Below are 53,977 nucleotides of genomic sequence, written 5' to 3'. Positions count from 1 at the left end.
GATTGCAGCCGCCTGCAACAACAATGGCAAGTCGTTCAACCGCAATGGCGCGAAGCATTGCGCGAGTGTCTTGCGAAGCAGCACTAGGCATAATGCGCCTGTACCCACAGGCGCATGTTTCCATCCCTTCCGCAAAGCTCTCGCTAGCGCAACCGCCAACTCAACCAGCGCGGTCAAACCATCGATGGGCTTTTGGAAATCCACGGGTTTGGGGTCGAGGTAAACTTTTTCGACTTGGCCAGCTCGACCAGATTAACGAGCGCTCTCGCCTTCCAACCGAACATTTTTCTTGGCCCTGATCCATCCGGTCAGTGCGCCGACACTCCTCATTGCAGGATTTTCTATAAATTTGAAAGTTAAACCGCATACAAATATCAGAATAGGGGTAATTAACACGACCACCCCCCAATACTGAAGGGGTGTCAGTTGGCTGGCACTTACACTTCCAAACACAAACTTGAAAGTCACAAATAATAAAATCCCATGAAGCAGGTAAATGCTATATGCCATTTCACCCATAGCACGTGATACTTTTATCCCGAGCAGACCGAAGAGGCTATTCCCTCCAGCGACGAGGCAAAAGACAAGCACCAACAACAGCCGCGGTGCACTTTTCTCATAGATTGTTGGATAGAACGCCACGGTGAACGCAAGAACCCCAACCACAATACATGTTGCCCATTTTGAAACGGCAAAAGCAGTAAAGCGATCGTAGCGAACCAGAAAGGCCGCGCCCGCCCCGCCTAAAAACAACCAACCAAAATCAAGTCTATAACCATACGAATTAAATATATATACCGCCAATGCCGTTAAAAATAAATACTTGATAGGTGGACGGTGCCCCGTAACCAGTGCAATAACTGGGAGAAACAGATAGAAGAACCACTCATAAGGTAACGTCCAAGTCACTCCGGCAATAATGTACCTTGTCCCTAACAGGCCGTTTAAATCAGGGTCGCCAAAAACCCTAAAGCCGATCCACTTCAAGCCCTCTATCAAAATTTTCTCCACAGGTTGCGCCGGCCCGTTCTTAGTGAGCACCCATACAATCAAAAACAATAGAGCCATGGAAAACAAATAAAGAGGCGTCAATCTCAAAAAACGAGAGACATATAAACGAAGCCAGTCGACACCGTGCTCACGTTCATCCAACAACTTATTAAAAAAAGAAAACCCGTAATCATGAAAAATAGAGCAACACCCATTTGACCGAAATGCACAAAAAGCCTAGAGGGAGGTAAAGCCCAAACGCCTGATTGCAAATAGTAATACCATATACACGAGTGATGAAGAAACACAAAAAAAGCAAGATACCCTCGTAAACCATCGATAGTTACAAATCGACCTTGAGACGAAGGGGTTATCAGCTTATTCACGATTAAGTGAGTCGATAACAACGCAACCATAACTGCTATTAATGCAGCAAATGCACTTATTATTTCCACTTGAGCATGTACTTCCTGAGACATTCGAAAAAGCCATCATATAATAACTGATTTATTTTGGTAGAGCATGTCCTCCATGACGTCGTTGCAGGGCAATCGAACCCTATGCATCAACGTATAACAGCGTACGGTTCATGGAGCGGTTACACTCAGGCCAACCTCTGGCGTCTTGCCTTTATAGGCCATGGCCATGGAACGGTGTCGAACAGGGCTACAATGAAACCAGTGACCAAGCCCGTTACTCAAAGCAGCTAATACCGTGGGAAAACTCTCCCACGGCAATCTGCCTCAAGGAGAGCCTTATGCCGTGGTATGCGTGGTTGATTATGGCGGTCGCGATCGGTTCGATCGTCGGCGGATTGTTGATGCTGCGTGACAGCGCCAACAAAGTGGAATTGACCGACGAACAGCGCAAGCGCGTGGCCGAACGCAACGCCCAGGCCGATGCCAAGGACGCACAGGATCGCTGAGTAGGTTATTCCCATGCCGCCTTGGCAATATGCAGCCCGTGCTGGCCGTTGTAGGCCGCACGCTCGGGCTGGCTCCAGCCTTTGAGCAACGCTTCTTCCAAGCGATAGATCTCAACCCCCAGCGGACGACACACCGTCAATGGATCCTGTGCCTCAGGCCCCCACATCGGCAGCGACAAATCCCCACCCGGGCACGTCGATAGCGCACACAGCAGATCAATCTCGGCAAAAAACTCCAGGTAGTCGCCCTTCTGCGCCGGGCAGGCTTTCATGAAATACATATCGTCGTGATTGAGTCCCGTGCACTGGAAGATATTCAGCACGTCATGCACATCGAACTCCGTCAGCCCATGGGGTAACACCGCCCGCGTCAGGTTTGAATGGCAATGGTGGTGGAAGTCCTCACCAGTGAGCATCTTGTTCACATAAGGGTCGCAACGGGTGCCAAGCAGATCATGCAGACGCCCACCATGCTCATCAATGCCATAACCAGCCAGGCTGTCATCCGTAATGGTCACCAGCGGCCGCAGGAACGGTAGATTCGACCAGAGCCGGTCGTGGGTACTGACATGAGCCCCCTGCAACTGCCGGGTACGCGCCGCCCACAAGCGCTCGCGGGGGTCATTGGCATTCCACACGTTGAAATCACCCACCTGCGGGCCCACCGGCGTGGTCACCCGGAATACATGCCCGGCCGGAACCTTCCAGGCCCGCCCCGTGCGGATCGGCACATCGAACTGCTCAATCAGCGTGCGCTGATCAACCGCATCACGAACCCGCTCGTAAAACCCCTTGTCGACCTGCAACGCCGAGCCCTTACTGACCTGATACGCGGCGGGATAGTCTTTGTACATAGTGAAATCCTCCATCAGCGGTAGGTAGGCGATCGGGGCCGCCAAAGACAATGTGATATTCACCGTCACATTAATCTGAAAACGCAGAAACAGCAGAGGGAAAAAAGGCCGGTCAGTGACCGGCCCCAGGCTGACTATAACTGCAGGTTTATTTGACCTCCAGCCTCTCGCGATTCTTCTCCAGAAGCGCCTTGCCAATCCCCTTCACTTCCAGCAATTCATCCACCGCCGTAAATGACCCATTGGACTCACGGTAAGCAATGATTGCCTTGGCCTTGGCTGCACCAATACCGAACAGATCGCGCTGGAGGGTCCCGGCGTTGGCACTATTGAGATTGACCTTGATGGAGGTTTGCTCAGCCTGGGCCATCTGGGCGGCGATGGGCGTGGGAGACTCCGGTTTGGCAGAGGGTGCAGCGGTGACAGCCAGTGACAGACTGGTGAGGACGGCAAAAACCAGGGAAGAGAAACAGGATTTACGCATTAAGGACGCTCCATGACATCAGTGAGAAAAGCAGCTTTTCCGAAGCTGCTTTTCAAACTTAGGTGATGCACGGGGATAGTCAAAAATGGCTGCGTTACAGGGTGTGAACTCAGGGTTCGAGACGGCGTTGCTGGTAGATCCAGTCGACGATTTCACTGTCTGGCGCATAACCGCTGACGGTATCGCGCAGCAGTTGGCGAACCCGGTTGTAGTCATCCTGCTCCACGGCCGCAAGCAGCTCTGTGAGCTTGGCCTTGAGTACCTCCCAGCCCAGGTGATCTTCGTTAGCACTCATGATCATCGGGTGTTGGGTGGCGACAACGTTGTCACCGATCAGCAACTCTTCGTAAAGCTTTTCACCAGGGCGCAGACCGCTGAATTCGATGGAGATGTCGCCATGGGGGTTCTTGTCGGAGCGAATACTCAGGCCTGATAGATGAATCATCTTCTCAGCCAATTCGACGATTTTTACCGGTTCGCCCATGTCCAGTACAAATACATCACCGCCCAGCCCCATGGAACCCGCTTGAATGACCAACTGAGCCGCTTCCGGGATGGTCATGAAATAACGGGTTATTTTTGGATGAGTTACCGTCAGCGGCCCACCGGATTTGATCTGCTTGTGGAACAACGGTATCACCGAGCCGGACGAGCCCAGCACATTGCCAAAGCGGACCATGGTGAAGCGGGTTTTATTGACCCGTGACACGTTGGACTTGTCGCCAAACAAGATGGGGGCCAGTTCACGGCTGAGCGCCTGGAGCGTCAACTCTGCCAGACGTTTAGTGCTGCCCATCACATTAGTCGGGCGCACGGCTTTGTCGGTAGAGATGAGCACAAAGTTTGCAACGCCTGTCTGAAGCGCGGCCTGGGCTGTGTTCAGCGTACCAATGACATTGTTCAGCACACCTTCGGCGATATTGTGCTCGACCATCGGGACATGCTTGTAAGCGGCGGCGTGGTAGACGGTATCTACATGCCAGGTATTCATCACGTCCAGCAACTTGGACTGATTGCGAACCGAGCCCAGTATCGGCAACAGCTTTACGGGCAACGATTCACGAGTGATGCGCTGCTCAAGCTCGGACAAGATACTGTAGAGGTTGAACTCGCTGTGATCGAAGAGCAGCAGCGTAGTTGGACGCAGGGCCAGAATCTGTCGGCAAAGCTCGGACCCGATAGAGCCGCCTGCCCCCGTTACCATGACGCTTTGGCCCTTGATGCAATGCTCCAGCAACTCGTCTTGTGCCGGTACCGCATCGCGCCCCAGCAAGTCGGCGATATCAACTTCCTGGATGTCGTCTACCTTGACCCGGCCGCTGGCCAGGTCCATGAAACCGGGAACACTGCGTACATGCAACGGAAAGCCTTCCAGGAACCCGAGGACTTCCCGACGGCGCCCACGATTGGATGAAGGAATAGCGAGCAGAATCTCTTGAGCGCCGGTGGTATCGATCATTCGCTGGATATGCTTGGGCTTGTAAACATGCAAGCCGGCAATAACGCGGTCAGAGATACTCAGGTCGTCGTCGATAAAGGCCACTGGGCGCATCAAACGCCCCATGCGCAGGGCGGCCACCAGTTGGTTGCCCGCCGAGCCGGCACCGTAAATGGCGACGCGTGGCAGGCCATCGTCGTGATTGGTGAAAGGGACATGTTGCGTCGCATAGAACCAATCCCCCAGGAAATACTGGCGCATGGCTAAACGCAGGCCGCCGACCATGATCAGGCTCAACCACCAGTAGTTGAAAATGATCGAGCGCGGGACCACAGCTTGATGATTGCTGTACCAGTAGACGATAACCCCGAGTATCAAGGACGACAGGCTCACGGCCTTGATAATGGCAATCAGCGCGTCATTACCAAAATAGCGCATGACAGCGCGATACATGCCAAAACGTATAAACAAAGGAATCGCAACAACGGGAGCCGCCAGGAACAGCCACAAATGACCACGAAACGGGTTGATCATGTCATCAATGCCCAGACGTACGACAAAGGCCAGCCAAAGCGCCGCCCAGACAACAAAAACGTCAGTAAACACCTGAAGCAGTCGTTTTTTACGACGCGGTAATCCCACCAAGGAAGCCCGTATTTTTTCCATAACGCCGTCGGCCACCGAATGCTGCTCCCATAATTTATTATCCCGCGCCCATTCTACGTCGCTTGGCACATTATGGCTTATAAAAAGTCGTCAGCTTAGCTCGACAAGCATTGCGGCCGCGGCTTCCAGCTCGCTAGCGCTGAACTTTAACGCCAGAGCAATTAACGGTGCATAGGCCAGAACCAGCCCACAGGCGCCACGAGCCCTGACAAGACTACCCACGCAGCGATAGGCAACAACCAAAGTAGGTTAATGGCCGCAACTGCCAGAATCACGCGCCTGCCCCCCCCAGTCAAATTATTTCGCGGTGGGGGTAAAAAGCGGGGTACTGCTCGGTTTTTTTTGAAGTGATTACTCTTGAGTAGCCAGTGTCATCACCTCGCCAAGTACCGTGCACGTCTTATCGATTTCAGAGCGAGTCACCGTTGGGTGAACCAGAAACATCAGGCTGGTTTCGCCGAGTTCCTTTGCAATAGCCAAGCGGTTTTCCGGGCGCCAGCCAGTGCCGTCAAAGGCTTTTTCCAGATAGACCTCAGAGCAAGACCCCGAAAACACAGGGACTCCCATAGCAGAAATCTCAGACATAATACGGTCACGGCTCCATTCGGGCTTGAGCTGTTCAGGTTCTACAAATACGTAGCATTTATACGCAGCATGAACGCTACCCTCAGGGAGCAATGGCACACGTAATCCCGACAATTGACGAGCGCAACTCCATATTCTCTCGGAGTTAGCCAGGCGAGAAGCATGCCAGTCCGTCATTCGCTCAAGTTGAATTCGACCAACTACGGCCTGAACCTCAAGCATTCTCCAGTTAGTCCCGAAGCTTTCGTGCAACCATCGGAAACCCGGGGGGTGTTCCCGCTCATAAACGGCTTCCCAGCTTTTCCCATGATCTTTAAACGACCACATATCCGACCACAACTTGCGATCGTTCGTCGTAACCATCCCACCTTCACCGCCGGTCGTCATGATTTTGTCCTGACAAAAAGACCAAGCACCGACATGACCGATCGACCCCACAGGACGGCCCTTGTATAAAGCTCCGTGAGCCTGAGCACAATCTTCGATGACCTTGAGATCATACTCATCAGCCAGGGCCATGATCGGATCCATATCGCAAGGCCAACCGGCCAAATGCACACAGATAACCGCGCGGGTATGAGGTGTCAGGACAGCTCGGATCGTTTGGGCCGTGATGTTCTGCGACTCTCGATCAACTTCAGCGAAAACCGGAATAGCCCCAGCATTGACAATGCTGGACACAGAGGCCAGAAAGGTACGTGGAGTGACAATCACCTCATCACCGATACCAATACCCAAGGCTTTCAGAGCAAGATCCAGAGCAACGGTACCGTTGGCAAGCCCTATGGCGTAGTGCGTGCTTGTCCAGGCTGCAAATTCCTTTTCGAATTCTCGCCCTTGCGTGCCAGTCCAGTAGTTAACCTTATTGGACAGAATTACATCACGTACAGCATTGGCCTCTTCTTCAGTGAAGGAGGGCCAAGGAGAAAATGGTGAGTTCAACACAGCCAGTACCCGTCAATATTCATCCGAAAAATAAAGGGTTTGTTAACACACACCCTCATTAACTAATTAAACCACAAGGCAAATTATCACCGACGCGTCAAGAGCGGTTCAGTATTTTAGCCGGTACGCCTGCAACAGTGACCGTGTCTGGGACGTCAGCAATCACTACCGCACCCGCGCCAATCGTTACCCGCGCACCAATTCGAACCATCTGACGCACACTCGCCCCTATGCCGATCCAGCTCAAATCCTGTACAGATACGCCGCCAGCAAGCCGGGCCCCGGGACTGACATGTACGTACGATCCCATTTGGCAATCATGATCAACGCTACATCCTGTATTGAGAATGACGCCCTCGCCGATGTTAGCATCCGCATTCACTACAACTCCGGCAAATACAACTGAGCCTTCACCAATCGTGGCATACCGGCTGAACGTTGCGTCGGGATGTAGCAAGCTAATCAATTTCGCACCTGAGGCTTTCAACTGATCCAATTTAGTCTTACGAACTGAATTGTTGCCAATGGCCACAATTACACCATCAAATTCATGCGCTCTGGCTAAAAGCGTTGCAGTATCGCCCACGACGTCCCAGGCACCATTTCGGAGTTGGCCAGGCCAGGCGTCGTCAAAAAACTCAACCCGGTCCCATCCACAGCACTCAGCTGTATCGGCTACGACTTTACCGTGGCCGCTAGCACCGAGAACTGCCAGACGGATCATGACTTTGTCCCTTTAAACTTCGCTGCTGTAACTTCACCTTCGGCACTGATTCCGTCGCGCACCAAAACCTTCTTGACGGTGAGCAAAATGACTTTGATATCCAGCCACAGAGATTGATTGTCGACGTACCAGACATCCAATTCGAACTTTTCTTCCCACCCCAGCGAATTCCGTCCGTTTACTTGTGCCCATCCTGTCACTCCAGGACGAGACTCATGACGTCTGTACTGTTCCCGGTTATAAAGGGGTAGGTACTCCATCAGCAATGGGCGCGGCCCCACCAGGCTCATGTCGCCTTTCAACACATTCCATAACTCGGGCAACTCATCAAGGCTACTGGAGCGCAAAAAGCTGCCAAAAGGTGTCATCCGTTCGGAGTCAGGCAATGGATTACCCATTGCATCGTGTGCATCTCGCATTGTACGAAATTTGATCATTTCGAAAGGTTTACCGTCTTTACCCGGCCGAACCTGGCGAAACAGAACCGGCGAACCTAACTTCTTGCGAATTTGCCAGGCAACCACAGCAATGATGGGTGCAAGCAATAGCAACCCGAGAGCCGATGCGAAAAAGTCAAAAGTGCGCTTGATCATTTGGGGTGCCCTTCCAGCCAATCAACAAATCGATCTGCCAATTTTCGACGGTCAAACTCTCGCACAGCCAATTCCCGCCCTCGCAAGCCTTTGGCCTTCAGATCATTACGAGCATCTGCTGCCTCTACTAATGCGTCGGCAAAAAGCGATGGACTATCAGGGGGTACAACAAAGCCACAATCTTCTTTGGAGATCATTTCCGCCAGCCAACCCGGATAGTTGTTCAAAACGGGTAAGCCTGCAGCTATATAGTCGAAAAATTTATTAGGCGAGGTACCGTAATAAAATGCAGGAATATTAGCCAATACTTGCAACCCAAGATCAGCACTCGCCATCAAACCGGAGAGTTTTTCTTTGTTAACTGGATCATGAAATATCACATTATCCAGCCCTTCTTTCGTTGCACGCGCCTCAAGCCCAGGCTTCAACTTTCCCTGTCCAATCAACAACAATTTTATGTCATCACGTTTACGAAACTTCAACTCTTTGGCCGCATCCAACACAGCATCCAGCTTGTTGGCTACTCCATGCGTACCAGCGAAGACTGCGAGAAGGTGATCCTTTTCGATACCCACCGGCAACCAAGGCTCAACAGGAACACTGAATATATCAAGATCACAGCCATTAGGGATCATGGCTATACGTTCGCGATCAACGCCTCGGAGGGCAATACCGTCCACAATGCCAGGCGATAATCCGATGACTCGATGGGCTGAGCGATAGCTGGCCCACTCAAGCAACGACATGGCTGAAAGAATCAGGGGGTTGCGAATGACACCCATAGCCTTGGGTAACTCAGGCCACAAATCGCGAACCTCAAAAATGAAAGGTTTTCTGCGAAACCAGCGAGCGAAGATGCCTGGAATGCCGGCAGTCAATGGCGTCGTGGTAGCAAAAACCAAGTCATAGGGTTCTGTCAGTGCCAGACCTATACTACGAATAGCGAACTTCAGAAAACTGAGCGCACGAGCCAACAGGCCATCGCTGTTAGAGTACGCTAGGTCAAACTCGATGATTTCGATACCATCGACAACTCCTTTACGCTTGCCACCTAAAAACGGGCTGTCCAGGCCTGTCTTTCCGCCGCCATAGCTTCCACAAACCATGGTTACCTGATGGCCTCTGGCAATCAAGCGCCGTGCCATCTCATAGGACCTAATCCCGGTGGCGCCTTGCGGAGTGGAGAAATGCTGATGAAAATAAAGAACTTTCATAACTACCAGTTATACTCCGTAATCAAAACACCCGACGAAGCCACTTCAACTTCGAGTACCGGAACTTCAGTCTTCTGTAAATAATAACGAGACTCCCAGCCTTGAACAAGTTCGACTCGTACGATTGGTATATTGCCAGTCACTGACAAGCGATGCAAACCATTAGTCAACACACCGTCATCAAGCTGCCAGTTTCCCGGCTGTAAACGCCAACGCAGTATTGCGCATTGTTTAAATCCGGAAAGTTCGTCCCTGACCTGCAATCCGGCATCAGTTAATTTAACGTGACGCGCATGAATACAACCTTCACCATCAATGTAAGTTGCTCCGCAGGATGCTAGATCAGGCAGATCAATAACACGTTCAACTTTATGTGACCGAAGCCAATTACCGAACAGAAACCGACTCAGGCGAGGCATCTGGTCGCGGCCATCAAACTGGACAGTGTTATGGCTTGCAGTTCCCGGAAAATATTTCAACCACTGGGCAGTGGTATTATAACTATAGGTGCCTGCATCCCGAAGCAAATTAACTCCAGCACGCCACAAATCTACATGCAGGGCATCAGCCTGACTTGGACGAAAACGAAACCGTGGATAACGCAATACTAAAAAAGTTTGTTCCCTGCGCAATAAAGCATACCCACCTTTATCAAACAGTTGAGTGCTCGGCGGCTCAACAACAGCTGAGGGAATAGCCAGTTGCAGCCAAGCAAATGGCAAATTCCAGAGCCCTTCCGCAGCGTATGCTCGTTTATTAAAAAACAACGCCATGGACAACTGAACCGACGGCCTGAAATCGCGGTAGTCAGTGTCCGTCAGTGGCAACAAGCGAGCCCCGTCGTTTGCGCCTATATTTGGAGCGTCACCTGTTTGCTCATCAACCAGTGAATAAAGCCAATTCGCTGCAGCCTGCACTCTGGACTGAAACATACTGGAGAACGCGGCCAGCCCGAGCTTTATTCTCCACGTCTCTACCATCGAAAACGTGTCGAGCATGACTCGATGATAATTAATGGAGTACTGGCTAAAACTGCCGTCACTTTCAATCAAGCGTGCAGCACGGTTTTCAAGCCACCTACGCCCCAAGCGTTGCCAGCGCTTACCCTCTGGATAACCACATTGCGCCAACCAACTGCCGCCGACAAACAACGCAGCAGCTTCAGAGGTTCCGTGATTGTTATCTTGAGCCATCGCGTAACTCAATGTCGGCTCAATGCGCTTGAGGTGTAATAGAATCAGATCGACAAGCGCTTGCAATGGATTTGCAAATTGCTCAAGAACTACCGCTGTCATTGCCAGGTGCAGTACTCGGATAGAAGCCTCTTGGCCACACTTCCAGTTAGGACCGAAATATGGCGGATTCTGCTCACACCAATCAGCCAACCACCTGTTTAGATGTCCAACACCTAAAGCCTTGTCGCTAAGAGATTTTTGCGCGAAGGCCAACGTCCAGTCGAAGCGTGAAGCCTCCCAGATATTCTTGATATCACCCACACCAGCATCGAAATCAGGAATACGCCACCACTCCTGCCCGGGGTTTGGCACTCGAACTCCATTAAGAGGATTCAAATGCCAGTCTGGGGGAGCGTCCATAATGGGACATACCCAGTATCCGAAATATCGGACCTGGGTATTCCACTGAGATGTATAAGGCAATGCACAGGCCTGCCTGGTGCTTTCGGCGAAAAAAGGGCCGACTGGGGCGACCGCCTCAAGCCGTCTGACCGGGTTCAGGCCTGTTTTGACACCAACCCGGTAAGTCAGCACACGAGCAAGATTACCAATCCCGAGTGCAACTGCGGTTTTAGCTTTAACAATAAGTAGACTCATTGCTCACGTAAAATCCGTGCCGCTTCGATACTTGCCCGTGCCACTTCGAATATCTCATCAGCCGCGATGGGCGTAGCGATTCCAGTCGCCACCGCGGAGAGGAACGCCGAGGCACATTCACCCTGCCCTTTGTTCTGTTTCCAGAGATTTAGCTTGCTGAAACCAGGCCAGCCGAAACCTTTGAGCTTGCGGAAATTATCCAGTTGCAGCACCCGGCCAGCAGTAAAAACCTCGACTCTTTCTTTTGGAAAGCTAGATGAGCCATTTGCCAAATAAAGAATAGTACCAAAAGACCCATCTTCAAAGCCGAGGGTAATTGCCGCTTTGTCTTCAGTAATTGCGACCGCAGGCGTATCCCCCATTCTTCTTGCTTGAATCGAAACAATCTTACTACCAGCCAAAAAGCGCATTAAATCAATGAAATGACAAGCTTCACCAATTATGCGTCCACCACCGACAAGACTATCTTGAGTCCAATGATCCGAAGGGATAGCTCCAGCATTCATCGTCATAATGAAAGACTTTGGCTCTTTTACAGCCGCCAGCAGAGATTTAATTTTTTGAACTTGTGGAGAAAAACGCCGATTGAAGCCGACCATCAAATGAGGCTGTAGCCCTCGTTCAACAGCATTCTGATAGGCTTTTTCAATCAACTCCAATTCTTCGAGTTCAATAGCCAATGGTTTTTCTACAAAAACATGCTTATCCGCGTCCAACGCTTGAGCGACAAAACGTGCATGACTATCGTGTCGCGTAACAATTGCCACTGTATTAATACTGCTTTCATCCAGCATCGCCTTGATATCAGTTGAGGCTTGCGCAAAACCTGCTTTACTGCCGTGTATTACACCGTTAATACCGCCTGCGGTAACAATCGTATGAAACTGCGCCCCCGCGGCCTTGAATGCAGGGATAAGCATTCTTGATGCATAATTACCAGCGCCGATGAACCCCATGACCGGACGCTGAGCGTTAAACGTCGCTGCACTTGAAAGCGGTACCTGGCGTATGGCACGTTCGGCAGCCTCAGAGGTGTACAACAGCAGCATCCCCAGGCCGGACTTATCCTGAGTCAGGGCGGCATAAGCGTCTGGCGCATCCTCGAATGCGAAGCGATGAGTAATCAGCGACTTAACTTCCAACTGCCCGCTGTCGAGCATATCCAATACTGCTTCGAAGTTACGCTGCTGCGTCCAGCGCACGAAGCCCAAAGGGTAATCCTGACCCTGCTCTTCATACTCGGGATCATAACGCCCAGGCCCATAGGAGCAAGACACTTGGAAGCTCAATTCTTTCTCATAGAAATCAGCGCGATTGAGTTCAAGACCGGTCACCCCCACCAGGATGATTCGCCCACGCTTACGGCTCATTCGCGCTGCCTGGGTCACCGGGTCGTTGGATTTGGTCGATGCAGTAATGATCACTCCATCGACACCCTGGCCACGGCTGAAGGCCATACCTGCTGCCACCGGGTCTTCGCCTTTACCGGGGTTACAAATCTGTGCGCCATACTGGCGAGCGAGCTCAAGTTTCGCTTCATCAAAGTCGATCGCCAGCACCCGGCAGCCATGCGCCCGCAGCAACTGTACAGTGAGCAAGCCAATCAGGCCCACACCAGTGACTACAAAGGCCTCGCCCAGTGTGGGCTGCGCCAGACGAATTCCCTGCAAGCCAATGCTAGCCACCACCACAAACGCCGCCGACTCATCATCGACAGTGTCGGGAATACGGACACAAAGGTTTTTCGCCACCTTGACTACGTCGGCATGAGGGCCATTGGAAACTACTCGATCACCAGCCTTAAGACCCTCTACCCCACCTCCAACCTCGGCCACCACACCAACATTGCAGTAGCCAAGAGGAAGTGGCTGGCCAAGCTTGGACTGCACCGCTTCAACCGTAGTCATCAGGCCATCAGTCTTGACCTTCTCCAACACCATCCTGACCTTTTCCGGCTGCTGGCGAGCCTTGTCCAGATAGGATGCCTTGCCGAAACCGACGAGCATCCGCTCAGTGCCTGCCGATATAAGCGAAACACTGCTGTTAATGATCACGTATTCACGAGATATCTGCGGCGCGGGGGCAACCGTTATAGTTGTGCCGCCCTTGGCCATGTCTTGAAGAATCTGCTTCATACCACCCTCAACGCAAAAATATTATTCACAACCCAAGCGATAAACTTCGGTATAAAGATCACTTCCCCTGTTATCGCTTGAATAAGCAAACAGGGTGTTATCACGGGCGACCCCGCGGGGAAAAAGGTTTGGACTTCTGATCCGGAGACTCGGTGTCCATCCAAAACATAAAGTAAACGCGTGATCGGTAGTCCTAAATACACGAACTATTGATGTCGAGCAACGGCTCGGACACCCATTCGCCGTCACAACAAGCCTGAAACCTGATGGCGTTGTAGGCAATCTGCGTATCCGTTGCATATAGCAGTCCCTGCCCCCTCGGGAACGCGACACAAGTGCGATACGCCTGTTCGAAGATGTAGAGCTTGGCGCCATAAGAAAAAAGTATGCTCCCTGAAAAAGGCTCCTGCTCCAGCCGTGACGCTAGGGCCTGTCTCTTAGAAAATGAGTATAGAGGTAATCGTATGACTTCTTATGCTCGCCGCAAATGAAATCCAATTTTACCTGCGATGTAGAGGCGTGCTCCTTATCAAAAACCCGCACGCCAGGGACATGTTCGATGCTCAAACCATGTCTGCGCAACTGTTCGGCAACAAACACCTCTTCCCCAAACAAAAAACGCGGGTAGTCAACGTCCGCGCCCTTGGCAAAGTAACGCTGGGTGAACACCATGAACGAACCATGGGCTCCGTACATCGGCGGCGGACGGACCGTCGTCGTGGCTGACAGCCCACGGTTGCGCTGCTGCGCACGAGAACGCGCTCGCTCGCGCAAGCGAGCCAGTTTGAGGTACCAGCGGAACAGCACAACGTTCGAGCATACCAAGCGCATAAAGTTGATCTTACGCACCTTGGGGCGACGCATCATTTTCGGGTTCAGATCGCGACCATCTCTGTCGGAAAAAATACCTGGGGCGACCAGCCCTACGTCACCACCCACCGGATGAGCCAGTAGGGTTGCAAAGAAATCTTCGGCAACAACCAGATCAACGTTGCATACCACAACGAAATCATAGCCTTCGACCCCATGAGGTTGACTGGCAAGAGCCTTATTAAAGGCCGGAAAATAGCCAACATTATCGTTTTTTTGATATTTAAATGAGAACGCGTACTGCCGGGAAGCAATATCCATCGCTGGAGCGATTGTTGAGTTATCAGCGAGGATGACATCAAGCGCCAAACCTGGAGTGGCACGAAAAGCAAGATCAACGGAGGCTAGAAAACGCTGGGCATCCTCGTGGGCGTTATAACACACTGAAACAATGCAAATTTTCACTCGAAACCTCGACTAAACCCTAACCTTCATTAAAACAAGCAACAAAACCCACTGAACTATAAAAACCAATGGAATCGTCAACCAACTCATAGAGCTAATTATATAAGTTTGATAACTTATAGCAACGAAGTAAACAAAAAACAAAACTGCAAACATACTATTGCGATGGCATAGCAGCCGCCAGTAACCAAAATTACAAAACAACCCAACAACAAATGCAAAAAACAAACTCCCTAGCAAACCAAAGTCATTAATAAGCCCTCGGAAAACTGTAAACAGATTCCCTTTAACAAAATCTCCATAAGCATAGTACTCATCATAAATCCCCATAGGGACACTACGATCATCACCTGCTAACTGGAAAAGCGACATAAATGTGTAAAAACCCATAGTCAAAGTGTCATGCTTATAATTCATTAAGGATTCTCCCAAATAGCGCTCAGAGAACCAGTCTGAAAATGCGGGCAAATGCACAGAAGAATACGTTACCAAATAGAACCTGAGGCGATTCAGTATTAAAGCCGTATCACCAAGTTGATAGACTCCACGAGATAAGAAAGAAGCTATCACTAAGGGAAACACCAACAACCCATATAGGGTCAAACTACGAATTCCCTTATAATTTAGCAGCGTATAATTTTTATTATAAATTCTGGTAACAAGCACACTTCCGAGAAAAAGGAAAACAGAGAAGAAAAGCAATCCCTTGGCACTTTGCAAAAACATGACAAGCAGTGCCGGAAGAAACGCAAATAGCAAAAGTTTTAATTTACCCTTTGCAGCACCACGCGAACCGTATACCAACCCTCCAAAGACTGCGGTGTAATAACTGCATTGCAGGCCGAGCTGTGCATAGATAGTGGGGATAATTTCGCCAGAGTACCGTTTCCCGGCATAGACTCCTCCCACAGCAATAGGATCAGCCAGGAGCTGCTCAATCGAAACTCCTTGTTGTAGGACACCAAGGAAAGTCATTAACACTGCAAAGCCTGCCGCCCCGTAAAAAGCACCAACCATCAACGGCCTATTAAAATAATAATCCGCAGAAAGCTTATTTTCGTTACGAGCTAAAGCAGTGCGCCAAGGAAATAGAAAGCATGATAGGGAAAAAGCAAAACAAAACGACAATATATATAAAATTGCAAACGGACTAACTGGCGCTTCGAAGGCAGCCAAAAGAGGAAAAACCGTATAAAAAAACCAAAAAAGTAGAAGTATGGAGACAGGATTCAGCCAAACGCTAAAAATCTTTCTTGCCCCCCAAGCCCCCAACAAAAACAAAAAAGCCAGGAAAATATTTATTACTTTGAAAATCAAAAACTCATCCATGCTTTGGCTTCCGCAGATACTTCCATACAAATGAAATCAACAACAATATCTCTGCCAAAACAAAGGCAAGCGCTGCCCCAAAGGCATCAAAAAAATAGGATACCGTTAGTGAAAACAGAAAAATTGATGTTCCTACAGCAAATACAGTAGTAGCAAAATAGGATTGCGCACCTATCAATGTCAACCCAACAGCTCCGAACATCGCGTTGGCGACACCAAAGATAACCGCTGGTGCCATCAAGGCAATAAGTATAATGACCTCGTCACTAAATCCTGGCAAGAAGCCTAAGATGTGGCTTGTATAGATCGCAAGCACGCCAATCGGTAGTACAAAAAACATCAAGCAAATCTGAATACGTGTACTTTTCCAGATCAGATCAAAAGCCTGCAAGTTGGTTTTATGCTCCAGCGCCAATAACGACCAAGCCTTCACAGCCTTTGGCATGAATAGTTGATTGAGAGGTCGCGCCAAGGCCTGAATACTTTTCACCACCTTCTCAGCCACCGCATAGGTGGAAACTGCAGCAGTATTAGAAACACCGGTCAAGATCAGAACATTTGCGCCTCGAAAGAGTACTACTGATATATTGCCAAAAAATAAGTGCCTCCCTTCGCCAAGTAAAGAAATTATTGCCTTAGCACTGGCGGACCTCATGCTCCCTACTCCGAAACGGCAAAGCAAAAAGATAAAAGCCGCGATGCCAGATGCCAGAAAACTACCAGCCAAGATCATCGATGCTAGTAAAATATCTTCCGCACCATCAACAAAAAAATAGATCGCCAACACCGCACAAAAGCGTGAAATCAGAACAAACGCTGCTAGCAGGCCGTTACTTTCAATAGCTTGAAAATAATAGTTGCACTGAAGAATCATGCCCAGCACGAAACACAACCAAGCCAACAGGACCGTCAAACTACCGTCAGCAAATACATGATAGGCGCCAGCCAATGGCAGGGCAGATACCACAAACAGTGCGATGCGTGTCCCGAGAATATTGAAAAAACACTCAGCTTCCGCCGATGCACCGCCCTGCTTTCTGGCCTCGATAATAGAATGCACGCCACTGGTATCGAAACTGTAAAGGCATACCGTCAATACATAGAACGCCATAGCTTCGGCTACAACCAACTCGGCAAACGCGTCTTTGCCCAGCACTGTCAGCAAAAAAGGAAAGACCAACAGGGGAAACAAAGCGTTGGCACCTTGTATCGACACCAGCGATAAACCGTTGATCAGATTTGCGTTAACGCGCACTAGAGTCTCTCCCCATGAGATTCCAGTGCCTGGTGAGCAAACCTTCACAAACTCCGCTGTAGTCAACAGCAAAGACGCCCCGCTCAACCATAACGAGGCCAGCCAAGACTGACTGAGTCAATTTCATGTCGAAGCTTCCCTCAATATTCCAGGCAGATGCTTAAGTGCGGCCAGGATTTTAACGCTTGGCGATCACCCTGCTTGCATACCACCACCTGCCTACAGCGCACAGAGCTTTGACTGCGCGGCAACACCAGCAAACTCGCGGTCAAGCCGACCAGACACCACGCGTATCAACGACTTTATGCGAGGTCAGAATACTGGGCGGGATTTTTTTGAAGGTCTTGTGATCAACCAGAAGCACGATCACGTTGGCATCAGCGATTGCCGACTCAGTACTCACCAACTTGAGCTGACCGGCCAGTTGATTCGGCAACTCCTCGATATTGGGCTCAACCGCAATCACCGGACCTGGGTGAGTGGCAAGTATTTTCTGGGTGATCGCAAGTGCTGGGCTCTCGCGCAGGTCGTCAATATCGGGTTTGAATGCCAAGCCCAAGCAGGCAATGGTCACCTCGCGAGCTGTCTTGTGCGGGTTAGCCTGGAGAAACTCGGCAACCGCCAGCTTGGTCTTTTCCAGCACCCATTCCGGCTTACTGTCATTGACCTCACGCGCCGTCCGAATCAAACGGGCTTCGTCCGGCGTCTTGCTAACAATGAACCAAGGATCAACCGCGATGCAATGCCCACCGACACCAGGCCCTGGCTGCAGGATATTGACCCGCGGATGGCGGTTGGCCAAACGAATCAACTCCCAAACATTTATCTCCAGCTTGTCACATATCATCGACAGCTCGTTGGCAAATGCTATGTTGGTATCGCGAAAGCTGTTTTCGGTCAGCTTGCACATTTCCGCTGTTCGGGCGTTGGTGATGACGCATTCACCTTCGACGAATATCTGATAGAGCGATACTGCCGCCGCAGAACACTTTGGTGTCATACCTCCAATTACGCGGTCATTCTGAACCAACTCACGCAGCACGTGGCCCGGGAGCACCCGCTCGGGGCAGTGAGCAATACGAATATCGGAATCTTCGCCACAGTTCTGAGGAAAGCTCAAGTCCGGACGCGCGGCTGCTAGCCAGGCCGACATCTGTTCGGTTGCCCCTACAGGAGAGGTGGACTCAAGAATCACCAAGTCACCTTTCTTCAGCACCGGGGCAATGGCCTTACTGGCCGACTCGATGTACCCAAGATCTGGAGTGTAATCCTCGTTGAAGGGTGTCGGAACGGCGATCAAAAATGCATCAGCCGGTTCCGGCACCATCGTCGCGCGCAGATAACCATTAGTCACTGCGGCGTGCACCACCATGTCAAGGTCGGGCTCAACAATATGAATACTGCCTTTATTGATGATGGCTACCGCATTCGGGTTGACGTCTACACCAATGACCTGCTTCTTGCGCGAGGCAAATACGGCCGCAGTAGGAAGACCAATATAGCCAAGGCCGATAACGGAAATAGTTTGAAACGACATGATGTTCCTTACAACGGTTTGAACTGGGAAAGAAAGGGCCAATTCCAACATGTTTCGCCCGAGGCCGAAACAGCCGCAGGCTGCCTGATTAGCGTTTGGTTCGCTTATTTATGCAATGTCAGCAAAGTTTCCAGGATTCGCTTGCACGCGTCCCCCTCACCGTACGGATTATGCGCATAGCTCATGCTCGCGTATGCGGCAGGGTCTTCCAGAAGCCGATTAAGCTCCTCGACGATGCGCTCCGTTTGTGTGCCCACCAGTTTTACTGTTCCAGCGGCAACAGCCTCCGGCCGTTCAGTGGTGTCTCGCATGACCAGTACCGGCTTACCCAGCGACGGCGCCTCTTCCTGGATACCACCCGAATCGGTAAGGATGATATACGAGCGGCTCATCATATAAACGAAGGGCAGATACTCCAGCGGCTCAATCAAGTGAACGTTGTTGATCCCCGTCAGCAGCCGATTAACCGGCTCGCGCACATTAGGATTCAGATGTACGGGGTAGACGATATCTACCTCGGGGTGAGCTGTAGCTACTTCCATCAGCGCCTGACAGATCCGCTCGAAGCCGCCGCCGAAACTCTCTCGTCGGTGACCTGTCACCAAAATCAACTTGCGATCCGGGTTAAGAAAAGACGCTGGCGCGGCAGCCTGGCCCCTGAGACTGTCATCCTGATCAAGCCGACTGACCACATCCAGCAAGGCATCGATGACCGTGTTACCGGTAATTACGATCCTGCCGGGGTCGATACCTTCGCGCAACAGGTTGGCCTGAGAGGTCGATGTTGGCGCAAAATGCAGGTTAGCCAAAGCTCCGGTTAACTTGCGGTTACCCTCTTCGGGCCAAGGTGAATAGAGGTTACCGGTACGCAAACCTGCCTCTACATGTGCCACCGGGATCTGCTGATAGTACGCGGCAAGGCTTGCGGCAAAAGTTGTAGCGGTATCGCCATGAACCAAGACGACATCCGGCTGAAACTCAGCAAATATGTTTTTCATACCCTGCAAGATCGACGTAGTGACGTCCGTCAGATCTTGACCAGCCTTCATAATATTCAAATCATAGTCGGGTTCTATGGCAAATAACCCCAAAACCTGGTCCAACATTTCACGGTGCTGGCCAGTAACGCAGACCTTGGCCTCGAAGCGCTCATCAGCCGCGAGTGCAAGGGCTAGCGGAGCCATCTTGATCGCCTCGGGACGAGTACCAAAAACACACAATGTCTTCACACCAATAACTCCATATTAGAAACTCAAGTGTATCCTGGCTTGGCACCCCTCAAGGCTGCCTTACCCAGAGCACCCGGTGCGGTAGGCATCACTGCACAGCAACCGCACTGAACAAGCCTGCCTTCCCAAGGCTTAGCGACCCGCATCTACCCCAGATTTGTGATCGACTCACCTACGTAAAATTGTTCAGCCACGTCAATACGCTACTGTGGGCCATGAAAACAGAACAACAATGCCGGTATTGCACTGAGAAAATTCGTTTAACCTGTAACAACTCCTGTACCGACCTACACCCTATAGCAGGATGCCACCAGGGCACCCGCTGACTTCACTGACGTAATTGAGCGACCAGTCACAAGACGCCGACAGAGCGCAGTCGCCAGTCGAACAAACAATTTAATGAGACTCTGCTGCCTCTTTCAGAAGCCATCTCAATTACGATGACTTGAGGCTGCGACCAGCATAAAAATGAGCATAACACACACGTCGCACAATCCCTCAAAGCCCCCTCCATGAGTACAATACCTACTACAGGGTCAAGCCCACGCAAAGAGTAACTCTTCCCCGAACTCAGGGCTCAGCAGAAGTACATTTTACTGTGGGCAGGATCAATGCGGGAGCTTCAACCTCACACATCAGCGGCGATCATCCAACCGATCGCTGGAACCATTAAAGGCAGGAGCCTCCAGCGCCACAGGAACAGTTGAAAGAGCCATCTTTTCGCCACTACTCTTTCTCAGGGAGAAAAAGTAACGCGAAACCGCAAGCCCCATACCCAGAATGCCACCCAGTAACATACCCAGCGCTATAATCAGCACCTTTCGAGGCTTGATAGGGGCCAAAGGTTCCAGGGCAAGCCTGTCAATGGTGACGAGCTTAATACGGCTTGTATCGACATTCAGATGACGCAACCGAGCTTCTTCCGCGCGCAGGGGCTCTACATCACGCAGGAAGAGATCTTCATTTTTCCGTTGATTCAGCACTTCAATCTGGCGGTTCGCCTCGAGCATTTGAAGCTCCTTGCCAATCTGCGCAATCCGCACCTCGGTGAAGTCATCGGACTTGCGCCGCGATAACGCTGACTTTTCAGCCTCCAGCGCCTCTACACCCATGAAGTACAAGGGAATCTGCTGATTATTGATTTCCGTGCGCATCATACTTGAGGAGCCGCCGCGATCGGACTCGCCCAATGAGGAAGGGGTTGTTGGCTTTCTAATACCCAGCGACCCGGCGATGCCAATGGCTTCGTTCAGCTGTGCCATGCGGTTCACGCGCCGGGTCTTCAATTGCGCCCGAATCGCCTTCAGCTCATCTTGCAATTGAGCGCGACGTATCGTGTCGGCCTCCGTCAAAGAAGCAATTTTCGCTTCTTTTGTATTGTCATAGCTGGCTCGAGCGGCATCTAGCTTGCCTTCAATCTCACTCAGCCTATTTTTGACAATTACTTCCATATCCTGGGCAATTTGCTGCCGCTCAAGCGTAATCGCGTAAGCAATGAGACCGTTAAGGATCGCAACACCGTCCATTCCTTTCGGGTAATTCATCGACAGCTTAATGTAAGCACTCAGGGAGTCGGCTTTTTTGGCGTCCGGGAGTACGAGCTTGATCGAGTCGGCATTGAACTCTTCAAAACTTTGCTCCAACGTCCGGCCCGGACGTTCAAACTCTTCGAACAACTTTCGATTTTCACGAAAATACCCAAGGCGGGTGTCGTACGACTCCAGAGAAGCCCCCACTTTCTTCAAGGCAGCACTTGGCGGCAACTTATAGATGTCGGAACGGTTCAGGGCATCGAGTTCATTGATTGCAGCAGGCCTGAGAACACTGCTGACATGGTATTCAGGAGTAGCGACAAAAGCATAAACGGCCGCAGCAAGGCCAACGCCGGCAGCAGCCAGCATAACGAGCCATTTCTGCTGCCATACAGCCTGAGTCAGCGCAAAAACGTCGATTTCATCGGAAGGGGAAACTGGGGGCACGCGGAAGCTACTACTCACAACAAAAACCTGCCTTCAAAGAGAAACTGCGGGCTCGTTATGCAGACGATTTTGTGGGTTTCTTGTACTTATAAGGTCAGCCAGCAAAGCCGAGCGTCGCTGCCGGGCTTTGGGCACACAAAATGCCTGTTATCGAGAACAAATAGCATTTTGCCACCTATTTATTACATTACAAGACTTGACATATCTGTAAGGCAATTCCTACATGCATAGGGTTAAACCCTACATAAGAACCAGGGGGCACCTTACCCTGAGATTTTCAGGACGCAGACCATGCCGCGGGCAAAAAACCTGAATTTACTGCGCAGGGTTTAAACATCGCCAGGCGACAAACGGTCTCCCCTCAAGAGCCCCGCAGGCCGGATCAGCCTTGTGATACGTGCTTGGTGCGCGCTTTCCGGGTGATTAGCACGCCCAGAAATGGCCCTACAAGCATGCCAATGATCAACGACAGCGTAACAAACACCGACACCGGCATCTGCGGCGTAGACCACCCCAGGAACGACAGGGCGACGTCCTGCTGGTTTTCCAGTACAAATGCCAGGATCGCCAGGGCGGCGACCAGCACTGTCAGTACCAGGGCAACGCGCTTAATACCGCGCATAGGTTTCTCCTATCCAAAAAACACTCAGACGCCGTCTTCTTCGTCTTCGTTCACTCGGTCCCGCAATTCCTTGCCCGGCTTGAAGTGGGGCACGAATTTTCCGTCCAGGCTGACGGATTGGCCGGTTTTCGGGTTGCGACCCACGCGAGGGGCGCGGTAGTGCAACGAAAAACTGCCAAACCCACGGATTTCGATACGATCACCAGTGGCCAGGCACTGTGACATTTGTTCAAGCATGGTCTTGATGGCCAGCTCTACATCCTTGGATGAAAGCAGCCCTTGATGGGTGACAATTCGTTCGATCAACTCCGACTTCGTCATATTTTTCCCTTCTTTTTCAAGCAGCTAGGAAAAGTGCTTCGAAGGTTTTAGCATGACCCGAGACGTTTGAACAGCCCGAGTATTGACTTATCTTGCATAAGTTGAAGGCTGGACCAGAAAGCTGAAGCTTTTGATGCCGCCTCTTCAGGGCCCGCAGGAGAAGCGCGAAGTCACGCACCCACAGATAGAGCCTGCCACAGCCAATCGTCGAACAAGGCGATCAGGGGCCCGCAGAAGGCACGAGAACCATGTCCGGCCTGTGAGAACGAAATTGCGGGCACAAAAAAGGGCGACCGAAGTCGCCCTTTTTTTAGCCTTACAGAACTTAGTTCTGTTTAGCCATTGCTTCGCGCAGCAGTGCAGCCATGGTGGTCTCACCAGGTGCAGCAGCTTCCGGAGCCGATTTCAGGCTCTGGATGGCTTCTTTCTCTTCAGCATCATCTTTCGACTTGATGGAGAGTTGGATTACGCGGCTCTTACGATCAACGCTGATGATCTTGGCTTCTACTTCTTCGCCAACTTTCAGAACGTTGCGCGCGTCTTCAACGCGGTCACGGCTGATTTCGGAGGCTTTCAGAGTCGCTTCGATATCGTCGAGCAGAGTGATGATGGCGCCTTTAGCGTCAACTTCTTTCACGATGCCCTTAACGATTGCGCCTTTGTCGTTCTCTTGAACGTACTCGGAGAACGGATCGCTTTCCAGTTGCTTGATACCCAGGGAGATGCGCTCGCGCTCTGGGTCAACCGACAGGATAACGGTGTCCAGCTCGTCGCCCTTCTTGAAGCGACGAACAGCTTCTTCGCCCACTTCGTTCCAGGAGATGTCGGACAGGTGAACCAGACCGTCGATGCCGCCGTCCAGACCAATGAAGATACCGAAATCGGTGATCGACTTGATGGTGCCGGAGATTTTATCGCCCTTGTTGAACTGGCCAGAGAAATCTTCCCATGGGTTAGATTTGCACTGCTTGATGCCCAGGGAAATACGACGACGCTCTTCGTCGATGTCCAGAACCATAACTTCCACTTCGTCGCCGACTTGTACGACTTTCGAAGGGTGGATGTTTTTGTTGGTCCAGTCCATTTCGGAAACGTGTACCAGGCCTTCAACGCCTTCTTCCAGCTCAGCGAAGCAGCCGTAGTCGGTCAGGTTGGTTACACGCGCGGTAACGCGAGTGCTTTCTGGGTAACGAGCCTTGATAGCGACCCATGGATCTTCGCCCAGCTGCTTCAAGCCCAGGGAGACACGGTTGCGCTCACGATCGTACTTCAGGACCTTGACATCGATCTCGTCGCCAACGTTGACGATTTCCGATGGATGCTTGATACGCTTCCAAGCCATGTCGGTAATGTGCAGCAGGCCATCGACGCCACCCAGATCGACGAATGCGCCGTAATCGGTGAGGTTCTTGACGATACCTTTGACTTGTTGGCCTTCCTGCAGGGATTCCAGCAGAGCTTCACGCTCGGCGGAGTTCTCTGCTTCCAGGACGCTGCGACGGGAAACGACAACGTTGTTGCGCTTCTGGTCGAGCTTGATGACCTTGAATTCGAGCTCTTTGCCTTCCAGGTGCGTGGTGTCGCGCACTGGGCGAACGTCGACCAAAGAACCTGGCAGGAACGCACGGATGCCGTTAACGTCGACAGTGAAGCCGCCTTTAACCTTACCGTTGATAACGCCCTTGACCACTTCTTCAGCTGCGAAGGCTGCTTCCAGAACAATCCAGCATTCAGCGCGCTTGGCTTTTTCACGGGAGAGCTTGGTTTCACCGAAGCCGTCTTCAACCGAGTCCAGCGCAACGTGAACTTCGTCACCGACATTGATAGTCAGGTCGCCAGCGTCGTTGTAGAACTGCTCAAGCGGGATGAGTGCTTCAGACTTCAGACCAGCGTGAACGGTTACCCAGCGAGCTTGGTAATCGATATCAACGATAACACCGGTGATGATGGAGCCAGCCTGAAGGTTCAGGGTTTTTAGGCTTTCTTCAAAGAGTTCCGCAAAGCTTTCGCTCATTTTAATTCCTGTTGATAAGGGCGAAGAATACGCCCATCTGCCACACCCCAGACGGTGTGGGTTACGTTCATATAAGAGAAGACACACAGGACTGGGACTGGTCCCCTGCGCGCCTTCTGAGTCACCCGGCGATATCGCGAATGGCGATTTCACTCAAGATGCGTTCCAACACCTGCTCGATGGACAACTCCGTGGAATCCAGCTGTATAGCGTCAGCCGCCGGTTTGAGCGGGGCTACAGCACGCTGGGTGTCACGCTCATCGCGTGCACGGATCTCATCTAGCAGACTCGACAGACTAACACCATCGACTTTGCCCTTCAACTGCAAGTAACGGCGGCGGGCTCGCTCCTCGGCGCTGGCGGTCAGGAAAATCTTCAAGGGAGCCTCGGGAAACACCACCGTGCCCATGTCTCGACCATCAGCCACAAGGCCCGGCGGCTCCTGGAATGCCCGCTGGCGCTGCAACAGGGCATCGCGCACTGCCGGCAACGCCGCGACCTGGGAAGCCCAGGCCCCAACCTGTTCATTGCGCAAATCATCGGTCACATCATCCCCTTCAAGGATGATGCGCTGGGGATGACCTTCCGTCGCCCCGAGGAACTGGACGTCAAGGTGAGCGGCCAGCAACTTGAGGGACTCTTCGTTGGTCAGGTCGACGCCATGGTTACGCGCTGCAAATGCCAGCAGGCGGTACAGCGCCCCGGAATCCAGCAGGCACCAGCCCAGGCGCTTGGCCAGGAGGCCGGCAATAGTGCCCTTGCCCGAGCCACTTGGCCCGTCGATGGTAATCACCGGTGCTTTAATATTCACAATTGAGCCTCTTGGGCAACACGGATGCCGACGTGGGCACACAGTGTAAGAAAATTTGGAAAAGATGTAGCAACGTTGGCACAGTCATGGATACGAACAGGCGCCTCGGCCCGCAGGGCAGCCACGCTGAACGCCATGGCAATCCGGTGATCGCCATGGGCATGGACTTCGCCACCCCCTATCGCTCCACCGTCAATGATAATCCCATCAGGTGTCGGTTCACACTTCACGCCCAGCGCCAGCAGGCCGTCAGCCATGACCTGGATCCGATCGGATTCCTTGACCCGCAACTCTTGCGCGCCACGCAACACCGTTCGGCCCTTGGCGCATGCCGCGGCCACAAACAACACGGGAAATTCGTCGATAGCCAGGGGAACCAGTGCCTCGGGAATCTCGATCCCCTTCAGCGCAGCCGCCCGGACATGTAAATCGGCCACAGGCTCGCCGCCCACCACCCGCTGATTCTCCAAGGTGATGTCAGCGCCCATCAGCCGCAAAATATCGATCACGCCGGTGCGGGTCGGGTTGATGCCCACATGTTCAAGCACCAGGTCCGAGCCCTCGGCAATCGAGGCGGCCACCAAGAAGAACGCCGAAGAGGAAATATCCCCCGGCACTTCGACATGAGTCGCCAGGAGCGCATGACCTGGCTCGATAGAAGCCGTAGCGCCAGAGACCTCCACCGGGCAGCCAAAACCACGCAACATCCGCTCAGTATGGTCACGGGTAGGTGCAGGTTCGGTAACCGCCGTTTTACCTTCGGCATACAGGCCGGCCAATAACAGGCAGGATTTGACCTGGGCACTGGCCATCGGCAGCTTGTAGGCCAGCCCTTTAAGCACCTGGCCACCCCGAATGGTCAATGGCGGACGCCCTTGCGGCCCAGTTTCGATCACCGCGCCCATTTCCCGCAATGGCTTGGCCACGCGACTCATCGGGCGCCTGGACAACGACGCATCGCCCGTCAAGACGCTGTCGAAGCTCTGCGCCGCCAACAAACCGGCCAGCAATCGCATGGATGTGCCGGAGTTGCCGAGATAGATCGGCCCCGGCGGCGGCTTCAAGCCGTGCAGGCCGACGCCGTGAATCGTGACGCGCCCATGGTGGGGCCCCTCGATCACGACGCCCATGTCACGAAAGGCCTGCAAGGTCGCCAGGGCATCTTCGCCCTCAAGGAAACCTTCAACCTCGGTAATGCCGTCTGCCAGGGAGCCGAGCATGATCGAGCGATGGGAAATCGATTTATCCCCCGGCACCCGGATACGCCCGCTCAGGCGCCCGCCCGGGCTGGCGAGAAAAACCAGGTCGTGGGCATTCACGGACGCGTCCACATAGGCTCGACGCGCCAGAATCTTGCTGAAATGCTCGCGCGCTACCCGCGCACGGGTGAACACGCCCAACAATTGATGCCCATCTGCGGCATCGACCGCGTCGCGCAAGGCGTCGAGATCGCTGCGAAAGGTATCCAGGGTGCGCAACACCGCCTCGCGATTGGCCAGGAAGATGTCGTGCCACATCACCGGGTCGCTGCCGGCGATACGGGTGAAATCGCGGAAACCACCGGCGGCGTAACGGAAAATCTCGAGGTTCTCGTTGCGCTTGGCCAAAGAGTCCACCAAGCCAAACGCCAGTAAATGCGGCAAATGGCTGGTCGCCGCCAACACTTCATCGTGCCGCTCGACCTGCATATGCTCGACATCCGCCCCCAGCTCACGCCAAAGCCGATCAACCACTGCCAATGCTGCGGGATCGGTTTCATCCAGCGGCGTCAGAATCACCTTGTGCCGACGGAACAGCTGCGTGTTGGACGCCTCTACCCCGCTCTGTTCAGACCCGGCGATCGGATGCCCCGGCACGAACCGCGCCGGCATGCCACCAAAGGCCAGCCGCGCCGCGCGCACCACATTACCCTTGGCGCTGCCGACGTCAGTCAGGATTGCCTGGCCCAGATCCATGCTGGCCAACACTGCCAACAACTTCTCCATGGCCAGGATCGGCACCGCCAACTGAATGACATCGGCGCCCTGACAGGCCACTGCCAGATCCGCTTCACAGCGGTCAACAACCCCCAACTCAACCGCCAACTGGCGCGATTGCGGGTCCAGGTCCACGCCGACTACTTCGCCGCACAGGCCACTTTCCCGCAGGCCCTTGGCGAAGGACCCACCGATCAATCCCAGGCCGACCACCACCAGGCGACCGATCATGGGCACAGCAGGCTGCGATACAGTGACATCAATCACGAGCCAGAACCTTGGCCAACGCCTCAAGGAAGCGGCTGTTTTGCGCCGGCAAGCCAATGGTGATGCGCAGGTGATTCGGCATGCCGTAGTTGGCCACCGGCCGCACGATCACGCCTTCGCTTAACAGCCCCTGGAATACCGGTGCAGCCACCCGCCCCAGGTCGACACAAATGAAGTTGCCCTTGGAAGGAATCCAGCCCAGGCCCAACTCGCGAAAACCTTGTTGCAACTCAAGCATGCCGCTTTCGTTGATGCGACGGCTTTCAGCCAGGTACTCGGCATCCTGCACCGCCGCGCACGCCGCCGCCAGGGCCAGGCTGTTGACGTTGAATGGCTGGCGCACGCGGTTCAATACATCGGCGACGACTGCGGTCGACAGGCCATAGCCAACCCGCAACGACGCCAGGCCATAGGCCTTGGAGAAAGTCCGCGAGACCAGCAGGTTCGGATAAGCCGCGAGAAAATCCAGGCCATCCGGCAGGTCACTGCCTTCGGCGTACTCGATGTAAGCCTCGTCCAGCACCACCAGTACGTGCTCCGGAACGTCTTGCAGGAAGTCGTCCAGCGCCTGCACACCAAACCAGGTGCCGGTAGGGTTGTTCGGGTTGGCGATAAACACTACGCGCGTCTGAGCATCGATGGCCGCCAGCATGGCCGGCAGGTCGTGACCCCAGTCCTTCGCCGGAATAACCCGCGCCTGGGCTCCGACCGCCTGGGTGACGATCGGGTAGACCGCAAAGGCGTGCTCACTGAACACCGCGTTCAGGCCAGGCGCCAGGTAAGCACGGGCCACCAGTTCGAGAATGTCGTTGGAACCGTTGCCCAAAGTGACCTGGTCCAGCTCCACTCGGCAGCTTTCTGCCAGCAGGGATTTGAGGGCAAAGCCGTTGCCGTCGGGGTAACGGGTCAGCTCGGCCAGCTCTTCACGAATCGCCGCCAGTACCTTGGGGCTTGGGCCCAGGGGGTTTTCATTACTGGCCAGCTTGACGATCTTTGCAGGGTCCAGGTTCAGCTCACGAGCCAACTCGTCCACAGGTTTGCCCGGAACGTAAGGCGAGAGTTGTTGCACGCCCGGTTGCGCCAGGGCGAGGAAGTTGCCACTCATATTAAAGCCTCACAAAACCGCTTTCGGGTAAGAGCCCAGCACCTTGAGTGCAACGGCTTCCTGACTGATTTTCTCCAGCACGCTCTTGACCAGCGGGTCACGGTGATGGCCGACGAAGTCGATAAAGAACACATACGTCCACTTACCACTGCGCGAAGGACGCGTCTCGATGCGCGTCAGGTCAATCCCGTTGTCGTGGAACGGCACCAGCAACTCGTGGAGCGCGCCGGGCTTGTTGCTCATGGAGACGATGATCGACGTTTTGTCGTCGCCGGTCGGCGGCACTTCCTGGCTGCCGATCATCAGGAAGCGCGTGGAGTTGTCCGGACGGTCTTCGATTTTTTCAGCCAGGCGCGTCAAGCCGTACAAGCCGGCAGCCATGTCACCGGCGATCGCAGCCGAATTCCACTCACCCTTGACCCGCTTCGCCGCCTCGGCGTTGCTGGACACCGCCACGCGCTCGACATTCGGGTAATGGGCGTCCAGCCACTTGCGGCACTGGGCCAGGGACTGGGCATGGGAATAGATACGGCTGATGCTGTCGGTCTTGGTGTTCTCACCCACCAGCAAGTGGTGGTGGATACGCAGCTCGACTTCGCCACAGATCACCATGTCGTGCTCAAGGAAGCTGTCGAGGGTGTGGTTGACCGCGCCTTCGGTGGAGTTTTCCACCGGCACCACGCCAAAGTTCACCGCACCGGCAGCTACTTCACGGAAGACTTCATCGATTGCGGCCATCGGCTTGCTGATCACAGCATGACCAAAGTGCTTCATGGCTGCGGCCTGGGTGAAGGTACCTTCAGGGCCCAGATAGGCCACTTTCAATGGCTGCTCCAGGGCCAGGCACGACGACATGATTTCGCGGAACAACCGCGCCATCTCTTCGTTGCCCAGTGGCCCCTGGTTGCGCTCCATCACTCGCTTGAGCACCTGGGCCTCACGCTCCGGACGGTAGAACACCGGTACTTCGCCTTCAGCCAGGGAAGCCATTTTCACCCGCGCCACTTCCTGGGCGCAGCGCGCGCGCTCACTGATCAGTTCCAGGACTTTCTCGTCCAGGCTGTCAATACGCACGCGCAGGGCCTTGAGTTCTTGCTCAGACATTAGCCGTGTTCCTTTTCAAACTCTGCCATGTAGGCCACCAACGCCTTGACGGCATTGAGGTCGACGGCGTTATAGATGGAAGCGCGCATGCCGCCTACCGAGCGGTGACCCTTGAGATTCAACAGCCCACGCTCCTCGGCGCCCACCAAAAATGGCTTGTCCAGACGGTCGTCCGCCAGGCGGAACGGCACGTTCATCCACGAGCGATCCGTCAGGTTGATCGGGTTGCTGTACAGGCCACTGGCGTCGATGAAGTCATAAAGCGTGCGCTTTTTCTCTTCGTTGAGCTTGCCCATGGCGGCCACACCGCCCTGCTCTTTCAGCCACTCGAACACCAGGCCAGACAAATACCAGGCCAGGGTTGGCGGAGTGTTGTACATCGAACCGTTGTCGGCTGCGACCTTGTAGTTGAGCATGGTCGGGCACAGCGAGCGGGCGCGACCCAGCAGGTCTTCACGGATGATATTGACCAGGATGCCGCTCGGGCCGATGTTCTTCTGGGCGCCGGCGTAGATCATGCCGTAGCGGGATACATCGATAGGCCGCGAGAGGATGTCCGAAGACATGTCGCACACCAGCGGGACGTCACCGACCTCAGGCACCCAATCGAACTCCAGGCCGCCGATGGTCTCGTTCTGCACGTAGTGCACGTAGGCCGCATTCGCAGACAGCTTCCATTCGTTCTGACCTGGAATCGCGAAGTAGTCGTAAGGCTTGGCAGTACCGGCAACATTGATGTGGCCGTAGCGCGAAGCTTCTTCAATGGCCTTCTGCGACCAGATACCGGTATCGATATAGTCGGCAGTACCCTCTTCTGGAAGCAAGTTCAGCGGCAACTGGGCGAACTGCTGGCTCGCGCCACCCTGCAGGAACAGCACTTTGTAGTCGGACGGGATGCCCAGCAAGTCGCGCAGGTCCTGCTCGGCCTTGGTGGAAATGGACACGAACTCATCGCTGCGATGGCTCATTTCCATCACGGAGAGGCCTTTTCCATGCCAGTCGAGGAGTTCACCCTGCGCACGCTGCAGGACTGCTTCAGGAAGCGCCGCGGGACCGGCACAGAAGTTATAGGCTCTCTTGCTCACATCCAATCTCTCTGGTCTGGTGGGTCTGCAATCAATATCATCAACGCACTAGGGCGCGGATTTTGTGGGAGCTAGCTTGCCTGCGATAGGCATGGGTATCTACGCATCTCTTGAGTCCGGCGAAAACCTGTAGCCGCTGCCGAGGCACGAGGCTGCGATGGGTTGCGAAGCGACCCCTGAGGGGGCCCTGCGGACCCCATCGCAGCCTCGTGCCTCGGCAGCGGCTACAAGTAAACAGCGTCCATGCAAGCCAGGCCTATTTCACAAGGGACAAACAACAAGGGGGCGAATCTTCATCCGCCCCCTTGTGTGTCCGCTTATTCCTGCGGTTCTTCTTCGCCTGCGGCAGCGTCGAGGGTTGGCTCCTCGACGTTGTCATCGCTACCGGCGATCACCTCGCCCTCAAGCTCCTCGCCTTCCAGCTCTTCGCCTTCGACTTCCGATGGTTCCTGGACACGTTCCAGGCCCACCAGGGTTTCGTCGCTGGCCAGCTTGATCAAGGTCACGCCCTGGGTGTTACGACCCAGGCTCGACACTTCACCAACCCGGGTACGTACCAGGGTGCCCTGGTCGGAAATCAGCATGATCTCCTCGCCATCCAGCACCTGGACCGCACCGACCAGACGGCCGTTGCGATCGTTGCTGACCATGGCGATAACGCCTTGGCCGCCACGCTTGTACTCAGGGAACTCGCTGATAGCCGTACGCTTGCCATAACCACGGGCCGAAGCCGTGAGGATCTGGCTGCCTTCTTCGGGGATGAGCATCGAAATCAGCTTCTGCCCTTCCGGCAGACGCATGCCTCGCACACCGCGGGCGGTACGGCCCATGGCACGCACGTCGGATTCCTTGAAGCGGGTCACCTTGCCGCCGTCGGAGAACAGCATGACTTCACGCTCGCCATCGGTGATGGCCGCGCTGATCAATACGTCGCCTTCGTCCAGCTCCAGGGCGATCAGGCCCACGCTGCGTTGACGGCTGAAGGATTCCAGCGGGGTCTTCTTCACGGTGCCTTTGGCGGTAGCCATGAAGATGAAGTGACCTTCGGTGTATTCATCCACCGGCAGCATGGTGGTGATGTATTCATCACTGTCCAGCGGCAGCAGGTTGACCAACGGACGACCACGGGCAGCGCGGGATGCTTCCGGGATTTCGTAGGTTTTCAGCCAGTACACCTTGCCCTTGCTGGAGAACAGCAGCAGCGTGGTGTGGCTGTTGGCAACCAGCAGGTGAGCAATGTAGTCCTCATCCTTGACGCCGGTCGCCGATTTACCTTTGCCGCCACGACGCTGGGCCTGGTACGCAGCCAGCGGCTGGGTCTTGGCATAACCACCGTGGGAGATGGTCACCACGCGCTCTTCTTCCGGGATCATGTCACCCAGGGTCAGGTCGAGACGGGCATCCAGGATTTCAGTGCGGCGCACATCGCCGTATTCGGCACGGATCAATTCCAGTTCTTCGCGGATCACTTCCATCAGGCGCACGGCGCTGTTGAGGATGCGGATCAGCTCGCCGATCTGGTTGAGGATCTCCTGGTACTCGGCCAGCAGCTTCTCGTGCTCAAGGCCGGTAAGACGGTGCAGACGCAGTTCCAGGATGGCCTGGGCCTGCTCCGGCGACAGGAAGTACTTGCCATCGCGCAGGCCGTATTGCGGGTCCAGGGTCTCTGGGCGGCACGAATCAGCACCGGCGCGTTCAACCATCGCCACTACGGCGCTGGATTCCCACGGCATATTGATCAGCGCTTCCTTGGCTTCCGACGGAGTCGGCGAGGCCTTGATCAGGGCGATAACCGGGTCGATGTTCGACAGCGCAACCGCCTGGCCTTCCAGGATGTGCCCACGTTCACGGGCTTTGCGCAGTTCGAACACGGTACGGCGGGTGACCACTTCGCGGCGGTGACGCACGAAAGCTTCCAGCAGATCCTTGAGGTTGAGGATCCGTGGGCGGCCGTCGATCAGCGCTACAACGTTGATACCAAACACGCTTTGCAGCTGGGTCTGGGCGTAGAGGTTGTTGAGGATCACCTCAGGCACTTCGCCACGACGCAGTTCGATCACGACGCGCATACCGTCCTTGTCGGACTCGTCGCGCAGTTCGGTGATGCCTTCAAGTTTCTTCTCTTTAACCAGCTCGGCGATCTTTTCGATCAGACGCGCCTTGTTCAACTGGTAAGGAAGTTCGGTGATGACGATCTGTTGACGGCCACCGACCTTGTCGATGTCTTCGATCATCGAGCGGGCCCGCATGTAGATGCGGCCGCGACCGGTGCGGTAGGCTTCGATGATGCCGGCGCGACCGTTGATGATCGCGGCAGTCGGGAAGTCCGGACCCGGGATGTATTGCATCAGCTCATCGACGGTCAACTCGGGGTTGTCGATGAGGGCCAGGCAACCGTCGATGACTTCACCGAGGTTGTGTGGCGGGATGTTGGTGGCCATGCCCACGGCGATACCGCTGGAGCCGTTGACCAACAAGTTGGGAATACGGGTCGGCATGACCGCAGGGATCATTTCGGTGCCGTCGTAGTTCGGCACCCAGTCCACGGTTTCTTTGTGCAGGTCAGCCAGCAGCTCGTGCGCCAGTTTGGTCATGCGCACTTCGGTGTATCGCATGGCCGCCGCGTTGTCGCCGTCGACCGAACCGAAGTTGCCCTGGCCGTCTACCAGCAGGTAGCGCAGGGAAAATGGCTGGGCCATCCGAACGATGGTGTCGTACACCGCAGTATCACCGTGAGGGTGATACTTACCGATCACGTCACCGACAACACGGGCAGATTTCTTGTACGGCTTGTTCCAGTCGTTACTCAGCTCGCTCATCGCGAACAGCACACGCCGGTGCACGGGCTTCAAGCCATCGCGCGCATCAGGCAGTGCCCGACCGACAATTACGCTCATCGCGTAGTCGAGGTAGGACTGTTTCAGCTCGTCTTCGATATTGACCGGGAGGATTTCTTTGGCCAGTTCGCCCATGAGAAGCCTGATTCCTTTTTCGGGTGAAACCTCGTCACATCCATATGGGACGAACGAAGCTCGCCGCCGCCGGCATGATGCCTGGCAACGACTTACGACAAATCAACGAGTTATGACACGGATCTGCGCATTAAGGGCCGCCCCTTGGGGTGACCCTGGAAACCGCCGAATGGTATCACAATCGCCGCCACGCACCTATCCCCCTGATGTGCATGGAGCGTAGTAAGTTGACGGGTGACAGGCTTGGCGGCGACGAGAGAGGCTCAGAGGCCATTGACAGTTGAATTCAAGGTTCATTTTTACTCGAATACCCAATGAACCAGGCCACTCAACTCCAAATCGTATTAGGTGCTATGGGCGTGCGCACTGCAGAAGCCGTTAATGCCATATCGACCTGGGCATCGCCTATTGGCCCGGCGAACCAAAACCCACTGACGGGAAGCGTGATGGTGATCGCCTGGCCGGGCCTGGCGTCCTTGATGCGAACACCAAAGGCGCCTGTAAGATCAGCAAGCCCCGGAACCCCGGAAACCGTGTTCATATGATCTGACCCGACCCATGCCACCCACTTTCCACCATCAACGGCACGATAAGTTTCAATTTGCCGAACAGCGAAATAATTCATTTCCTCAAGTCGCGTGGACATTTCTATGTGAGCAGCCATGGTGAGCGGGTCCCTGTGCAAGGTCAAAGCATCATCATCCAGGCCGCGCACGCGGATCCCACAGCTTCTGGCCTTCGCAGCCACGATATGCCGTGAATCACCAGAGCTTCGAGCAGCGGTAATCGGTGCAGCGGTGGCATGGCTGCCCTCGATGTAGAGCGTGCGAACGCCTCGATCGTAAAGCACCTGCATCTTCTTCTGGAAGAAGGTAATACTGGCGATTTGGTTATGCGCCTCCCCAAGCACCATGCCATCCGCCTTGGCAAACACCTGCTCAATCAGATCATCCAGGGTTGCCGAGGGCGCCAGCGAGAGCGGCTCAGGCCTTGGCGGCTTAACGACACTCTTGTAGAAACGCTGCCAATCCCTTTTAAACCAGGCGCCATGGAAGGTACCGGTCGATTCCGGAAGATCAAAAGCCAGATGGTTTCCAGCCCTATAGTCGGCAGACGACAAAAACTCCTCTTCAGGCAGGTCCACGGCCGACCTTGAACTTCCCCTCCCCCCACCCCGAAGCGCCACAGGGCGCCATTGGCCATATCCGCCATATTGCAGAAAGCCGACCTCGATACGGCTGCGCCCATCGATGATACTTACCGTCAGTTCGTCGCCCTCATACAGCTTGAAATCACCTTTGATCCGATACACCGTCGCCCGCCCATCAGCGCTCAGCGGACGAATCAGGTAGTCGCCGGCTGCGGTGCGGTAAATCCCTTTGCTGTTGGGCTCCAGCCCTCGCAACAGCGCAGCCGCCTCACCCTGCGGCACCGCCGCGCTGCGCCACCCTGGCGGAACAAACGAGGTCAGCGCCAGCGGTGCGGGAACCTCGAAGAGCGCCGAATGAGCCGTTACCGTCGAGCTCGCCGCAAAGGGAGAGACGGACAAGGGCTTGACACCCAGCAAAACAGGCTGGCCGATGACATCACCTGCCACCTCCATGCTCACCACACGTCTGGCGCCGGGCCCCCAACGCAGGATCAGCCCAGGAATAACCAGCCCCCGGGTACGAAATGTGCGGACCATGTTGTGTGAAAGGCGCCGCCAGATTCCCAAGGCCCCAGTTGCCCAATGTGCCGCCCAAGGGAGCATGTCCAATAAATTCCCAGCCACCTCAATACCGAACATCACTTTGTTGAAGGTGGACTGGCGGGCGACTTGCGCGTTGCTCACCGAGCCTCGATCGGCCAACTCCATCTGCCGCATGACTTGCATGTAATACAGGCCTTGCAGCAAGGATGCCAGACAGGGTACGAGACTGACTGTCATCACCGGCAGCCCAGCCGGATCAGGCCCGGTAGGTGGCAGTACTGACGCGATACTTTTGAGAAAGACAGAGTCAGTCAGTAATAACCGCATTTCTCGAGTGAGCCACGGTGCGCGTGTAATGCCCTCGCCTTTGACCACAATCCGCTGCATCAGGTACGCCCGCCATGCCGGGCTCTTCAGCAGTGCCAGCAACGCTGCCTCGTCAGGCAGCTCACGTAGATTCATGCCATCCGGCGCATCGGGTGCGTAGAGTACCCTTTGCGCATCTTCATCCGTGCAGATGACGAGAAGCCCCAGCACCAACTGACCTCCGCCAACTTCAGGGGCCTCTTTGGGCGTACCCAGAACCAGAAAGTTCGCAACCACGGCCTTGCCTTCCACCAGGGGCCTGCCCTGCGGCGCCCAGGATGCCAGCACGGCGCTAACCCATTGCTCCCCGCGCTTGCGGGCCGGGTCATCGGCCAAAGGGGTTGGGTAAACAGCCGGGTCAAGACGGGCGAGCCGTGCCTCATATTCCAGAGTGGCGCTCTGAGCCGACATCCAGGCTTGTGCCCGTTGCGCGGCTTCCTGCGACTGGGCGGGCGGCGCGAATTTTATCTTGAGCACTCCTGATCGGTAGCTGTCACCGGCATTGATGTCCTTGACCCACTGCTCAAGCTGCTCCCGCGAAAGCACCAACGCCTCACCGCTGCTGTTAAACACCCGGCTGCCATCTGCGTAGATCAGTGGTGCCTCGAGGGTTTCACGGGAGGTCCAGGAGAGACTCTGATGCCAGGGCTCGACGTTTTTCAAGGCCAGCTCAGTCAGACTCACCCGCTCCACATAGCCTCGCTCAACCGGTTGTGTTACGCCTGGCGCAGGCGAGTAAGTCAGCCTTACGTGCTCGGTTTTGACAACCACCACTTTGTCCGGGTCGATCCGTTGCGCGGCGCTGGCGGGCAGGCCTTTGGCCTGAAGGAATGTCTGCAGCTTGTTACGCAGAGCTTGCCGCGCATACTCGGCGAGGCTTGGGATTCCCTCGAGCCAAACGGCCAACTGGCGATTTTTGCTTTGCGCAGCCAGCTCCAAGCGCTGCAACACCCGCCGCGCATCCGCAGCCAGCGCTTTTTGCCAGGCCGGCAAGGCTTGGTCTTCCAGATGCCGGTTACGTGCCACAAACGCGCCAGCGATATCCAGTTGAGGGGCCAGGTCAATCCGCTGATCCGGCACGCCAACCTGTAACAGTTCAGCGCTGGCGAGCAGCGAGTTCAGTTCCTGCTGCTGCGTTGTCAACAAGGAATGAATGCTATCAGCGACAAAATCGCAGGCTACCTCGGCCAGTTCGAAGCGCTCGGATTCCCCCCACATCCCGGCCTTTGCAGTTCGCGCCTTCACCGGCAGGCTGCGAGCAAGCAAGACGCCGGACGGCCCCGCTTGATTGAGACGCTGAATGATTGCGCCGTATAAAGCGGCGCGATCGGCGTACTCTTCAAACCCTTCACCGGGCGTCCACAGAATCAGCGGCGTTCTGTGGATCCTCTCCGCGTCGCCACTCAGAATGAACACGCCCGCGAATCGAGTACCGTCAGCCAGCGACAAGGCGTAAACCTGCGGGCGCGGCGTACCGCGATACGCTAACTCCCGCGCAGCCTGGGTGGGATACTGCAAGAGGCGGTCAATCAATGCCCTGCTCAACGGCTGCAATGTGCCATCCAGCGCCCGCAACGCCGCTTCGATAGCCAGCGCCTGCTTACGCGCGCGAATCAGCAGTTCATACCGTAGCCCTTGATCCCCCTGGGGGGCGTTCCAGAACTCGCTCACCAAGGTCGGCAATTGAGCTTTCAGCACCGCAACCAGATCGTTCAGCGTACCGACCGGATGGAGCTTGTAGTGCTCATTCAAGCTATCGGGCTCAACATAAAAAGCCCCATCGCCATGCAGGTCCTGATTGACGTCATCCTCCTGACTCGCCAGTAATTGCGTCAACAGCGCCTCCAGCGTTTCGCTGGACTGACACTGCTGCACTCCCTGTTCATCGACACGCGTGCGAGTGAAGTAAATTTCTGCCGGACGGATCTGCTCAGTGACAGCACCAAACATGTTCTTGAGTTGCAGCTGAAAAAAACGCTCCACCTGCGGCTTGCCGGCCAGCAACTTGGCGATTAGCGTATTGAGGGCGCTCATCTGGCGCACAAGGTTTTTTTGCTGATCTTCCAGCGATACCCCCACTAAAGGCAGGGCCGGCAGAGTGTCGGGACGAAGCGGCCTGCTGGCCAGATCTCTGGGCAAGCCTTGCGCCAGAGCCAATACCGCCGGCAGGCGAACGCTCACATCGGGTTTGAGCGCCTCCAGCACCGTGATCACGTTGCTTTGCTGCTGCGCCAACTGCTCATTCAGAAACCGCTCCATCAAAGACTCTGCCGCCTCGGGGAAAAGCCTGACAGCTACCCAAACCGCGCGTCCAGCTCGGCGCAGGGCGAGCACCCGGTCAAAATCCGCAACCGCCACGTTGCCCAAAACTCCGTCACGGCCCCCATCGGTGATCCACCGTAAGTTCAGTTCATTGAGCATCTCGAAATACGATACAAACTCCTCCAGCCCTCGCTGCGGCGTATACAACAACACGGGGTTCAGGCTGTTTAGCCCGCCGGTGGTCAACATGAAGGCTGCGGTCAAATCAATATCCGCATCTGCCCCTTTGATCACCAGACGATACAGGCCCATTGCAGGACTTTCGGGCAGCTCGGGCGCATCCGGCTGAATCAGAGCCCGCACGAGCGCCAATCCATGCGCAGTGATGCCTTGAGTCGAATCCGCGAGGTTATCGGCCCTGCGCAGTGCCGCCTCCCTGGCCAACGCATCGCAGCGATGTTGCAGCAAAACTTCGCGCCGGGTACGGCTGCTGTCCGCAACGGCAGGTGCACGCCAGAACTCACTCAGGCGCAGCCGGTAACACTCTGACAAGCGCGTGAGACATTCACTCACCACGCCCACGAAGCGTTGCAGCTCAATTTCGACTAGCACGCCATCAGCGGTGCAAAAAGCCAGTGTTTGAGCAGCCACAGGAAACCGCCCGCTGGCCAATGCCTGTTGAAACAACTGTGTCAAAGACTGCTGCGGCGCACCCGTCACCGGTTCACGCGGCAGGTAAACCGTATCCGGATCGATATTTTGGCCACTGAATGTGCTGGAAAGTGCCTGCTTGAGCAACTCTTCAGCCAGCTGCGCCAGGCTCGGTTGCCGGGCCAGTAGCTGTTGGCTGGAGGCAACAGCTTTTTGCAATTGCCCAAGATGCCAGGCCCGGCTGGGCTCTGGGAGTACGCCGATTAGATCATTGGCATCAATGGGCGGGACAGATAAGGAGATAAACATGCTGGTAGACATAGGCAAGTGCCCTGAAAGTGCCCAAGGGGTCACTTCCACACCTGTGATCAGATGCAGAGTGAGAGTGTCCCCTGAGCCTGCCAAACAGGCTCACTCAACTTGCCATACACTTATCTCAGCCTTGCGCCGAACACGAAAAAACAGCTGGCGCAGCGCCATTAATGCAAACGTTTACGGCACATCAATTGCGCCAGTTTCGCCGTATCTGGCCGCTCGACAATGCCCTTTTCCGTGACAATCACATCAATCAAGTCCGCCGGCGTCACGTCAAATACCGGGTTGAATACATCAACATCGGCCACGAGCCGCTTGCCACCGACTTCCAGCAACTCTCGGGCCTCACGCTCTTCGAGGGGGATTTCATCGCCACTGGCCAGCATCATGTCGATGGTGGAGCTTGGCGCCACCACCATAAAACGCACACCGTGATGCATGGCACATACGGCCAGTTGATAGGTGCCGATCTTGCTGGCCACGTCACCATTGGCGGCGATGCAATCGGCCCCCACAATGACCCAGGTAACGCCCTTGGTCTTGAGAATATGGGCGCCAGCCGAATCGGCATTCACCGTCACCGCAATGCCCTCGTTGGCCAGTTCCCACGCCGTCAGCCGCGAACCTTGCAACCAGGGACGGGTTTCGTTGACATAAACCTGCTGCACCATGCCTTCCAGGAACGCGCCGCGAATGACTCCCAGCGCCGTGCCAAAGCCGCCGCCCGCCAAGGCACCGGCATTGCAATGGGTAAGGATTGCCTGGGGATTGCCCTGGTGCTTGCGGATCAGGTCGACGCCCAATTGGGCCATGGTCAGGTTGGCTTCGCGATCACTGCTGTGGATCGCCACCGCTTCGGCCTCCAGCACCGCCAGCGGGTCGGCATGCGCCTTGAGACGGTCCAGACGATCACGCATGCGCTTCATGGCCCAGAAAAGATTCGACGCGGTCGGACGGGACTCGGCCAGTAGGGCGTAGTCTTCTTCCCACGCTGCCTGCCAGTCACCGCCCTCGGCGAACCGCGCACGGGCCGCCAGGACCAAACCATAGGCAGCACTGATACCAATGGCCGGCGCGCCACGCACCACCATCGAACGAATAGCCTCGGCCACGCCCGCCGCACTGGTGCAGGCGATCCACGTCTCCTCGAACGGCAACATGCGCTGATCAAGCAGATACAGGGCGCCATCACGCCAATCGATGGCCTTCACCTTCTCCGCAGCCAACAGTCGGTCGCGCATCCTTAACCCCGCACTCATGAACAAAAGCCGCCGATTATAGCGATCCGCCAGCCAAGACGCTCGGGTATACTTCGCCCTCCTTAATAACAGCTTTGGACGACGCGCACGATGACACCACTTGCCGCCCCGCTCGACTTATTGCTCCTGCCAACCTGGCTGGTACCGGTCGAGCCCGCTGGCGTGGTCCTCAAAGAGCACGGCCTGGGTATCCGCGACGGGCGCATTGCCTTTATCGGGCCACGGGCACAAGCCCTGAAACTGGTGGCCACGCAAGTCCGCGAATTGCCGGGCATGCTGCTCAGCCCCGGCCTGATCAACGCCCATGGCCACGCGGCCATGACTTTGTTTCGCGGCCTGGCCGACGACCTGCCGCTGATGACCTGGCTGGAAAACCACATCTGGCCCGCCGAGGCCAAGTGGGTTGATGAAGCCTTCGTCCGTGATGGCACCGACCTGGCCATCGCCGAGCAAATCAAGGGCGGCATCACCTGTTTTTCGGACATGTACTTCTTTGCAAAAGTGGCCAGCGAGCGAGTGCACAACAGCGGTATTCGCGCGCAGATCGCCATCCCGATCCTGGATTTCCCGATTCCCGGCGCCAGCAGTGCCGACGAAGCCATTCGCCAAGGCGTCGAGCTGTTTGGCGACCTCAAGCATCACCCACGGATCAACATCGCCTTCGGGCCCCATGCGCCCTATACCGTCAGCGATGCACACCTGGAAAAAGTCCGGGTGATCGCCGAAGAGCTGGACGCCGGCATCCATATGCATGTCCACGAAACCGCCTTCGAAGTGCAACAGTCGCTGGAACAACACGGTGAACGCCCACTGGCCCGTATTGGCCGCCTGGGTTTGCTGGGGCCGCGCTTCCAGGCGGTTCACATGACCCAAATCAGCGATGACGACCTGGCTTTACTGGTAGAAAGTAATAGCAGTGTCATCCACTGCCCGGAATCGAACCTGAAACTGGCCAGCGGCTTCTGCCCGGTGGAACGTCTGTGGCAAGCCGGCGTCAATGTGGCAGTAGGCACCGACGGCGCCGCCAGTAACAATGACCTCGATCTGCTGGGTGAAACTCGCACGGCCGCCCTGTTGGCCAAGGCCGTTGCAGGCTCGGCCACTGCACTGGACGCCCATCGCGCCTTGCGCATGGCCACGCTCAACGGCGCCAGGGCCATGGGCCTTGAAAGCGAAATCGGCTCGCTGGAAATAGGCAAGGCCGCGGACATAGTGGCTTTCGACCTGTCGGGCCTGGCACAACAACCGATCTACGACCCGGTCTCACAGCTTATATATGCCACCGGACGTGATTGTGTGAAACACCTTTGGGTCGACGGCAAGCAATTGCTCGACGACCGGCAGTTGACCCGCATGGATGAACAACAGTTGTGCGCCACGGCCATTGCCTGGGGTCAACGCATCAGCGGGCACACCGAATAACGCCAGCCCTGAGCCCTGCTGCAGGACTGGCAAACCGTTTTATCAGTTTTAGAGGATGCCCCATGAGCAACGTCGACCACGCTGAAATCGCCAAATTCGAAGCCCTGGCCCATCGCTGGTGGGACCGCGAAAGAGAGTTCAAACCTTTGCACGACATCAACCCGTTACGGGTCAACTGGATCGACGAGCGGGTCAATCTGGCAGGCAAGAAGGTGCTGGATGTGGGCTGCGGCGGCGGTATTCTCAGCGAAGCCATGGCCCAGCGCGGCGCAACCGTGATGGGTATCGACATGGGTGAAGCACCGCTGGCGGTGGCCCAGTTGCATCAGTTGGAGTCGGGGGTCAGCGTCGAGTACCGGCAGATCACCGCCGAAGACCTGGCCGAGGAAATGCCCGAGCAATTCGACGTGGTCACTTGCCTGGAAATGCTCGAGCATGTACCCGACCCTTCGTCGGTGATCCGTGCCTGCTTTCACATGGTCAAGCCTGGCGGCCAAGTGTTCTTCTCCACCATCAATCGCAACCCGAAGGCTTACCTGTTCGCGATCATCGGCGCCGAATACATCATGAAGCTGCTGCCGCGTGGCACCCATGACTTCAAGAAATTCATCCGCCCCTCCGAACTGGGCGCCTGGAGCCGCCAGGCCGGCCTGACCGTCAAGGACATCATCGGCCTGACCTACAACCCGCTGACCAAGCACTACAAGCTGGCCAACGATGTTGACGTCAACTACATGATCCAGACCCTGCGCGAGGAGTAAGCCTGTGAAGTTGCGAGCAGTTCTTTTCGACATGGACGGGACCCTGCTGGACACCGCTCCAGACTTTATCGCCATTTGCCAGGCCATGCGCGCCGAGCGCGGCCTGGCGCCGATCAACGACCAGCAGATCCGTGATGAAATTTCCGGCGGTGCCCGGGCAATGGTGGCCGCGACCTTTTCCATGGACCCGGAGTCGCCGGGCTTTGAAGAACTGCGCCAGGAGTTCCTCGAGCGTTATCTCAAGGGCTGTGCGATCCACAGCAAGCTGTTCGATGGCATGAGTGAGTTGCTGGAGGATATCGAAAGTTCCAAACTCATCTGGGGCGTGGTCACCAACAAGCCGCTGCGCTTCGCCGAACCGATCATGCAGCAGTTGGGCCTGGCCGAGCGTTCGGCGCTGCTGATCTGCCCGGACCATGTAAAGAACAGCAAGCCGGACCCGGAACCGCTGATCCTGGCTTGCAAGATGCTCGACCTGGACCCGGCCAGTGTGCTGTTTGTCGGTGACGACCTACGGGATATCGAGTCGGGCCGCGACGCCGGCACCCGCACCGCTGCCGTCACTTATGGCTATATTCACCCGGACGACAACCCACGCCATTGGGGTGCGGATGTGGTGGTAGACCACCCGCTGGAACTGCGCAAGGTGCTGGATAACGCGCTGTGCAGTTGCTGATACCTGCATTCATTTGTTGAGGTTTTTTATGTTTGATTACTCCGCACGTCCAGAGCTGCTCAAAAACCGGGTCATCCTGGTGACCGGGGCCGGTCGCGGGATTGGCGCGGCGGCGGCGAAAACCTATGCCGCCCATGGTGCCACTGTGCTGCTGCTGGGCAAGACCGAGGCCAACCTGGGCCAGGTCTATGACGAAATCGAAGCGGCCGGCCATGCACAACCGGTGGTGATTCCGTTCAACCTCGAGACCGCCCTGCCCCACCAGTACGATGAACTGGCGGCCATGATCGAGAAGGAGTTCGGCCACCTTGACGGCTTGCTGCACAACGCTTCAATCATTGGCCCACGCACGCCTGTCGAGCAGTTGTCCGGTGAAAATTTCATGCGGGTGATGCACGTCAACGTCAATGCCATGTTCATGCTCACCAGCACGCTGTTACCGCTGCTCAAACTGTCCCAGGACGCCTCGGTGGTGTTCACCTCCAGCAGCGTCGGGCGCAAGGGCCGCGCTTATTGGGGCGCCTACGGCGTATCCAAGTTTGCCACCGAAGGCCTGATGCAGACACTGGCCGACGAACTCGACAACGTTGCGCCAGTGCGTGCCAACAGCATCAACCCTGGCGGGACCCGCACCAGCATGCGCGCCCAGGCTTACCCCGGTGAAAACCCGAACGACAACCCGACACCCGAAGAAATCATGCCGGTGTACCTGTACTTGATGGGACCGGACAGCAGCGGCATCAATGGCCAGGCGTTCGACGCACAATAAACCTGCACCTCACGCCAGCAGATAGCGGGGTAGCCCTACCCCGCTATCTGCTGTATCAGGCTTCGCTGGCAACCAGCGCCGGATGCTCCCGCACGGCGGGCGCCTTCTCCAGTTGCATGCAGCGCTCCAGGAACAGATACATGTAGTCATAGCTCTTGCACACAGCCTGGCGCAGTTCGACCTGCAGAGCCTTGCTCGGGTTCATCCCGGCCAGGGTGCAGATGATTTCCAATGCTTCCCACGGGTGGGCATCATCGTACTGGGCGTGCATCTTCAGCCATTTCATCGCGCGTTTTCGATCTTCCTCGGGGAAAGCCGCCGCGTAGACACCCGTGGAGCACACCACCGCGGACCATTCTCCAGTGGCGCCCTCAATGGCGTAGTTGGTGGCCGCAATCGCAACAATCAAGGAGTCGGCAGAACTGGTGTGCCAACACCAATGACTCAGTGCGTGCAACTCGGGCGGTACGTCCTGCGCGTGCAACTCTTCCAGGCTGACGCCGTGGGCACGTGCCCAATGCACCCAATAGTCAGCGTGGTTCAGTTCTACGCGAATATTGCGCATCAACCAGCGCCGCGCCATATCCTCCCCCGGATGCCGGGCGAATTTGGTCTTGGTGAGGTTCTGTGCCATGTACAAGGCAAACTGTTCAACCACCGGCCACCCACCAATCAGGTAGTGGCGCATGGTCTTGGCGCTGAGCTTGTTATCGCGCATGCGCTGGTACAGTTCGTGTTCGACAACCCGACGCTTGCTCTCGCTACAGTCCTGGATCAGTTGTTGTGCCCAGGCGGGGTAACTGGAGGCTTCCATAAGCGGGCCGGTTCTGTTGAATGTGTCGATCACTGTCGAGCTCCTTTTGATGTGTGATTGTACAGACCAGCAGATGTTTCAGCGGAACGTGCCAGGCGCCTTGAATAACAGAGGCTGCGGTCGCGCAGGTCGACACTGCAAGCTGTCAAAGGTAAACAACTGCGGGCGCTCAATCAGGTATCCCTGAGCGTAGTCCACACCAATTTCAAGCAAGGCTTGTTCAATTTGTGGTGTTTCGACGAATTCGGCAATTGTGCGTTTACCCATGACATGACCGATGTGATTGATCACTTCGACCATAGCGCGGTTAATCGGGTCGTCCAGCATATCCTTTACGAAACTTCCATCGATCTTCAGGAAGTCTACAGGTAAATGTTTAAGATATGCGAATGAGGACATTCCGGCGCAGAAGTCATCCAATGAAAAATGGCAACCCAACTCCTTGAGTTCATTAATAAAATTAATTGCACTTGGCAAATTTGAGATAGCACTTGTTTCAGTAATTTCAAAACAAATCATTTCCGCAGGAATATTATAAGCCTTGAACTTATCCCGTAGAAAACCTAGAAAGTGCTCATCGCCAATAGTAATACCTGACAGATTTATCGCACATATGGCCATGGGCCGGCCTGGGCGCTCGAGCATGCACCGGGCAATAATCTTAAATACATTCTCGACCACCCAACGATCCAGAGAAGTCATCAGGCCGTAACGTTCAGCGGCAGGGATGAAACTGTCGGGCAAAATGATTCGACCGGCCTCGTCATGCAGGCGCAACAGGATCTCGATGTGACCATGACCCTGCTCGGTATCCCCCAGGGGTGCGATTTCCTGGGCGTAAAGGCAAAAACGGTTTTCTTCCAGGGCCATGTGCAGGCGCTGGACCCAGGCCATTTCGCAGAAACGCAGGGACAATTCCGAATCATCGGGATGATAGACCTGCACCCGGTTGCGACCCTTTTCCTTGGCCATATAGCAGGCCATGTCGGCGGCCCGCAACGAAGTCTCCAGGGTGGTCGGGGTTTGCGAAATATGCACCAGGCCAATACTGATAGTGGTCACTAAGGGCCGGCCCTTCCAGACAAAATGCAGGTTTTGCACGGTATGACGCAGGCTTTCGGCGATTTTTTCCGCCACCGGGGCCGGGCAATTCTCCAGCAGGATGCCAAACTCATCACCGCCCAGGCGGGCCAGGGTGTCGCCTTCGCGTAGGTCCGATTGCAATAATGCGCAGATATGCCGCAACAGCTCATCACCCGCCGCATGCCCGCAGGTGTCGTTGACCAACTTGAACTGATCCAGGTCGAGAAACATCAACGCATGACACCCTGTTTGCTGGCGTGCAACGTTTTTCAGCACGTGTTCCAAGCGGTACTCAAACTCGCGACGGTTGGCCAGGCCAGTCAAGGCATCATGGGTCGCCTGCCAGGACAGGTTGGCGATGTACTTGCGCTCCTGGGTCATGTCGTGAAGCACCAGTACCGCACCGCTGACCCTGTCGGCACTGCGGATCGGCGCGCCCACCAGGGTGACGGAAACGGTACTGCCGTCCACCCGCTGAATCAGCTTTGAGTGCTCACTGCCGCCACTGAGCTGGCCATCAAGAATGTGCTCGATCAAGGTAAAACCATCGGACTGGGTATTCTCATCCAACACCCTGAACAAAGCCCCCAGCGGCAACCCCTGGGCCTGGGCGGTTTTCCAATGGGTCAGGCTCTCGGCTGCCGGGTTCATATAGGTAATAGCACCGTCGACATCCGTGGTGATCACACCATCGCCGATAGATTCCAGGGTAATTTGTGCCCGTTCTTTCTCCAGTTGCAAGGCATCGGCAAAGGCATGTCGCTGAGCCAGCAACTTGTGAGTGCGCAACAGCGCCAAGGCGATCAAACCCAGTGCAGTGGCCAGGTTAGTGACCAGCAGCAGGCGTAAAATCATTCGCGAGCCTTCGCCCAGGGCAACACTGAAAGCCTTGGCGGCTGGTGTCACGCTGTCGTTGATGGCGAAAATACGCGCCTTCCAACGGCTCACATCACCACGGCTTACCTGATTGCCAGCAACCGCCCGGTGCATCTGCTGCGCCAGGTCATCCAGTTGCAGCAGATAGCCATCTCCCACCGCCCATAACTTGATGGCTTTTTCCAGATAGCTGAAATGACGGAAATTGAGGTACAGCCAGATCAGGCTGGAGACGTCATCACGATGGTTGCCGCCCTTGAGAATACCCAGGCGCGCGGCGGCCAGGTCCGGTGTCGAACGATCCAGTGCCACGCGCAGCTCATGACCACCCTGGGGCACGGCAATGGCGTTCTGATATTTGAGGAAGGTGGCTTCGTCGCGATTATCGGCATACAGCGTCAGATAATAAATCGCGTCTTTCTGGCCCTTGGACCACAGGCTCTCGCCTGCCACATACCCGCGCACCGCTGAAAGCGCGTAGAGACTGACGCCACCCAGCAATGCCTGGAACAGTACGACGGCGATAAATGGCCAGACAATTCCCAGCAATCGGGGTGTTCCGAGCGTCCGTTTTTGCTTCATGAGGTCCCTTGCACATGCACAGCTAAATACGCACGCGAATGAAACACGCTCCTGCGAACACAGCCTAAGCTAAATCAACGCACTTGCTGCAAGTGTCCGTAAAGCTTTGCGTACAGCCCGCCGTCGGCGATCAACTGCTGATGGTCGCCATCCTCGGCAACATGGCCACCATCGAACACCAGCACCCGGTCAGCCTGCTTCACCGCCGACAGGCGGTGGGCGATGATCAGTGTAGTACGCCCACTGAGAAACCGCGCCAGGGCCTGGTGCAGGTTGTACTCGGTGGCGGCGTCCAGGGCCGAGGTAGCTTCATCGAGTATGACCACTTTCGGCTCAGCCAATACCATGCGCGCGATAGCCAGGCGCTGACGCTGCCCACCGGAAAAACGCACCCCGGAACGCCCGACTACACTGTCCAGGCCCAAGGGCAGGGCCTTGACCGTGGCGTCCAGTTGGGCAATTTCCAGTGCTTGCCAGCAGGCTTGATCGCTGCGTTCGCGCCCCATGGTCAGGTTGGCCCGCACGGTATCGTTGAACAACGCCGGGTGCTGCAGTACAACCGCCACGTTCTCACGGATCGTCGAAAGGCCAATTTCTTGCTGGCTCGCACCGCCGAAGCGAATGGTCCCTGAGTGCGGTGTATAGAGCCCCAGCAGCAGTTGCACCAGGGTACTTTTACCGCCACCGCTGGCGCCGACGATAGCCACCTTCTCACCTGGCGCAATGACCAGGTCGAGATGCTCCAGTACCCACTCTTCGCCGTAGCCGAAGCCCAGGCCCCGCACCTCGATCCCTACGGTTTCACGGCCGACAAAGGGGTCGACGCCACCGGCATACTGCGGCTCGTCGGCCCGGGCCAGCAGCTCGTTGATCCGCGTCAGTGCCCCGCCTGCCGCGTAGTAGGCGTACTGCAGGTTCAGCAGTTGTTCCACCGGGCCGATCATGAACCACAGGTAACTGAACACCGCGAGCATCTGGCCGATCGACAGGTCGGAAAACAGCACCGTAAGCATCGCTGCCGCACGAAAGATGTCGATACCGAACTGGAACAGCAAGCCACTGGCGCGGCTGGACGCATCGCTTTTCCATTGGGAGTTGACCGCGAAATTGCGCACTTCCTGGGCACGCAGCCCCAAGCGCCCGAGGAAAAATCCCTGGCGGTTGCTGGCGCGCACTTCCTGGATCGCATCGAGGGTTTCAGTCAAGGCCTGGGTAAACCGTGAGGTGCTGTCGTTTTCCAGTTTCTTCAGGTGCTTGACTCGCTTGCCCAACTGCACCGTGGCGTAAATCACCAACGGGTTGAACAACAGGATCAACAGCGCCAGTTGCCAATGCATCCACATCAGAATTGCGGAGGTGCCCACCAGGGTCAGCATGGCCACCAGGAAACGGCTCAGGGTTTCACCGACAAATTTGTCCACCGTGTCCAGGTCGGTGACCAGATGAGTGGTCACGGTGCCACTGCCCAGGCTTTCATATTCGCCGAGGGAGATCCGCTTGAGCCGCTCGATCAGCCGTACCCGGATGCGATAGACAATGTCCTTGGCGAGCCGCGCAAACAACCGGGCCTGCAGCACGTTGAATACCAGCGCACCGCAGCGCAGCACCAGGGTCACCAGCAGCATCAGGCCGATATAACCCGCCGCTTTCTGCCAGACCAGTGGCAGCGCGTGGTTCATCACCTTCAGCGCAGCATCGCCATGGCCCAGCAGCACTTCGTCCACCAGCAAGGGCAACAACAGGGGAATAGGTACACTGCACAGCGTCGCCAGCACGGCGACGCCGTTGGCGATCCACAGGGACTTCTTGTGGCGCAGGGCCAGGCGACGAACTTGCGCCCAGGTCAACCGATCGACATGCCGAGACTGCTCATTGCACTGCTCAGGCACAGGCAGCGCGCTCCAGCCAGCGACCAAGCAAAGGAGACAACTCGGACAGCGGCTGGTAGCCGTTTGTCAGCAGGGCCAACTGACCATCACGCTCGGCCAGCAACGTGGGGAATCCGGCAATTCCCAGGTCCTGGACCCAGGTAAAATCGGCGGCAGTGGCCGCGTGCTGTTCGGCCCGGTCAAAGGCTTCGGCAAACTCGATGCGCGGTACACCGGCGGTCTCGGCCAATTCCACCAACACGCTGGCCTGGGTGACATCCCGGCCTTGCACATAAAACGCATGCTGGATCAGGCCCAACAGTGTCCAGGCGCAATCCGGGGCCAGGCTTCGGGCCGTGACCAGGGCGCGACAGGCCGGCTCGGTGTCGTAGACAAAACCGTCGGGCAAGGCCCCGTCCAGCTTGAAGGGTTGGCCGGTCGCTTCGGTGACCGCTTGCCAATGCTCAAGGATATAGCGTCGGGTCGTCGGCTCCAGTGCCGCACCACTGCCGGTGCGCAAACCGCCCGCCACCAGGTGCAACTCGACGCCGGCGGCCTGCGCCTGCTCCACCAGTGCCTCGGCCACCGGCGCGAAGCCCCAGCACCAGGAACACATCGGGTCCATTACATAGAGCAGGCGCGCAGACATGGCTCAGGCCTCGGAGGATGGTTGCTTGTAGTTGTAGCCAATCGGGTGCGGCATATTGCGGGCCTTGGCCAGCTCAATCTGCTTTTGCCGGTCGATGGCACTGCGGCGGGTTTTCTCTGAGAGCTTATCCCAACAGTGCGGGCAACTGATGCCAGCCACGTAATGCTCGGACGCGCGGTCTTGCACGCTGATCGGTGTGCGACAGGCATGGCATTGATCGTAGTCGCCTTCGCTCAAATCATGGCGCACGGTGACGCGATTGTCGAAAACAAAACAGTCGCCCTGCCATTTGGTTTCTTCCTGGGGTACCTCTTCAAGGTACTTCAGGATGCCACCCTTGAGGTGGTACACCTCGTCGTAACCTTCGCCGAGCATATAGCTCGAGGCTTTTTCGCAACGAATGCCGCCGGTACAGAACATGGCGACTTTTTTGTGCTTGGCCGGGTCGAAGTTGGCTTTGATGTAGTCGGGAAACTCGCGAAAGCTGGTAGTTTTCGGGTCGATGGCGCCTTCAAAGGTGCCGATCGACACTTCGTAGTCGTTGCGGGTGTCGATCAGCAGTACTTCGGGGTCGCTGATCAGCGCATTCCAGTCTTGCGGGTCGACATAGGTACCGACTTTCTTGCTGGGGTCGACGCCTTCGACGCCCAGGGTCACGATCTCTTTCTTGAGCTTGACCTTGGTGCGGTAGAACGGCTGCTCATCGCAGTACGACTCTTTGTGGTCGATGTCGTCCATGCGCGGGTCGTTCTTGAGCCAGGCCATCAGGCCATCAATGCCTTCGCGGCTACCGGAAACAGTGCCATTGATGCCTTCTTCGGCGATCAGCAAGGTGCCTTTGATGCCGTTGTCGACCATCGCCTTGAGCAGGGGCTCGCGCAGGGCGACGTAATCTTCGAGGGTGACGAACTTATACAGTGCCGCCACGACAATCGGGTGCGTCATGGGTGTCTCTCCAGGTGGCTACCCTCGTAAAGGGTGAACCGGATAAAAGCAGCGGCAAGCTTTTAGCTACAAGCGGCAAGCAAGACGCAAAAAAAACGCGCCGGTGAACGGCGCGTTACGGAGTGTAGCAAGAAGGCAGCTATGAGCGCTAAGCTTCAAGCGGCAAGAGAGGAGCAGTTCGTCTCAATCTTGCAGCGTGCAGCTGAAAACTTGTAGCTGCTTCAATGCCCGCCGGCGCAGGTCGGCGAGGCCGGGGCTGCGTCGATTTGCGCCCATTCCTCAGGCGTGTAGGTATGCAGCGCCAGCGCATGAAACTCGTTCATCAGGTCACCCAGGGTGGCGTAGACCTTCTGGTGGCGCTTGACGCGGTTGAGCCCCTCGAACTGCTGGCTGACCAGCACGGCCTTGAAGTGGGTCTGCAACCCACGGCTGTGCATATGGCTTTCATCCAGCACGCTCAAGTGTTCCGGGTTCAGGGCGACAAGTGCCGTTTCGATACGCTGTTGCATGGTCATTCCTGGCTCCACTTACTTCTTCGCAGGCGCTGCGGCTTTTTTGGCCGGGGCCAGTTCGTTGGTCATGTCTTCCAGCAGTTTGTTCACTACCGGTACTGCGCTTTCCAGCTTGGCCTGGGTCATCTGGGCCGATTGCTGGGTCAGCTGGGGCATTTTTTCCAGGACTTTCTTGCCCAGGGGCGACCGGTAGAACGCAACCAGGTCCTTGAGTTCGGACTCGCTGAAGTTAGTGGTGTAGAGCTTGACCATGTCAGGCTTGAGCTTGTTCCAGCCGATAGCCTGGTCCAGGGCCACGTTGGCCTTGGCCTGGTAGCTGTCCAGCACGCTTTGCTTGGTAGCTGGCGCCTTGGTTTGCTCGAAACGCTGGGCGAACATTTGCTGCACTTGCATGTACACCGGGGTTCCCAGCTTGTCGGCATGGGCCAGGGTCAGGAAGGCTTCGGCACTGGCGTTGTGGCTGGCGGTGTCGGCAAAAACCTGGCCACTGGCACAGACCAGAGCAACCGCGGTACAGATGGCACGAAGGCGAGTCATCGAGTTTCCTTTTCTAGCAGGCGAGGTAAGACCCCAAGGGCGCCCATTCTGCGCCTAAAAAACCTCGCCGCTCAACCCTACCCCACATAGAGCCTGCTTTTGCACGGCCTTACCAGACAAATACACCGCAGGGGAACCCCTTGCGGCGTTCACGGCCTAAACTGCGCAATCATGTCTTGGAAGGAGTGTGCCCGATGAGCCGTATCGAAACTGACAGCCTGGGAGAAGTGCAAGTCCCGGAAGATGCTTACTGGGGTGCTCAGACCCAACGCTCGCTGGTCAACTTCGCCATTGGCGAGCAACGCATGCCCTTGGCGGTGTTGCACGCCCTGGCCTTGATCAAGAAGGCCGCCGCGCGGGTCAACAACCGCAACGGCGACCTGCCCGCCGACATCGCCCGGCTGATCGAGCAAGCCGCCGACGAAGTACTCGACGGCCAGCACGACGACCAATTCCCCCTGGTGGTCTGGCAGACGGGCAGCGGCACCCAGAGCAACATGAACGCCAACGAAGTAATCGCCGGGCGTGCCAATGAGCTGTCGGGCAAGCCCCGTGGCGGCAAGGCCCCGGTGCATCCCAACGATCATGTCAACTGCTCCCAGAGCTCCAACGACTGTTTCCCCACCGCCATGAACATTGCCGCTGTCCAGGCAGTGAACCTGCACTTGTTGCCGGCGATCAACGAGCTGTCCGGCGGCCTGGCAGAGTTGTCGGCGCGACATATAAAGCTGGTGAAGACCGGCCGTACCCATATGATGGACGCCACGCCGATCACCTTCGGCCAGGAAATCTCGGCGTTTATCGCGCAGTTGGATTATGCCGTACGGGCGATTCGCAGCGCCCTGCCCGCCGTCTGCGAACTGGCCCAGGGCGGTACTGCCGTCGGTACCGGACTCAATGCTCCCCATGGTTTTGGCGAAGCGATGGCCTCGGAGCTGGCGGCGCTGTCGGGCCTGCCGTTTGTCACCGCCCCCAACAAATTTGCCGCCCTGGCCGGCCATGAACCGCTGACCACCTTGTCGGGCGCCCTAAAAACCCTGGCGGTGGCCCTGATGAAAATCGCCAACGACCTGCGCCTGTTGGGTTCCGGCCCACGTGCCGGGCTTGCCGAAGTCAAGTTACCGGCCAATGAGCCCGGCAGCTCGATCATGCCCGGCAAGGTCAACCCGACCCAGTGCGAGGCGTTATCGATGCTTGCTTGCCAGGTGATGGGCAATGACGTGACCATCGGTTTTGCTGCCAGCCAAGGCCATTTGCAATTGAACGTGTACAAGCCGGTGATCATCCATAACCTGCTTGAGTCGATTCGTTTGCTGGCCGACGGGTGCAGCAACTTCCAGCAGCATTGCATCGCAGGGCTGGAGCCTGACGCCGGGCAAATGGCCGAACACCTGGAGCGTGGCCTGATGCTGGTGACAGCGCTGAACCCGCATATCGGCTACGACAAATCGGCGGAGATTGCCAAGAAGGCCTATGCCGAAGGGCTGACGTTGCGGGAGGCCGCGTTGGGGCTGGGTTATCTGAGCGATGAAGAATTTGACGCATGGGTGAAGCCGCAAAGCATGGTGTAGTTGTAGATGTGTGCTACAGGGATCACCGATCACCTGTAGCCGCTGGCGTAGCCTGCGATCGGCTGCGCAGCAGTCGTTTGGGCCTTGAGATTGCTGAAGT

At 55.8% G+C, this 53,977-nt stretch carries 41 protein-coding genes; 6 read left to right on the top strand and 35 right to left on the bottom strand.

What is annotated here, in order from left to right:
• Window positions 1-252: 252 nt before the first annotated feature.
• Entirely contained in the window at window positions 253-1,152 is a 900-nt protein-coding gene (locus GIR22_RS21990; RefSeq protein ID WP_281349900.1) for an acyltransferase family protein, read from the bottom strand.
• Entirely contained in the window at window positions 1,095-1,406 is a 312-nt protein-coding gene (locus tag GIR22_RS26625; protein WP_281349904.1) for an acyltransferase family protein, read from the bottom strand. Before GIR22_RS26625 ends, GIR22_RS21990 begins: the two co-directional genes overlap by 58 nt.
• A gap of 341 nt (window positions 1,407-1,747) precedes the next feature.
• Between GIR22_RS26625 and GIR22_RS21985 the strand changes: the two genes are divergently transcribed.
• The gene (locus GIR22_RS21985; RefSeq protein ID WP_154745369.1) at window positions 1,748-1,915 is read left to right on the top strand and encodes a DUF2897 family protein; all 168 of its coding nucleotides are present in this window, start codon (window positions 1,748-1,750) and stop codon (window positions 1,913-1,915) included.
• A 5-nt stretch (window positions 1,916-1,920) separates the two neighbouring features.
• On the opposite strand, the gene GIR22_RS21980 is transcribed toward GIR22_RS21985, so the two are convergent.
• The 26 genes from GIR22_RS21980 to mtnA all read right to left on the bottom strand — a co-directional run bounded on the left by GIR22_RS21980 (window position 1,921) and on the right by mtnA (window position 40,794).
• Window positions 1,921-2,769: an urea carboxylase-associated family protein gene (locus tag GIR22_RS21980; RefSeq protein ID WP_154745368.1), complete on the bottom strand. Its 849-nt coding sequence runs from the start codon at window positions 2,767-2,769 to the stop codon at window positions 1,921-1,923.
• Between the two features lie 148 nt (window positions 2,770-2,917).
• Complete coding sequence (locus GIR22_RS21975; RefSeq protein WP_154745367.1) at window positions 2,918-3,253, bottom strand: ComEA family DNA-binding protein; 336 nt, start codon at window positions 3,251-3,253, stop codon at window positions 2,918-2,920.
• A 109-nt stretch (window positions 3,254-3,362) separates the two neighbouring features.
• On the bottom strand, window positions 3,363-5,357 hold the full coding sequence (locus GIR22_RS21970) for a polysaccharide biosynthesis protein (protein WP_154745378.1): 1,995 nt from the start codon (window positions 5,355-5,357) through the stop codon (window positions 3,363-3,365).
• Between the two features lie 351 nt (window positions 5,358-5,708).
• Window positions 5,709-6,887 (bottom strand): DegT/DnrJ/EryC1/StrS family aminotransferase, encoded by a 1,179-nt coding sequence (locus tag GIR22_RS21965; RefSeq protein WP_178122411.1) that lies wholly within the window; start codon window positions 6,885-6,887, stop codon window positions 5,709-5,711.
• Between the two features lie 97 nt (window positions 6,888-6,984).
• Window positions 6,985-7,611 (bottom strand): acetyltransferase, encoded by a 627-nt coding sequence (locus tag GIR22_RS21960; RefSeq protein ID WP_154745365.1) that lies wholly within the window; start codon window positions 7,609-7,611, stop codon window positions 6,985-6,987.
• Window positions 7,608-8,204: a sugar transferase gene (locus GIR22_RS21955; protein WP_154745364.1), complete on the bottom strand. Its 597-nt coding sequence runs from the start codon at window positions 8,202-8,204 to the stop codon at window positions 7,608-7,610. Before GIR22_RS21955 ends, GIR22_RS21960 begins: the two co-directional genes overlap by 4 nt.
• Window positions 8,201-9,418, bottom strand: coding sequence for a glycosyltransferase family 4 protein (locus GIR22_RS21950; protein WP_154745363.1), 1,218 nt, complete (start codon window positions 9,416-9,418; stop codon window positions 8,201-8,203). Before GIR22_RS21950 ends, GIR22_RS21955 begins: the two co-directional genes overlap by 4 nt.
• A gap of 2 nt (window positions 9,419-9,420) precedes the next feature.
• Window positions 9,421-11,250, bottom strand: coding sequence for a heparinase II/III family protein (locus tag GIR22_RS21945; protein ID WP_154745362.1), 1,830 nt, complete (start codon window positions 11,248-11,250; stop codon window positions 9,421-9,423).
• Window positions 11,247-13,385, bottom strand: coding sequence for a bi-domain-containing oxidoreductase (locus tag GIR22_RS21940; RefSeq protein ID WP_154745361.1), 2,139 nt, complete (start codon window positions 13,383-13,385; stop codon window positions 11,247-11,249). Before GIR22_RS21940 ends, GIR22_RS21945 begins: the two co-directional genes overlap by 4 nt.
• Before the next feature lie 423 nt (window positions 13,386-13,808).
• Window positions 13,809-14,660 (bottom strand): glycosyltransferase family 2 protein, encoded by an 852-nt coding sequence (locus tag GIR22_RS21935; protein ID WP_178122410.1) that lies wholly within the window; start codon window positions 14,658-14,660, stop codon window positions 13,809-13,811.
• Window positions 14,661-14,672: 12 nt separating this feature from the next.
• Window positions 14,673-15,989, bottom strand: a complete 1,317-nt coding sequence (locus GIR22_RS21930; RefSeq protein ID WP_154745360.1) for an O-antigen polymerase — start codon at window positions 15,987-15,989, stop codon at window positions 14,673-14,675.
• Entirely contained in the window at window positions 15,982-17,244 is a 1,263-nt protein-coding gene (locus GIR22_RS21925) for an oligosaccharide flippase family protein (RefSeq protein ID WP_178122409.1), read from the bottom strand. The genes GIR22_RS21930 and GIR22_RS21925 overlap by 8 nt, the downstream gene beginning before the upstream one ends.
• Before the next feature lie 268 nt (window positions 17,245-17,512).
• Window positions 17,513-18,781 (bottom strand): UDP-N-acetyl-D-mannosamine dehydrogenase, encoded by a 1,269-nt coding sequence (gene wecC / locus GIR22_RS21920; RefSeq protein ID WP_154745359.1) that lies wholly within the window; start codon window positions 18,779-18,781, stop codon window positions 17,513-17,515.
• A gap of 104 nt (window positions 18,782-18,885) precedes the next feature.
• Complete coding sequence (gene wecB, locus GIR22_RS21915) at window positions 18,886-20,016, bottom strand: non-hydrolyzing UDP-N-acetylglucosamine 2-epimerase (protein ID WP_178122413.1); 1,131 nt, start codon at window positions 20,014-20,016, stop codon at window positions 18,886-18,888.
• Between the two features lie 629 nt (window positions 20,017-20,645).
• The gene (locus tag GIR22_RS21910) at window positions 20,646-22,007 is read right to left on the bottom strand and encodes a Wzz/FepE/Etk N-terminal domain-containing protein (protein WP_178122408.1); all 1,362 of its coding nucleotides are present in this window, start codon (window positions 22,005-22,007) and stop codon (window positions 20,646-20,648) included.
• Between the two features lie 364 nt (window positions 22,008-22,371).
• Window positions 22,372-22,611, bottom strand: coding sequence for a lipopolysaccharide assembly protein LapA domain-containing protein (locus tag GIR22_RS21905; protein WP_154745358.1), 240 nt, complete (start codon window positions 22,609-22,611; stop codon window positions 22,372-22,374).
• 24 nt (window positions 22,612-22,635) lie between these two features.
• Window positions 22,636-22,932, bottom strand: a complete 297-nt coding sequence (gene ihfB, locus GIR22_RS21900) for an integration host factor subunit beta (RefSeq protein WP_032888918.1) — start codon at window positions 22,930-22,932, stop codon at window positions 22,636-22,638.
• 325 nt (window positions 22,933-23,257) lie between these two features.
• A complete protein-coding gene (rpsA, locus tag GIR22_RS21895) occupies window positions 23,258-24,946 on the bottom strand; it encodes a 30S ribosomal protein S1 (protein ID WP_154745374.1) in 1,689 nt (562 codons plus the stop codon).
• A 121-nt stretch (window positions 24,947-25,067) separates the two neighbouring features.
• Window positions 25,068-25,757 carry a (d)CMP kinase gene (gene cmk / locus GIR22_RS21890; RefSeq protein ID WP_178122407.1) on the bottom strand — a complete coding sequence of 230 codons (690 nt, stop codon included), beginning with the start codon at window positions 25,755-25,757 and terminating at the stop codon, window positions 25,068-25,070.
• Window positions 25,754-27,964, bottom strand: a complete 2,211-nt coding sequence (locus tag GIR22_RS21885; protein WP_154745373.1) for a bifunctional prephenate dehydrogenase/3-phosphoshikimate 1-carboxyvinyltransferase — start codon at window positions 27,962-27,964, stop codon at window positions 25,754-25,756. Before GIR22_RS21885 ends, cmk begins: the two co-directional genes overlap by 4 nt.
• 28 nt (window positions 27,965-27,992) lie before the next feature.
• Window positions 27,993-29,105 (bottom strand): histidinol-phosphate transaminase, encoded by a 1,113-nt coding sequence (gene hisC / locus GIR22_RS21880; protein ID WP_154745357.1) that lies wholly within the window; start codon window positions 29,103-29,105, stop codon window positions 27,993-27,995.
• A 9-nt stretch (window positions 29,106-29,114) separates the two neighbouring features.
• The gene (gene pheA / locus GIR22_RS21875; RefSeq protein ID WP_154745356.1) at window positions 29,115-30,209 is read right to left on the bottom strand and encodes a prephenate dehydratase; all 1,095 of its coding nucleotides are present in this window, start codon (window positions 30,207-30,209) and stop codon (window positions 29,115-29,117) included.
• Window positions 30,209-31,294: a 3-phosphoserine/phosphohydroxythreonine transaminase gene (gene serC, locus GIR22_RS21870; protein WP_178122405.1), complete on the bottom strand. Its 1,086-nt coding sequence runs from the start codon at window positions 31,292-31,294 to the stop codon at window positions 30,209-30,211. The genes pheA and serC overlap by 1 nt, the downstream gene beginning before the upstream one ends.
• A gap of 317 nt (window positions 31,295-31,611) precedes the next feature.
• Window positions 31,612-34,266, bottom strand: a complete 2,655-nt coding sequence (gene gyrA / locus GIR22_RS21865; RefSeq protein WP_154745354.1) for a DNA gyrase subunit A — start codon at window positions 34,264-34,266, stop codon at window positions 31,612-31,614.
• Between the two features lie 328 nt (window positions 34,267-34,594).
• Window positions 34,595-39,559: a membrane-targeted effector domain-containing toxin gene (locus GIR22_RS21860; RefSeq protein WP_154745353.1), complete on the bottom strand. Its 4,965-nt coding sequence runs from the start codon at window positions 39,557-39,559 to the stop codon at window positions 34,595-34,597.
• A gap of 158 nt (window positions 39,560-39,717) precedes the next feature.
• A complete protein-coding gene (gene mtnA / locus GIR22_RS21855) occupies window positions 39,718-40,794 on the bottom strand; it encodes an S-methyl-5-thioribose-1-phosphate isomerase (protein ID WP_154745352.1) in 1,077 nt (358 codons plus the stop codon).
• Between the two features lie 108 nt (window positions 40,795-40,902).
• Here mtnA and GIR22_RS21850 point away from each other — a divergent pair, with 108 nt between their 5' ends.
• The 4 genes from GIR22_RS21850 (at window position 40,903) to GIR22_RS21835 (ending at window position 44,440) form a co-directional block, all read left to right on the top strand.
• Window positions 40,903-42,234, top strand: a complete 1,332-nt coding sequence (locus tag GIR22_RS21850) for a TRZ/ATZ family hydrolase (RefSeq protein WP_154745351.1) — start codon at window positions 40,903-40,905, stop codon at window positions 42,232-42,234.
• Between the two features lie 62 nt (window positions 42,235-42,296).
• Window positions 42,297-42,995 carry a bifunctional 2-polyprenyl-6-hydroxyphenol methylase/3-demethylubiquinol 3-O-methyltransferase UbiG gene (ubiG, locus tag GIR22_RS21845; protein WP_154745350.1) on the top strand — a complete coding sequence of 233 codons (699 nt, stop codon included), beginning with the start codon at window positions 42,297-42,299 and terminating at the stop codon, window positions 42,993-42,995.
• A 4-nt stretch (window positions 42,996-42,999) separates the two neighbouring features.
• Window positions 43,000-43,671: an N-acetylmuramic acid 6-phosphate phosphatase MupP gene (mupP, locus tag GIR22_RS21840; protein ID WP_178122404.1), complete on the top strand. Its 672-nt coding sequence runs from the start codon at window positions 43,000-43,002 to the stop codon at window positions 43,669-43,671.
• Between the two features lie 28 nt (window positions 43,672-43,699).
• Window positions 43,700-44,440, top strand: coding sequence for a YciK family oxidoreductase (locus GIR22_RS21835; protein ID WP_154745349.1), 741 nt, complete (start codon window positions 43,700-43,702; stop codon window positions 44,438-44,440).
• A gap of 55 nt (window positions 44,441-44,495) precedes the next feature.
• On the opposite strand, the gene GIR22_RS21830 is transcribed toward GIR22_RS21835, so the two are convergent.
• From GIR22_RS21830 to GIR22_RS21800, 7 genes are all read right to left on the bottom strand, one after another.
• Window positions 44,496-45,254, bottom strand: coding sequence for an iron-containing redox enzyme family protein (locus GIR22_RS21830; RefSeq protein WP_154745371.1), 759 nt, complete (start codon window positions 45,252-45,254; stop codon window positions 44,496-44,498).
• Between the two features lie 78 nt (window positions 45,255-45,332).
• Complete coding sequence (locus GIR22_RS21825) at window positions 45,333-47,795, bottom strand: EAL domain-containing protein (protein ID WP_154745348.1); 2,463 nt, start codon at window positions 47,793-47,795, stop codon at window positions 45,333-45,335.
• A 74-nt stretch (window positions 47,796-47,869) separates the two neighbouring features.
• Window positions 47,870-49,684 carry an ATP-binding cassette domain-containing protein gene (locus tag GIR22_RS21820; protein ID WP_178122402.1) on the bottom strand — a complete coding sequence of 605 codons (1,815 nt, stop codon included), beginning with the start codon at window positions 49,682-49,684 and terminating at the stop codon, window positions 47,870-47,872.
• Window positions 49,677-50,279, bottom strand: a complete 603-nt coding sequence (locus GIR22_RS21815; protein WP_178122412.1) for a DsbA family protein — start codon at window positions 50,277-50,279, stop codon at window positions 49,677-49,679. Before GIR22_RS21815 ends, GIR22_RS21820 begins: the two co-directional genes overlap by 8 nt.
• 36 nt (window positions 50,280-50,315) lie before the next feature.
• Complete coding sequence (trhO, locus tag GIR22_RS21810) at window positions 50,316-51,257, bottom strand: oxygen-dependent tRNA uridine(34) hydroxylase TrhO (protein ID WP_154745346.1); 942 nt, start codon at window positions 51,255-51,257, stop codon at window positions 50,316-50,318.
• A 221-nt stretch (window positions 51,258-51,478) separates the two neighbouring features.
• Window positions 51,479-51,772, bottom strand: a complete 294-nt coding sequence (locus tag GIR22_RS21805; protein WP_154745345.1) for a BolA family protein — start codon at window positions 51,770-51,772, stop codon at window positions 51,479-51,481.
• Between the two features lie 12 nt (window positions 51,773-51,784).
• Entirely contained in the window at window positions 51,785-52,306 is a 522-nt protein-coding gene (locus GIR22_RS21800) for a DUF2059 domain-containing protein (protein WP_154745344.1), read from the bottom strand.
• Window positions 52,307-52,500: 194 nt separating this feature from the next.
• Here GIR22_RS21800 and GIR22_RS21795 point away from each other — a divergent pair, with 194 nt between their 5' ends.
• Window positions 52,501-53,877, top strand: a complete 1,377-nt coding sequence (locus tag GIR22_RS21795) for a class II fumarate hydratase (RefSeq protein WP_154745343.1) — start codon at window positions 52,501-52,503, stop codon at window positions 53,875-53,877.
• The last annotated feature ends 100 nt before the right edge of the window (window positions 53,878-53,977 follow it).

The sequence above is a fragment of the Pseudomonas karstica genome, from assembly GCF_009707515.1.
Classification (GTDB): Bacteria; Pseudomonadota; Gammaproteobacteria; order Pseudomonadales; family Pseudomonadaceae; genus Aquipseudomonas; species Aquipseudomonas karstica.
Note: the sequence above shows the minus strand (reverse complement) of the source record. Positions and strands in the feature narration are given on the sequence as shown.

Coding starts and splice junctions, on each gene's coding strand:
- GIR22_RS26625 (WP_281349904.1), bottom strand. CDS start 1,406: ATGGTTGCGTTGTTATCGACTCACTTAATCGTGAATAAGCTGATAACC.
- GIR22_RS21985 (WP_154745369.1), top strand. CDS start 1,748: ATGCCGTGGTATGCGTGGTTGATTATGGCGGTCGCGATCGGTTCGATC.
- GIR22_RS21980 (WP_154745368.1), bottom strand. CDS start 2,769: ATGTACAAAGACTATCCCGCCGCGTATCAGGTCAGTAAGGGCTCGGCG.
- GIR22_RS21975 (WP_154745367.1), bottom strand. CDS start 3,253: ATGCGTAAATCCTGTTTCTCTTCCCTGGTTTTTGCCGTCCTCACCAGT.
- GIR22_RS21970 (WP_154745378.1), bottom strand. CDS start 5,357: ATGGAAAAAATACGGGCTTCCTTGGTGGGATTACCGCGTCGTAAAAAA.
- GIR22_RS21960 (WP_154745365.1), bottom strand. CDS start 7,611: ATGATCCGTCTGGCAGTTCTCGGTGCTAGCGGCCACGGTAAAGTCGTA.
- GIR22_RS21955 (WP_154745364.1), bottom strand. CDS start 8,204: ATGATCAAGCGCACTTTTGACTTTTTCGCATCGGCTCTCGGGTTGCTA.
- GIR22_RS21950 (WP_154745363.1), bottom strand. CDS start 9,418: ATGAAAGTTCTTTATTTTCATCAGCATTTCTCCACTCCGCAAGGCGCC.
- GIR22_RS21945 (WP_154745362.1), bottom strand. CDS start 11,250: ATGAGTCTACTTATTGTTAAAGCTAAAACCGCAGTTGCACTCGGGATT.
- GIR22_RS21940 (WP_154745361.1), bottom strand. CDS start 13,385: ATGAAGCAGATTCTTCAAGACATGGCCAAGGGCGGCACAACTATAACG.
- GIR22_RS21930 (WP_154745360.1), bottom strand. CDS start 15,989: ATGGATGAGTTTTTGATTTTCAAAGTAATAAATATTTTCCTGGCTTTT.
- wecC (WP_154745359.1), bottom strand. CDS start 18,781: ATGTCGTTTCAAACTATTTCCGTTATCGGCCTTGGCTATATTGGTCTT.
- GIR22_RS21905 (WP_154745358.1), bottom strand. CDS start 22,611: ATGCGCGGTATTAAGCGCGTTGCCCTGGTACTGACAGTGCTGGTCGCC.
- ihfB (WP_032888918.1), bottom strand. CDS start 22,932: ATGACGAAGTCGGAGTTGATCGAACGAATTGTCACCCATCAAGGGCTG.
- rpsA (WP_154745374.1), bottom strand. CDS start 24,946: ATGAGCGAAAGCTTTGCGGAACTCTTTGAAGAAAGCCTAAAAACCCTG.
- GIR22_RS21885 (WP_154745373.1), bottom strand. CDS start 27,964: ATGATCGGTCGCCTGGTGGTGGTCGGCCTGGGATTGATCGGTGGGTCC.
- hisC (WP_154745357.1), bottom strand. CDS start 29,105: ATGAGTGGCAACTTCCTCGCCCTGGCGCAACCGGGCGTGCAACAACTC.
- pheA (WP_154745356.1), bottom strand. CDS start 30,209: ATGTCTGAGCAAGAACTCAAGGCCCTGCGCGTGCGTATTGACAGCCTG.
- gyrA (WP_154745354.1), bottom strand. CDS start 34,266: ATGGGCGAACTGGCCAAAGAAATCCTCCCGGTCAATATCGAAGACGAG.
- GIR22_RS21860 (WP_154745353.1), bottom strand. CDS start 39,559: ATGTCTACCAGCATGTTTATCTCCTTATCTGTCCCGCCCATTGATGCC.
- mtnA (WP_154745352.1), bottom strand. CDS start 40,794: ATGCGCGACCGACTGTTGGCTGCGGAGAAGGTGAAGGCCATCGATTGG.
- GIR22_RS21850 (WP_154745351.1), top strand. CDS start 40,903: ATGACACCACTTGCCGCCCCGCTCGACTTATTGCTCCTGCCAACCTGG.
- ubiG (WP_154745350.1), top strand. CDS start 42,297: ATGAGCAACGTCGACCACGCTGAAATCGCCAAATTCGAAGCCCTGGCC.
- GIR22_RS21835 (WP_154745349.1), top strand. CDS start 43,700: ATGTTTGATTACTCCGCACGTCCAGAGCTGCTCAAAAACCGGGTCATC.
- GIR22_RS21830 (WP_154745371.1), bottom strand. CDS start 45,254: ATGGAAGCCTCCAGTTACCCCGCCTGGGCACAACAACTGATCCAGGAC.
- GIR22_RS21825 (WP_154745348.1), bottom strand. CDS start 47,795: ATGAAGCAAAAACGGACGCTCGGAACACCCCGATTGCTGGGAATTGTC.
- GIR22_RS21815 (WP_178122412.1), bottom strand. CDS start 50,279: ATGTGTTCCTGGTGCTGGGGCTTCGCGCCGGTGGCCGAGGCACTGGTG.
- trhO (WP_154745346.1), bottom strand. CDS start 51,257: ATGACGCACCCGATTGTCGTGGCGGCACTGTATAAGTTCGTCACCCTC.
- GIR22_RS21805 (WP_154745345.1), bottom strand. CDS start 51,772: ATGACCATGCAACAGCGTATCGAAACGGCACTTGTCGCCCTGAACCCG.
- GIR22_RS21800 (WP_154745344.1), bottom strand. CDS start 52,306: ATGACTCGCCTTCGTGCCATCTGTACCGCGGTTGCTCTGGTCTGTGCC.
- GIR22_RS21795 (WP_154745343.1), top strand. CDS start 52,501: ATGAGCCGTATCGAAACTGACAGCCTGGGAGAAGTGCAAGTCCCGGAA.